The 57254-nt window shown below is 74.2% G+C and carries 53 protein-coding genes (1 of these 53 only partly in view); 29 read left to right on the forward strand and 24 right to left on the reverse strand.

The window, feature by feature from the left end; genetic code table 11:
• The 6 genes from BM165_RS25240 to uvrB all read right to left on the reverse strand — a co-directional run.
• Positions 1–788, reverse strand: the 5' portion of a protein-coding gene (locus tag BM165_RS25240) for a phosphoribosyltransferase domain-containing protein (RefSeq protein WP_208976798.1). 487 nt of this gene lie to the left of the window's left edge; the window shows 788 of its 1275 coding nt (coding positions 1–788); the start codon lies at positions 786–788; the stop codon falls past the left edge of the window.
• On the reverse strand, positions 785–1987 hold the full coding sequence (locus tag BM165_RS18130; RefSeq protein WP_075014957.1) for an HpcH/HpaI aldolase/citrate lyase family protein: 1203 nt from the start codon (positions 1985–1987) through the stop codon (positions 785–787). Before BM165_RS18130 ends, BM165_RS25240 begins: the two co-directional genes overlap by 4 nt.
• A gap of 75 nt (positions 1988–2062) precedes the next feature.
• On the reverse strand, positions 2063–3433 hold the full coding sequence (locus tag BM165_RS18135; protein ID WP_075014958.1) for a VWA domain-containing protein: 1371 nt from the start codon (positions 3431–3433) through the stop codon (positions 2063–2065).
• 175 nt (positions 3434–3608) lie between these two features.
• Positions 3609–4205, reverse strand: coding sequence for a TerD family protein (locus BM165_RS18140; RefSeq protein WP_280140733.1), 597 nt, complete (start codon positions 4203–4205; stop codon positions 3609–3611).
• Positions 4206–4430: 225 nt separating this feature from the next.
• Positions 4431–5570 (reverse strand): TerC family protein, encoded by a 1140-nt coding sequence (locus BM165_RS18145; RefSeq protein WP_083427482.1) that lies wholly within the window; start codon positions 5568–5570, stop codon positions 4431–4433.
• Positions 5571–5827: 257 nt separating this feature from the next.
• Positions 5828–7939, reverse strand: a complete 2112-nt coding sequence (uvrB, locus tag BM165_RS18150; protein ID WP_075014960.1) for an excinuclease ABC subunit UvrB — start codon at positions 7937–7939, stop codon at positions 5828–5830.
• 517 nt (positions 7940–8456) lie between these two features.
• Between uvrB and glgX the strand changes: the two genes are divergently transcribed.
• Both glgX and treY read left to right on the forward strand, forming a co-directional pair.
• Positions 8457–10574: a glycogen debranching protein GlgX gene (gene glgX / locus BM165_RS18155; RefSeq protein ID WP_075014961.1), complete on the forward strand. Its 2118-nt coding sequence runs from the start codon at positions 8457–8459 to the stop codon at positions 10572–10574.
• Positions 10571–12886, forward strand: coding sequence for a malto-oligosyltrehalose synthase (treY, locus tag BM165_RS18160; RefSeq protein WP_075014962.1), 2316 nt, complete (start codon positions 10571–10573; stop codon positions 12884–12886). The genes glgX and treY overlap by 4 nt, the downstream gene beginning before the upstream one ends.
• A 60-nt stretch (positions 12887–12946) precedes the next feature.
• Here treY and BM165_RS18165 read toward each other — a convergent pair whose 3' ends face one another.
• Genes BM165_RS18165 through BM165_RS18175 form a run of 3 tightly spaced genes read right to left on the reverse strand, consistent with a single transcriptional unit; the run spans position 12947 to position 15974 of the window.
• Positions 12947–14164 carry an ABC transporter permease gene (locus BM165_RS18165; protein WP_075014963.1) on the reverse strand — a complete coding sequence of 406 codons (1218 nt, stop codon included), beginning with the start codon at positions 14162–14164 and terminating at the stop codon, positions 12947–12949.
• Entirely contained in the window at positions 14161–14907 is a 747-nt protein-coding gene (locus BM165_RS18170) for an ABC transporter ATP-binding protein (protein WP_075014964.1), read from the reverse strand. The genes BM165_RS18165 and BM165_RS18170 overlap by 4 nt, the downstream gene beginning before the upstream one ends.
• Entirely contained in the window at positions 14904–15974 is a 1071-nt protein-coding gene (locus BM165_RS18175) for an efflux RND transporter periplasmic adaptor subunit (RefSeq protein ID WP_075014965.1), read from the reverse strand. The genes BM165_RS18170 and BM165_RS18175 overlap by 4 nt, the downstream gene beginning before the upstream one ends.
• A gap of 500 nt (positions 15975–16474) precedes the next feature.
• On the opposite strand from BM165_RS18175, the gene BM165_RS26125 reads away from it, so the two are divergent.
• The 3 genes from BM165_RS26125 to BM165_RS18190 all read left to right on the forward strand — a co-directional run bounded on the left by BM165_RS26125 (position 16475) and on the right by BM165_RS18190 (position 19673).
• Entirely contained in the window at positions 16475–17077 is a 603-nt protein-coding gene (locus BM165_RS26125; RefSeq protein WP_075014966.1) for a LysM peptidoglycan-binding domain-containing protein, read from the forward strand.
• Positions 17078–17187: 110 nt separating this feature from the next.
• Positions 17188–18939: a malto-oligosyltrehalose trehalohydrolase gene (gene treZ, locus BM165_RS18185; RefSeq protein ID WP_075014967.1), complete on the forward strand. Its 1752-nt coding sequence runs from the start codon at positions 17188–17190 to the stop codon at positions 18937–18939.
• A complete protein-coding gene (locus BM165_RS18190; protein WP_075014968.1) occupies positions 18939–19673 on the forward strand; it encodes a dihydrofolate reductase family protein in 735 nt (244 codons plus the stop codon). The genes treZ and BM165_RS18190 overlap by 1 nt, the downstream gene beginning before the upstream one ends.
• A 9-nt stretch (positions 19674–19682) precedes the next feature.
• Here the strand turns inward: BM165_RS18190 and BM165_RS26225 are convergent, their stop codons facing one another.
• Complete coding sequence (locus BM165_RS26225; RefSeq protein ID WP_348271796.1) at positions 19683–19988, reverse strand: type II toxin-antitoxin system VapC family toxin; 306 nt, start codon at positions 19986–19988, stop codon at positions 19683–19685.
• A 194-nt stretch (positions 19989–20182) separates the two neighbouring features.
• Complete coding sequence (locus tag BM165_RS18200) at positions 20183–21700, reverse strand: serine/threonine protein kinase (protein WP_083427483.1); 1518 nt, start codon at positions 21698–21700, stop codon at positions 20183–20185.
• Between the two features lie 108 nt (positions 21701–21808).
• On the opposite strand from BM165_RS18200, the gene BM165_RS18205 reads away from it, so the two are divergent.
• Genes BM165_RS18205 through BM165_RS18215 form a run of 3 tightly spaced genes read left to right on the forward strand, consistent with a single transcriptional unit; the run spans position 21809 to position 25562 of the window.
• Complete coding sequence (locus tag BM165_RS18205; RefSeq protein WP_075014970.1) at positions 21809–22879, forward strand: ATP-dependent DNA ligase; 1071 nt, start codon at positions 21809–21811, stop codon at positions 22877–22879.
• 23 nt (positions 22880–22902) lie between these two features.
• Positions 22903–24468 carry an alpha/beta hydrolase gene (locus BM165_RS18210; RefSeq protein WP_075015085.1) on the forward strand — a complete coding sequence of 522 codons (1566 nt, stop codon included), beginning with the start codon at positions 22903–22905 and terminating at the stop codon, positions 24466–24468.
• Between the two features lie 26 nt (positions 24469–24494).
• Positions 24495–25562 carry a DNA polymerase domain-containing protein gene (locus tag BM165_RS18215; protein WP_075014971.1) on the forward strand — a complete coding sequence of 356 codons (1068 nt, stop codon included), beginning with the start codon at positions 24495–24497 and terminating at the stop codon, positions 25560–25562.
• A gap of 217 nt (positions 25563–25779) precedes the next feature.
• On the opposite strand, the gene BM165_RS24910 is transcribed toward BM165_RS18215, so the two are convergent.
• A complete protein-coding gene (locus BM165_RS24910; protein ID WP_177225242.1) occupies positions 25780–25950 on the reverse strand; it encodes a hypothetical protein in 171 nt (56 codons plus the stop codon).
• Between the two features lie 600 nt (positions 25951–26550).
• Here BM165_RS24910 and BM165_RS18220 point away from each other — a divergent pair.
• The 4 genes from BM165_RS18220 (at position 26551) to BM165_RS18230 (ending at position 30253) form a co-directional block, all read left to right on the forward strand.
• Positions 26551–26826 (forward strand): type II toxin-antitoxin system Phd/YefM family antitoxin, encoded by a 276-nt coding sequence (locus tag BM165_RS18220; RefSeq protein WP_075015001.1) that lies wholly within the window; start codon positions 26551–26553, stop codon positions 26824–26826.
• On the forward strand, positions 26823–27098 hold the full coding sequence (locus BM165_RS18225; protein ID WP_075014972.1) for a type II toxin-antitoxin system RelE family toxin: 276 nt from the start codon (positions 26823–26825) through the stop codon (positions 27096–27098). Before BM165_RS18220 ends, BM165_RS18225 begins: the two co-directional genes overlap by 4 nt.
• Positions 27099–27493: 395 nt before the next feature.
• Positions 27494–27616, forward strand: coding sequence for a hypothetical protein (locus tag BM165_RS26130; RefSeq protein ID WP_280140734.1), 123 nt, complete (start codon positions 27494–27496; stop codon positions 27614–27616).
• Positions 27617–28171: 555 nt separating this feature from the next.
• Positions 28172–30253, forward strand: coding sequence for an acyltransferase family protein (locus BM165_RS18230; RefSeq protein ID WP_075014973.1), 2082 nt, complete (start codon positions 28172–28174; stop codon positions 30251–30253).
• Between the two features lie 14 nt (positions 30254–30267).
• On the opposite strand, the gene BM165_RS18235 is transcribed toward BM165_RS18230, so the two are convergent.
• From BM165_RS18235 to BM165_RS18255, 6 genes are all read right to left on the reverse strand, one after another.
• On the reverse strand, positions 30268–31623 hold the full coding sequence (locus BM165_RS18235) for a glucose-6-phosphate dehydrogenase (protein WP_075014974.1): 1356 nt from the start codon (positions 31621–31623) through the stop codon (positions 30268–30270).
• The gene (locus tag BM165_RS18240; RefSeq protein WP_075014975.1) at positions 31620–33479 is read right to left on the reverse strand and encodes a glycoside hydrolase family 15 protein; all 1860 of its coding nucleotides are present in this window, start codon (positions 33477–33479) and stop codon (positions 31620–31622) included. Before BM165_RS18240 ends, BM165_RS18235 begins: the two co-directional genes overlap by 4 nt.
• Positions 33480–33614: 135 nt before the next feature.
• Complete coding sequence (locus BM165_RS24915) at positions 33615–33791, reverse strand: hypothetical protein (RefSeq protein ID WP_177225243.1); 177 nt, start codon at positions 33789–33791, stop codon at positions 33615–33617.
• A gap of 128 nt (positions 33792–33919) precedes the next feature.
• Positions 33920–34558: a universal stress protein gene (locus BM165_RS18245; protein ID WP_075014976.1), complete on the reverse strand. Its 639-nt coding sequence runs from the start codon at positions 34556–34558 to the stop codon at positions 33920–33922.
• 59 nt (positions 34559–34617) lie between these two features.
• Positions 34618–34905 carry a GlsB/YeaQ/YmgE family stress response membrane protein gene (locus BM165_RS18250; RefSeq protein ID WP_208976800.1) on the reverse strand — a complete coding sequence of 96 codons (288 nt, stop codon included), beginning with the start codon at positions 34903–34905 and terminating at the stop codon, positions 34618–34620.
• Positions 34906–35029: 124 nt separating this feature from the next.
• Positions 35030–35287, reverse strand: a complete 258-nt coding sequence (locus tag BM165_RS18255; protein ID WP_143108222.1) for an STAS domain-containing protein — start codon at positions 35285–35287, stop codon at positions 35030–35032.
• A 1707-nt stretch (positions 35288–36994) separates the two neighbouring features.
• On the opposite strand from BM165_RS18255, the gene BM165_RS18260 reads away from it, so the two are divergent.
• The 8 genes from BM165_RS18260 (at position 36995) to mnhG (ending at position 44217) form a co-directional block, all read left to right on the forward strand.
• Positions 36995–37435, forward strand: a complete 441-nt coding sequence (locus BM165_RS18260) for a hypothetical protein (RefSeq protein WP_208976801.1) — start codon at positions 36995–36997, stop codon at positions 37433–37435.
• Positions 37436–37470: 35 nt separating this feature from the next.
• A complete protein-coding gene (locus BM165_RS18265; RefSeq protein ID WP_075014979.1) occupies positions 37471–38142 on the forward strand; it encodes a hypothetical protein in 672 nt (223 codons plus the stop codon).
• A gap of 281 nt (positions 38143–38423) precedes the next feature.
• Positions 38424–41294 (forward strand): hydrogen gas-evolving membrane-bound hydrogenase subunit E, encoded by a 2871-nt coding sequence (gene mbhE, locus BM165_RS18270; RefSeq protein ID WP_075015087.1) that lies wholly within the window; start codon positions 38424–38426, stop codon positions 41292–41294.
• Positions 41291–41656 (forward strand): sodium:proton antiporter, encoded by a 366-nt coding sequence (locus BM165_RS18275; protein WP_075014980.1) that lies wholly within the window; start codon positions 41291–41293, stop codon positions 41654–41656. The genes mbhE and BM165_RS18275 overlap by 4 nt, the downstream gene beginning before the upstream one ends.
• Positions 41653–43215, forward strand: a complete 1563-nt coding sequence (locus BM165_RS18280) for a monovalent cation/H+ antiporter subunit D family protein (RefSeq protein ID WP_075014981.1) — start codon at positions 41653–41655, stop codon at positions 43213–43215. The genes BM165_RS18275 and BM165_RS18280 overlap by 4 nt, the downstream gene beginning before the upstream one ends.
• Positions 43212–43622, forward strand: coding sequence for a Na+/H+ antiporter subunit E (locus BM165_RS18285; RefSeq protein ID WP_075014982.1), 411 nt, complete (start codon positions 43212–43214; stop codon positions 43620–43622). The genes BM165_RS18280 and BM165_RS18285 overlap by 4 nt, the downstream gene beginning before the upstream one ends.
• The gene (locus BM165_RS18290) at positions 43619–43879 is read left to right on the forward strand and encodes an MrpF/PhaF family protein (RefSeq protein ID WP_075014983.1); all 261 of its coding nucleotides are present in this window, start codon (positions 43619–43621) and stop codon (positions 43877–43879) included. The genes BM165_RS18285 and BM165_RS18290 overlap by 4 nt, the downstream gene beginning before the upstream one ends.
• Positions 43876–44217, forward strand: coding sequence for a monovalent cation/H(+) antiporter subunit G (gene mnhG, locus BM165_RS18295; protein WP_075014984.1), 342 nt, complete (start codon positions 43876–43878; stop codon positions 44215–44217). Before BM165_RS18290 ends, mnhG begins: the two co-directional genes overlap by 4 nt.
• Before the next feature lie 150 nt (positions 44218–44367).
• On the opposite strand, the gene BM165_RS18300 is transcribed toward mnhG, so the two are convergent.
• From BM165_RS18300 to BM165_RS18315, 4 genes are all read right to left on the reverse strand, one after another.
• Complete coding sequence (locus BM165_RS18300) at positions 44368–44736, reverse strand: STAS domain-containing protein (RefSeq protein ID WP_143108223.1); 369 nt, start codon at positions 44734–44736, stop codon at positions 44368–44370.
• Between the two features lie 98 nt (positions 44737–44834).
• Positions 44835–46079 (reverse strand): PucR family transcriptional regulator, encoded by a 1245-nt coding sequence (locus BM165_RS18305; protein ID WP_083427484.1) that lies wholly within the window; start codon positions 46077–46079, stop codon positions 44835–44837.
• Entirely contained in the window at positions 46076–46735 is a 660-nt protein-coding gene (locus tag BM165_RS18310; protein ID WP_075014986.1) for a response regulator, read from the reverse strand. The genes BM165_RS18305 and BM165_RS18310 overlap by 4 nt, the downstream gene beginning before the upstream one ends.
• The gene (locus BM165_RS18315; RefSeq protein WP_075015089.1) at positions 46732–47733 is read right to left on the reverse strand and encodes a HAMP domain-containing sensor histidine kinase; all 1002 of its coding nucleotides are present in this window, start codon (positions 47731–47733) and stop codon (positions 46732–46734) included. The genes BM165_RS18310 and BM165_RS18315 overlap by 4 nt, the downstream gene beginning before the upstream one ends.
• 415 nt (positions 47734–48148) lie before the next feature.
• On the opposite strand from BM165_RS18315, the gene BM165_RS18320 reads away from it, so the two are divergent.
• From BM165_RS18320 to BM165_RS18335, 4 genes are all read left to right on the forward strand, one after another.
• A complete protein-coding gene (locus BM165_RS18320; protein WP_075014987.1) occupies positions 48149–48880 on the forward strand; it encodes a copper chaperone PCu(A)C in 732 nt (243 codons plus the stop codon).
• Positions 48881–49194: 314 nt separating this feature from the next.
• Positions 49195–50319 carry a baeRF2 domain-containing protein gene (locus tag BM165_RS18325; RefSeq protein WP_143108224.1) on the forward strand — a complete coding sequence of 375 codons (1125 nt, stop codon included), beginning with the start codon at positions 49195–49197 and terminating at the stop codon, positions 50317–50319.
• The gene (locus tag BM165_RS18330; RefSeq protein ID WP_075014989.1) at positions 50316–50786 is read left to right on the forward strand and encodes an HPF/RaiA family ribosome-associated protein; all 471 of its coding nucleotides are present in this window, start codon (positions 50316–50318) and stop codon (positions 50784–50786) included. The genes BM165_RS18325 and BM165_RS18330 overlap by 4 nt, the downstream gene beginning before the upstream one ends.
• Positions 50787–50866: 80 nt before the next feature.
• Positions 50867–51067 carry a hypothetical protein gene (locus tag BM165_RS18335; RefSeq protein ID WP_143108225.1) on the forward strand — a complete coding sequence of 67 codons (201 nt, stop codon included), beginning with the start codon at positions 50867–50869 and terminating at the stop codon, positions 51065–51067.
• A 168-nt stretch (positions 51068–51235) separates the two neighbouring features.
• Here the strand turns inward: BM165_RS18335 and BM165_RS26320 are convergent, their stop codons facing one another.
• A complete protein-coding gene (locus BM165_RS26320; RefSeq protein WP_075014991.1) occupies positions 51236–51652 on the reverse strand; it encodes an STAS domain-containing protein in 417 nt (138 codons plus the stop codon).
• Between the two features lie 513 nt (positions 51653–52165).
• Here BM165_RS26320 and BM165_RS18345 point away from each other — a divergent pair.
• The 4 genes from BM165_RS18345 to BM165_RS18370 all read left to right on the forward strand — a co-directional run bounded on the left by BM165_RS18345 (position 52166) and on the right by BM165_RS18370 (position 56320).
• Positions 52166–52885 (forward strand): hypothetical protein, encoded by a 720-nt coding sequence (locus tag BM165_RS18345; RefSeq protein ID WP_075014992.1) that lies wholly within the window; start codon positions 52166–52168, stop codon positions 52883–52885.
• Positions 52886–53274: 389 nt separating this feature from the next.
• Entirely contained in the window at positions 53275–53991 is a 717-nt protein-coding gene (locus tag BM165_RS18355; RefSeq protein WP_075014994.1) for a GDSL-type esterase/lipase family protein, read from the forward strand.
• 1137 nt (positions 53992–55128) lie between these two features.
• Positions 55129–55422 carry a hypothetical protein gene (locus BM165_RS18365; protein WP_075014996.1) on the forward strand — a complete coding sequence of 98 codons (294 nt, stop codon included), beginning with the start codon at positions 55129–55131 and terminating at the stop codon, positions 55420–55422.
• 679 nt (positions 55423–56101) lie between these two features.
• Positions 56102–56320, forward strand: a complete 219-nt coding sequence (locus BM165_RS18370; protein ID WP_075014997.1) for a hypothetical protein — start codon at positions 56102–56104, stop codon at positions 56318–56320.
• 51 nt (positions 56321–56371) lie between these two features.
• On the opposite strand, the gene BM165_RS18375 is transcribed toward BM165_RS18370, so the two are convergent.
• Entirely contained in the window at positions 56372–56557 is a 186-nt protein-coding gene (locus BM165_RS18375; RefSeq protein ID WP_075014998.1) for a hypothetical protein, read from the reverse strand.
• A 98-nt stretch (positions 56558–56655) separates the two neighbouring features.
• On the opposite strand from BM165_RS18375, the gene BM165_RS18380 reads away from it, so the two are divergent.
• Positions 56656–57180: a ferritin gene (locus BM165_RS18380; protein WP_075014999.1), complete on the forward strand. Its 525-nt coding sequence runs from the start codon at positions 56656–56658 to the stop codon at positions 57178–57180.
• Positions 57181–57254: the final 74 nt, after the last annotated feature.

Below are 57254 nucleotides of genomic sequence, written 5' to 3' on the forward strand. Positions count from 1 at the left end.
GTGGTGGGCGCGCCGGCCGGCCACAGGCCCTCGTGCACGCGGACGTCGCCGGGGGCGCCGGCCGGGACCGGCGCCGGGGCGGGCAGCGCGGCGCGGGCGGCCGCGGCCCGGTCGAGGACGTCGGCGGGGAGGGTCAGCGCGGTGGTGAGGACGGCGGCGACGTCGACCCGCACCCCCAGCGCTGCGGCCCGCTCGGCGAACGCGGCGCGGGCCTCCGGCGGGCGGGCGTCGAGCAGCGCGCCGATCACGTAGCGCTCCCGCGGCCACCGGGCGTGCAGCTCGGCGACGGTGTTGAGCGCGGTGCGCCCGCTGGTCAGCTCGTCGTCGACCAGCACCAGCGGGCCGGGCGCGCCCAGGGACACGCCGCCGGCCGGCTGCAGCGCGTGGGCGACGGCGTGCGAGTGCTCTTCCTCGAAGGCCGCGGTGACCGGCACACCCGGGTGCACCCGCCGGGTGGTCGACAGCGCGGTCGCACCCAGCCGGGCGGCCGCGGCGTGGCCGAGGCCCGTGGCGGTCTCGCAGTAGCCGATCACCAGGCCGGGCAGCGCGCCGCCCAGGACGGCGGCCACGGCGTCGCCGACGGCGTGCCCCGCGGCGAGGACGTCGGCGGGGGCGACCGGCACGTGCTTGCCGAGCACCCGGGAGACGACGAGGTGCGCCCGGCGGGGGTTGTCCCGCAGCGCCAGGCCGCACAGCTGCCCGAACCGGGCGGGGTCGCCCACCCCGACGTCGAGCAGGCGGGAGACGGTGCCGCCCAGCCAGGCGGCACCGGGCAGGGTGGCGGTCATGCGCGCCGCGCCTCCCCGGGCACGAAGACCTCGCCGAGCCGGCGCTGGCCGGCGGCCAGCAGGTCGACCAGCGCGGCCTCGTCGGCGACGACGCCGTAGACCGCGGCCCGGCGGCTGATCAGCTCAGCCCACAGCGCGTGCGGGCCGATCTCGTTCATGCGGCCGTGCCCGGACACCGCGATGCCGCCCTGACCGCGGGCGGTGAGGATCTCCAGGGCGTCGTCGTACTCGGTGCGGGACACGGTGAGCAGCGCGTTGACGACCGAGACGTGCGCGGGGTGGATGACGGTCTTGCCGAGCACGCCGTTGGCCTTGTCGAGGGCCACCTCGCGCATGAGGCCGTCGAGGTCTCCGGCGATCATCCGCTGGCGCAGCCGGCCCTCGTGCTGCTCGGTGAACGGCGACTGGCGCAGCTGCGGCTTGAACAGCCGGGGCCCGGGGATGTGCTCCCACACCGCCCCGGTGACGACGTGCTCGCCGCCGCGGGTGAAGCGGTTGACGACGTCGGCCAGGCAGTCGCGGACCACCGCGACGTCCCAGATGGTGGTGTCGCGGTCGCGGCGCAGGCCGAAGAGCCCCGAGAGGTCGGTGCCGCCCACCCGCAGGCACAGCACGTGCTCCCGGTGGGCGTCGACCACCGCGGCGAGGGCGGCCAGGGCCTCGGCGCGGGTCTCCCGCCACGCCAGGTCGGGCGTCTCCAGGATGGGCATGCCGTACAGCGGCAGCCCGGTGGCGGCGCCGACCTCCGCGATCGCCTCGAGCATCGGGCCGAGCGACGTGGCGGTGGCCTTGGGCAGGCTGAACCCGGTCAGCCGGGCCAGCGCGGGACCGGCCTCCACGGCGATCGAGCGGATCTGCTCCGGGGTGCGCACCCGCACGAAGACCAGCGGCAGCGGCGCGGGGTCACCGTCGGCGACCCGGCGGTCGAGGCGCTGCAGCGCGGCCACCACGTTGGCCTCCGCCTCCCCGACGGCGGCGTGCGGGATGGCGTCCTCCAGGCACCACACGGTGCTGGTCGCGCCGACCGCGGCGGCCCGGGCGGCGTCGCCGTCGAGGGAGGGCCGGGTGCCGGGGCTGTAGAGCGTCGCGCCGAGGGCGAGCGCGAGCATCCCGCGCGAGGTGGCCGGGCCGACGTCCCCGGGGGGGACGGCGAAGAGCCGCTCCCGCTCGGCGTCGGTCAGGTAGGCGAAGTGGCGCACGGAAAGATCCCTCTCACCCTCTGCTGGATGTGGGCTGGCTGGCGGTGGAACGGACGGGGAACGCGGCGTGCCGGTTCAGGGGCGGAGCAGGCCTTGGGCGCGCGCCCGCTGCAGCCAGCCGGGGTACTCGGTCATGAGCCGGTCGAACAGCGCGTCGTCGCTGATCGGCCGGCGGCCCATGAGGTCGTCCTGGTCGACGGCGAAGAAGTCGGCGTTGTCGGTGTAGCGGCCGTCGAGGTCGTCGAGCCGCTGCAGGTAGGAGAACTGCCGCGCGGGGCCGATGCCCATGAACTGCCAGAACACCGGTTCGTAGGACGCCGCCCGGATCTGCCGCGTGGCGACGGACTTGTCGCTCGGCGCTCCGTCGGTGAGGAACATGACGTAGACGGGCACCTGCGCCGGCTGCGGCTCCACGCGCTCCCGGCTGTCGCCGAAGTAGGCCTGCCGGACGGCCGCCATCGCCACGCCGTAGCGGGTGTCGTACTCCAGCGGGTACTGCCGCGTGAGGTCGGCGATGTACTGCTGGTGGCCCTCCAGGCGCAGCCCCGGCTCGGGGCGGTGCACGTCCTTGCCGAAGAGGAAGACGTCGACGACGCCGTCGTCGTCGAAGCGCAGCCCGAGGGCGAGGACGCGCTCGGCGAGCCGCTGCACGGCGCCGGCGCGGTAGAGGCCGGCCATGGAGCCGGAGATGTCGAGGACGAGCGCGACCCGGGCGGTGTGCTCGCCGAGCCCGCGCTTCTCCAGGCTCACCCCGGCGGTCTTGACCAGGCTGAGCAGCTGCGGCGCCTGCGTCGCCAGCTTCTTCTCCAGGTCGACCAGCCGGCGCTTCTCCATGCTGACCGGCGGCGCCGCGGGAGCGGGCGGGGGTGGCGGGGCGGCGGCGGGTGCCGCGGCCGCGGCGGGCTCGTCGTCGACGCTGACGCCGACGTCGGTGGCCAGGCCGGCGAGGCCGTTGGTGTAGCCCTGGCCGACGGCGCGGACCTTCCACTCGGCGCCGCGGCGGTAGACCTCGGCGAACACCAGCGCCGTCTCGGGTCCGGCGGCGAGCTCGCACCGGACCGCCGCCGGAGCGCCGCCGTCGGGGGCCACCTCGACGGCGAGGCCGGACAGCCCGCCGAAGGTGCCCGCGCCGTCGAGGGAGGCGCCGATGACGACCTTCTCGACGTCGGCGGGCAGCGCGGCCGGGTCGATGCGGACCTGGTCGACGGTGGCGCCGCCCCGCGCGGACTTGCCGAGGTGGCGCACCGCGCCGCCGGCGCCCGCGGGCTGGTTGTAGAAGACGAAGTCGTCGTCGCTGCGGACCTTCCCGGCGCCGGTGGTGAGGAACGCCGAGAGGTCGGCGTCGACCCCGGGCGCGGGCTGCCAGGTGAGGGTGACGACGACGGGGCCGGTCAGGCCGGCCTGGGCGAGGCCGACGTTGCCGCCCCGGGTGAGGACGTGGACCACGGGGCTGCCGTCAGCTCAGCGCGCGCGGCGCGGACGGGTGGGCAGCGGGCATGGCGTGACCTCCCGGTCTCGGTGCGGCGGCGCGGGGACAGTACGCGGGGAGGGCCCGGGGCGGGAGGGGTCGGCTCGCGCGGGCCGCACCGGGCCCGGACGCGGACGTCCGGGCCCGGTGAGATCAGCCGACGTTGACGCCGAAGTCCTGGGCGATGCCGCGCAGGCCGGAGGCGTAACCCTGCCCGACGGCGCGGAACTTCCAGTCGGCACCGTTGCGGTAGAGCTCGCCGAAGACCATGGCGGTCTCGACCGAGGCGTCCTCGGTGAGGTCGTACCGGGCGATCTCGGCGCCGTTGGCCTGGTTGACGACGCGGATGAAGGCGTTGCGGACCGCGCCGAAGTTCTGCTTGCGGTTGTCGGCGTCGTAGATCGACACCGGGAAGACGATCTTCTCGCAGGTCGGCGGGACGCCGGCCAGGTTCACCTGCACGACCTCGTCGTCGCCCTCGCCCTCACCGGTGAGGTTGTCACCGACGTGGACGACGGAGCCGTCGGGGCTGCGCAGGTTGTTGAAGAAGATGAAGCCCGAGTCGTCGGGGGTGACCCGGCCGTCGGCGCCGATCATGATCGCCGATGCGTCGAGGTCGAACTCGCCCCCGGAGAACGTGTTCACGTCCCAGCCGAGACCGACGTTGACCGCGGTCAGGCCCGGGGCCTCCTTGGTCAGCGAGACGTTCCCGCCCTTGGAGAGGCTGACACCCATCTGTTGGACTCCCATGTCACTGTCGGGTCGCGCAGCGGCGGTCGCCACTGGCGCAGCGCACCGGACGGGCCGGCGCGACCGGGCGGGCACGGGCGCAGGCGCCCGGCGTGGTCCCCCGGTACCGCCGCGCCGGGTGCCGAGCGGGCACCCGGCGAGGCGGACGTGTCCTCGGATACTGCCGCACGGCCACCGGGAGCAACAGGTACCGGAACGTGACCCGGCGACCCGCCCGGGCCGGGGTCAGGCCGGCGGGGTGCGTCGCGACGGGCTCGGCTCCTCGTCCGTCACACGCCCCACCGTCGGGACGCCGGTCTCTCCCGCGACCGCGGCCGCGTCGCGGCCGGCCGAGGGCGCGACCGTCGTGCCCCCCGTGCCGGGGTCCGCCGTGCCACCGGCCGCGACGGCCTCCCGGGCGTCGCGACGGCTGCGGGCGAGACTGGTGACCGTGGTGACGAACAGCGTCACGACGATGACCGCCAGCGACAGCCAGGTCGGGACCTCGGGGATGGCCGTGACGTGCTCGCCGCCGTTGATGAACGGCAGCTCGTTCTCGTGCAGGGCGTGGATCAGCAGCTTGATGCCGATGAAGCCGAGGATGACCGCCAGGCCGTAGTGCAGGTAGACGAGCCGGTCGAGCAGGCCGTCGATGAGGAAGAACAGCTGCCGCAGGCCCAGCAGCGAGAAGGCGTTGGCGGTGAAGACGAGGAAGGTCTCCTCGGTCAGGCCGAAGATCGCCGGGATCGAGTCGACGGCGAAGAGGATGTCGGCGCTGCCGATGGCGATCAGCGCGATGGCCAGCGGGGTGATGTACCGCTTGCCGTCGATCTTCGCGGTCATCCGGTCGGAGTGGTACTCCTGCGTGGTCGGGATCACCTTGCGGGTGAGCCGCAGGAGCGCGTTCTCCTTAAACTCGTCGTCGTCGTGACCGCTGGCCCGCGCCTGCGCGACGGCGGTCCAGATGAGGAAGCCGCCGAAGACGTAGAAGACCCAGCTGAACTGCTCGATCGCCGCGGCGCCGAGGAAGATGAAGACCGTCCGCAGGATCAGCGCGAAGGCGATGCCGAACAGCAGCACCTTCTGCTGCAGCTCCCGGGGCACCGCGAAGCTGGCCATGATGAGGACGAAGACGAACAGGTTGTCCACCGAGAGGCTCTTCTCGGTGATGTAGCCGGCGAAGTACTCACCGCCGTACTGCCCCCCGGCGAAGATCCACACGCCGATGCCGAAGAGGACGGCGATGGCGACGTAGACCGCCGACCAGGTCGCGGCCTCGCGCAGCGTCGGCGCGTGGGGTGTGCGCACGTGTCCGACGAAGTCGAACACGATCATCGCCACGATCGCGGCGACGGTGACCGCCCACACCCAGAAGGGGACGTCCATACGGGATACCTCCGGTCCACTGGCAGTTGTCAGCACCGGAGGTCTCTCCCACCGACCGCACAGCGGTCGGCCGATGGCGCCGGGGCCCCGCTGCCCGTGTTGACGACACCACCGCGCCGGGATACTCCCCTCCACGCGGGACCCTGGTCCCCGCGCGGCGCAGCACGCCGCACGAGGGGATCCACGACGACAACGGTCGGCAGGGCGTCCCGGGTTCCCGGAGGAGGCGGACGGATGCGTCCGCCTCCTCCGGTCCGTCAGGCGTGGGCCGCGTCGAGCTGGCGGAGCTCCTTCTTCAGCTCGGCGAGTTCGTCGCGCAGCCGGGCGGCCACCTCGAACTGCAGCTCGCGGGCGGCGGCCAGCATCTGGTCGTTCATCTGGCTGATCAGGTCGGCCAGCTCGGCGCGTGGCAGGCCCTGGACGTCGATGGCGCCGGCCTTGCCCCGCGTCTTCGACGACAGCCCCGGCACGGGCGCCTTGCCGCGCGACTGCTGCCGGCCCGAGCCACCCACGAGTTCGGCCCCGCCGTCCTCGGCCTCGCGGTAGATGCCGTCGAGGATGTCGACGATCTTCTTGCGCAGGGGCTGCGGGTCGAGGCCGCGCTCGCGGTTGTAGGCGATCTGCTTCTCGCGGCGCCGGTTGGTCTCCTCGATCGCCGTGGCCATCGAGGGGGTGATGGTGTCGGCGTACATGTGCACCTGCCCGGACACGTTGCGGGCCGCGCGGCCGATGGTCTGGATCAGCGAGGTGCCCGAGCGGAGGAAGCCCTCCTTGTCGGCGTCGAGGATCGCCACCAGCGACACCTCGGGCAGGTCGAGGCCCTCGCGCAGGAGGTTGATGCCGACCAGGACGTCGTACTCGCCCTGCCGGAGCTCCCGCAGCAGCTCCACCCGGCGCAGCGTGTCGACCTCCGAGTGGAGGTAGCGCACCTTGATGCCCAGCTCGAGCAGGTAGTCGGTGAGGTCCTCGGACATCTTCTTGGTCAGCGTGGTGACCAGGACGCGCTCGTCCTTCTCCACCCGCACCCGGATCTCGTGCACGAGGTCGTCGATCTGCCCCTTGGTCGGCTTGACCACGACCTCGGGGTCGACGAGGCCGGTCGGACGGATGACCTGCTCGACGACGTCGCCCTGCACGCGGCCGAGCTCGTAGTTGCCCGGGGTGGCCGAGAGGTAGACCGTCTGGCCGATCCGGTCGGTGAACTCCTCCCACTTCAGCGGGCGGTTGTCCATGGCCGAGGGCAGCCGGAAGCCGTGCTCGACCAGCGTCCGTTTGCGGCTCATGTCGCCCTCGTACATGCCGCCGATCTGCGGGACGGTCACGTGCGACTCGTCGATGACGAGCAGGAAGTCCTCGGGGAAGTAGTCGATGAGGCAGGCGCCGGCGGTGCCGGGCGCGCGCCCGTCGATGTGCCGCGAGTAGTTCTCGATGCCGGAGCAGAAGCCGACCTGGCGCATCATCTCGATGTCGTAGGTGGTGCGCATGCGCAGCCGCTGGGCCTCCAGCAGCTTGCCCTGCCGCTCCAGCTCGGCCAGCCGCTCCTCCAGCTCGGCCTCGATGGTCGCGATGGCGCGCTCCATGCGCTCGGGGCCGGCGACGTAGTGGGTGGCCGGGAAGACGAACAGCTCCTGGACCTCGCGGACCACCTCGCCGGTGAGCGGGTGCAGGTAGTACAGCCGCTCCACCTCGTCGCCGAACATCTCGATCCGGACGGCGAGCTCCTCGTAGACCGGGAAGACCTCGATGGTGTCGCCGCGCACCCGGAAGGTCCCGCGGGTGAAGGACAGGTCGTTGCGGGTGTACTGCTCGGTGACCAGCGTGCGCAGCAGCTCGTCGCGGTCGCGCTCCTCCCCCACCGAGATCTTCAGCGCGCGGTCGACGTACTCCTGGGGCGTGCCCAGGCCGTAGATGCAGGAGACGGTGGCGACCACGACGACGTCGCGCCGGGTCAGCAGCGCCTGGGTGGCCGAGTGGCGCAGCCGCTCGACCTCGTCGTTGACCGAGGAGTCCTTCTCGATGTAGGTGTCGGTCTGCGGGACGTAGGCCTCGGGCTGGTAGTAGTCGTAGTAGGAGACGAAGTACTCGACGGCGTTGTTCGGCAGCAGCTCGCGGAACTCGTTGGCCAGCTGCGCGGCGAGCGTCTTGTTCGGCGCCATCACCAGCGTGGGCCGCTGGACCTGCTCGATGAGCCAGGCGGTGGTGGCCGACTTCCCGGTGCCGGTGGCGCCCAGGAGCACGGAGTCCTTCTCGCCGGAGTTCACCCGCTCGGCGAGGGCCTGGATCGCCGCGGGCTGGTCGCCCGAGGGCTCGAACTCGCTGACGACGCGGAAACGCCCCTGAGTGGGCCGGATGTCGGTGGTCGCGCGCACGGGGACGACGGTACGACCGCGGTACGACAGGAGGGTGCGACGAGACCCGTGGGACCGGACGGGACCCCGTGACGGGCGGGACGGACGGGACCCCGCCGGCCCCGTGATCACGGCCCCGGTGCGCGGTGCGGCGGGCCGGCGCCCGCTAGCGTGTCGCCTCGCAGGAGCGCGCCCGCCAGGGACCAGTGCCACCCGGACCGTGCCACGCGCACGCCGGGCGAGGTCGGACCCCGCGCCGCGCTCCCCGGCCGGGACCCGACGGGCACCGCCGCCGGACCTGCGCACGAAGCCCCCCGCGGCCCGCCGTGGGGGGCTTCGTCGCGTCCGGGCAGGGCCCCGGGACGAGGAGGACGGGTGGGGGTGTGTCCCCGGTCGCGACAGGTGTGGACCGGTCCGGATCGGGCAAGGGACCGGCGGGCACCGTGTGCCCCGACCCCCTGCCGACGGCCGCGGCGGGGGGCAACCGCGCCCCCTCGATCCCGACTGCGGGGGCGCCCGTGCAGGAGGAAACACGTCCATGACCCAGCCCCGGACCCAGGTGTGGCCCGGTTCCGCCTATCCGCTCGGAGCCACCTACGACGGCACCGGGACCAACTTCGCCCTCTTCAGCGAGGTGGCGGAGAAGGTCGAGCTGTGCCTGTTCGACGAGCAGGGCAACGAGGAGCGCGTCCGCCTCCCCGAGATGGACGGGTACGTCTGGCACGCCTTCCTGCCCGGCATCCAGCCGGGCCAGCGCTACGGCTACCGCGTCCACGGCCCCTACGACCCGGAGAACGGGCAGCGCTGCAACCCCAACAAGCTGCTGCTCGACCCCTACGCCAAGGCGATCGACGGCGCCATCGACTGGGACGAGGCCTGCTTCGGCTACCGGTTCGGCAGCGGTGAGCGCAACGACGACGACTCCGCGCCGCACATGCCGCGCTCCGTCGTCGTCAACCCCTACTTCGACTGGGGCGTCGACCGCCCGCCGCGGACGCCCTACAACAAGACGGTCATCTACGAGGCCCACGTCAAGGGCCTGACGATGACCCACCCGCGCATCCCCGACGACCTGCGCGGCACCTACGCCGGCGTCGCCCACCCGGCGGTGATCGAGCACCTGCAGTCGCTGGGGATCACCGCGATCGAGCTCATGCCGGTGCACCAGTTCGTGCAGGACGACACCCTGCTGCAGAAGGGCCTGCGCAACTACTGGGGCTACAACACGATCGGCTTCTTCGCCCCGCACAACGAGTACGCCCAGCAGACCGACGGCCAGCAGGTGCAGGAGTTCAAGGGCATGGTCCGGGCGATGCACGAGGCCGGCATCGAGGTGATCCTCGACGTCGTCTACAACCACACCGCCGAGGGCAACCACAACGGCCCGACGCTGTCGCTCAAGGGCATCGACAACCGCGCCTACTACCGGCTGGTCGAGGGCGACGAGCAGTACTACATGGACACCACGGGCACCGGGAACTCGCTCAACGTCCGCAACCCCCAGTCACTGCAGCTCATCATGGACTCGCTGCGCTACTGGGTCACCGAGATGCACGTCGACGGTTTCCGGTTCGACCTGGCCTCCACCCTGGCCCGCCAGTTCCACGAGGTGGACCGGCTCTCGGCGTTCTTCGACCTGGTGCACCAGGACCCGATCGTCAGCCAGGTCAAGCTCATCGCCGAGCCCTGGGACGTCGGCGACGGCGGCTACCAGGTGGGCAACTTCCCGGCGCTGTGGACGGAGTGGAACGGCAAGTACCGCGACACCGTCCGCGACTTCTGGCGCGGCGAGGACGCCACCATCGGCGAGTTCGCCAGCCGGATCTCCGGGTCGGCCGACCTCTACAAGCACTCCGGACGGCGGCCGGTCGCCAGCATCAACTTCGTCACCGCCCACGACGGGTTCACCCTCAACGACCTCGTCTCCTACAACGAGAAGCACAACGAGGCCAACGGCGAGGGCAACAACGACGGCGAGAGCCACAACCGCAGCTGGAACTGCGGCGTCGAGGGCGAGACCGACGACCCCGAGGTGCTGGAGCTGCGCGCCCGGCAGCGGCGCAACTTCCTGGTCACGCTCATGCTCAGCCAGGGCGTGCCGATGCTGCTGCACGGCGACGAGCTCGGCCGCAGCCAGGGGGGCAACAACAACGGCTACTGCCAGGACTCCGAGTTGACCTGGATCGACTGGGAGTCGGTCGACGAGGGCCTGCTGGAGTTCACCAAGCTGGTCACCCGGCTGCGCACCGAGCACCCGACGTTCCGCCGCCGCCGGTTCTTCCACGGCCGGCCGGTGCGCCGCGAGGAGGGCGACCCGGTGCAGGACATCGCCTGGTTCGCGCCCGGCGGCGAGGTCATGACCGATGAGGACTGGGACGCCGGCACCGCCAAGTCGCTGGCGATGTACCTCAACGGGCACGGCATCCGGGAGACCGACGAGCGCGGCGAGGACGTGATCGACGACTGCTTCTACCTGGCGTTCAACGCCCACCACGAGCCGATCGAGTACACGCTGCCCACCGGCGAGTACGCCGAGGGCTGGACCGTGGTGGTCGACACCGCAGAGCTCGGTGAGGTGGAGCCGGTGCAGCTCAAGGCCGGGGACACCCTCACCGTCGCTGCCCGCGCCACCGTCGTCCTGCAGGCGGCCTCGTGACCGGGGAGGAGCGCCGGCGCGCGAGGCCGACGGCGACCTACCGGCTGCAGGTGACCGCGGACTTCACCCTCGACGACGCCGCGGCGGTGGCCGGGTACCTCGCCGACCTGGGCGTCAGCCACGCCTACTCCTCCCCGCTGCTGCGCGCGGCGGCGGGGAGCACGCACGGCTACGACACCGTCGACCACGCGCACGTCGACGAGTCGCGGGGCGGGCAGGCCGGCTTCGACCGGTTCGTCGCGGCGCTGCACGAGCAGGGGCTGGGCCTCGTGCTCGACCTGGTGCCCAACCACATGGGCGTGGCCGACCCGGCCGAGGCGCCGTGGTGGTGGGACGTCCTGCAGCACGGGCGCGGCAGCGCACACGCGGCGGCGTTCGACGTCGACTGGGACTTCGGCGGCGGGCGGATCCGCATCCCGGTGCTGGGCTCGGCCGACGACGTCGAGAAGCTGGAGGTGGTGGACGGGGAGCTGCGGTACTACGACAACCGTTTCCCCCTCGCGCCCGGCACGGAGGAGGGCACCCCGCAGGAGGTGCACGACCGGCAGCACTACGAGCTGGTCGACTGGCGGCGCGCCGACTCCGACCTCAACTACCGCCGGTTCTTCGCGATCAACACCCTCGCCGGGCTGCGCGTGGAGGACCCGGCGGTCTTCGACGCCACGCACGAGCTGGTGTTGCGCATGGTGGCCGACGGCGCCGTCGACGCGCTGCGCATCGACCACCCCGACGGCCTGGCCGACCCGAGGGGCTACCTCGACCGGCTGGCCGATGCCTCGGGCGGGCGCTGGACGGTGGTCGAGAAGATCCTCGAGCCCGGCGAGGACCTGCCGGAGAGCTGGCGCACCGCCGGCACCACCGGCTACGACGCGCTCGCCGAGGTCGACGGCGTGCTGGTCGACCCGGCCGGCGAGGACGCCCTGACCGCGCTGGACACCGAGCTGTCGGGCGGCCCGGTCGACTACGCCCGGCTGGTGCACGACTGCAAGCGCGAGGTCACCGACGGCAGCCTCGGCTCGGAGGTCGCCCGGCTGGTCCGGGTGATCGGCGAGCTGCCCGGCGTCGACGCGGCGACCCAGGAGGAGGCGCTGGCCGAGCTGCTGGCCACCTTCTCCGTCTACCGCACCTACCTGCCCGACGGGCGCGAGCACCTCGACGCCGCGGTGGCCGACGTCCGCGACCGCCGCCCCGACCTGGTGGCCGCCGTCGACGCGCTGCACCCGGTGCTGGCGCGGGCGGGCACCGAGGCGGCCACCCGCTTCGAGCAGACCAGCGGCCCGGTCATGGCCAAGGGCGTCGAGGACAGCGCCTACTACCGGTGGGCCCGCTTCGTGGTGCTCAACGAGGTCGGCGGCGACCCGTCCCGCTTCGGGACCACCGTGGAGGAGTTCCACGAGGCGCAGGCCCGGCGGCTGGAGCGCCGTCCGGCGTCGATGACCACGCTGACCACGCACGACACCAAGCGCAGCGAGGACACGCGGGCCTGCCTCGCCGTCCTCGCGGAGGTGCCCGGCGAGTGGGCGGAGCTCGTGCGCCGGCTGCTCCACCGGCACCCGCTCCCCGACCGGCCGCTGGCGCACCTGGTGTGGCAGAACCTGGTCGGCGCCTGGCCGCTGTCGCGCGAGCGGGCGCACGCCTACGCCGAGAAGGCCGCGCGCGAGGCCGGGCTGTCGACGACGTGGACCGACGTCGACGACGAGTTCGAGAGCCGGCTGCACGCGGTGGTGGACGCCGCCTACGACGACCCGGCGACCAGCGCCGAGATCGAGGCGTTCGTCGCCCGCACCGCCCCGGCGGGGCGTTCCAACGGGCTGGCGCAGAAGCTGCTGCAGCTGACGATGCCCGGCGTCCCGGACGTCTACCAGGGCACCGAGCTGTGGGACCACTCGCTGGTCGACCCCGACAACCGCCGGCCGGTCGACTACGACGCGCGCAGGGCGCTGCTGGCCCGGCTCGACGAGGGCTGGGTGCCCGGGGTCGACGAGACCGGTGCGGCCAAGCTGCTCGTCGTCTCGCGGGCGCTGCGGCTGCGGCGGGACTCCCCGGAGCTGTTCACCGGTTACTCGCCGGTTGCGGCCACCGGGTCGGCGGCCCGGAACGTCGTCGCCTTCGACCGGGGCGGCGCGGTGACCGTGGCGACGCGGCTGCCGGTAGCGCTCGCGGCCACCGGCTGGGGCGACACCGCGCTGGCGCTGCCCACCGGTGCGTGGCGGGACGTGCTCACCGGCGGGCGGGTGGTGGCCGACGCCGCCGGCGTGCTGGTGGGCGACCTGCTGGCCCGCCTGCCGGTGGCCCTGCTGGTCCGCGACTGAGGAAGGACCCCCGTGCCCCCCGCCGCGAGCCTGCGAGCGGCGGGGGGCACGGGGGTCCTCTCAGAAGCGGATGGCGTCGATGACGCGGGCGCGGACGGCGATGACGGCGGGCAGCAGCCCGGCGAGCGCGCCGACCGCGGTCGCGGCGACCATGCCCTCGACGGCCGCCTCGAACGGGAAGCCGGGGTCGTCGGCGAGCGGGACGCCGTCGGCCAGCCACTCCGTCAGCGGCAGGTTGCGGACCAGCAGCACCGCGGCCGCCACCGCCGCGACGCCGGCGAGCGCGGTGGCGCAGACGCTCTCCAGCATGACCGCGGAGAAGATCCGCGCCGAGCTGGCCCCGAAGCTGCGCCGGACGCCGATCTCGCGGATCCGCTGCCGCACGGTGACCAGGCCGACGTTGAGCACACCCAGGCCGCCGAGCACGAGGGCGACCACGCCGGCGCCGCGGATCGCCGTCCGCAGGGTGCTGATGGAGTCGCCGATGCCCTGGTCGTCGGTGCGGTAGACGTCGACCTGGGAGCCGGGCAGCGACAGCGCGAGGTCGTTGCGGACGGTCGCCATGACGGCGTCGGCCTGCCCGGGCGGCACCCACAGCTCCAGCGTCGGCGGGCCGTAGAACCCGGGCCCGGGCCCGCCGCCGGACGCGGCCGCGGCATCACCACCGGAGCGGTCGACCCGGTAGACCAGCGGCTGGTCGAAGCCCTCGCGGACGACGCCGACGACGGTCGCGGTGACCGGCTGCGGGCCGCCGATGACCACGGTCGGCCGGGCGGAGAGGTCGCTGTGCCCCAGCAGGGACAGGAAGGCCTCGTTGACCACCAGCGCAGGCGACAGGCTGGCCCGGTCGCCCTCGCGCAGCCACCGCCCGTGCACCGGGCGGATGCGGTGCAGCGGCCCGTAGGAGGGGCTGACCCGCGTCGTCTGCACGGTCTGGGTCCCGCCGGGCAGCCGGTAGAGGCCGTCGGCGTAGCTGACGGTGGCCGAGCCGGTGATGCCGTAGCGGTCGACGAGGCCGGCGACGGCGGCGTCCCAGCGGGCGGCGTCCACCCCCGCGCCGGTGGTGGTGTCGAAGGCGGTGACGGCGAGGGTGGCCGGCCGCCCGCCCCAGCGCTCGGCCTGCTCCTGCTGCGACTGGGCGACGATCGCGCCGAGCGCGGTCACCGTGGTCAGGGCGAAGACGGCGAGGAAGACACCGACCAGCGACAGGACGACGCGGGCCTTGTGCACCCGCACCTCGTCCCACGCCTCGGCGAAGGCGCCGAGCAGGCCGGTCACGCGGTCCGCCCGGCGGTGCGGGGGTCCCGGTGGGCGGTCGCGGCGTCGAGCGCGGCGCCGCCGTCGAGGGGGGTGAGCCGGCCGGCGTCCAGGCGGAACCGGCGGTCGGCGAGCGCGGCGACGGACAGGTCGTGGGTGATGGTGACCAGCGCGGCGCCGTTCTCTGCGGCGGCCCGAGCGAGCAGGGCCATGACCTGGGCACCGGTCTCGACGTCGAGCGCACCGGTCGGCTCGTCGGCCAGGACCACCCGCGGGGAGCGCACCAGAGCGCGGGCGATGGCCACACGCTGCTGCTCGCCGCCGGAGAGCCGCTCGGGCACCTGGTCGGCGCGCGCGCCGAGCCCGACCCGGTCGAGCATCTCCCGGGCGGTGCGCCGGCGGAGCAGGTAGTCGCGGCCGCGGGCGTAGAGCAGGGGCGCGGCGACGTTCTCCGCGGCCGTGCGCCGCGGCAGCAGGTTGAACTGCTGGAACACGAACCCGAACACCTCGCCGCGCAGCCGCGCCCGCCGCCGGGCGCGCAGCCGGTCGGTCGGCTCGCCGTCGAGCAGGTAGCTGCCGGCCGTGGGCGTGTCCAGCAGCCCGAGCAGGTTGAGCAGCGTCGACTTGCCCGAGCCCGACCGCCCGACGACGGCGACGTGCTCGCCGGCCGCCACGTCGAGGTCGACGCCGGTCAGCACCGGCAGCAGCGACCCGTCGGGCAGGCGCACCTCGCGGCCCACGCCGCGCAGGTGGAGCAGGCTCACCCGCCGACCCCGCCCATCGGCTGCCCGGTCATCGGGTCGACCGGGGTGTCGTCGGGCACCGGCACGAACTGCAGCACCTGGTCGCCCTCGGCGAGGCCCTCGCGGATCTCGACCACGCTGCCGTCGGTGAGGCCGAGCGCGACCGGCCGCTCCTCCTGCGCCCCGTCGGGCCCGACCACCCAGACGACGCCGTTCTGCACCGACCCCTGCGCCGCGGTGACCGGGACGACGAGCACGTCCTCGGCCAGGCCCGCCTGCACGGCCATGGTGGCGCCCATGCCGGCGAACACCGTCGTCCCGGGCGGCACGGCGCAGCGCGCGGTCGTGCCCGCGCCGCCGCCGGCCGGGAGCGGCATGCCGGTCATCGGGTCGATGCCGCCGCCGGCTCCGCCGTCCCCGCCGTCGCCGCCGTCATCCCCGGTCGCGGGGGCGCCGAGCACCAGGCCGGCGCACTCGAACGGCGCCGGGCCGCCCTGGACGGTGACCTCGGCGGTGGCCGGCGGGGTGAGCAGCCGGAACTGCTCGTCCTGGGTGAGGGTCGCGGTCACCGACAGGGTGCCCGGCGAGACGGCGCCGACGGGGTCGCCGACGGCGACGGCCTGCTCGACGAGGACGTCGAGGTCGGTCAGCCGCCCGGCGGCCGGCGCGGGCACGGTGGCGGTGCGCACCCGCGGCTGCTGCGGCGTCACCGTCGGCTCGCCCTCGGGACCGGTGCCGGTGACCGGGGCGACCTCCTCCTCCCACCGGATCTCCAGCAGCGGCTGCCCGGCGGTGACGTCGGCGCCCTCGTCGACCAGCAACCGGCGGACGGTGCCGGCCTTGGTGGCCCGCACCGGGACGGCCGCGTCGGCGACGACGGTGCCCGAGACGCTGACGGTGTTGGACACCGTCCCGCGGGCGACCGCCACCGTCGGGGAGGAGAGGTCGACGGTCGGCGCGCCAGGTCCGGCGACGGCACCGCCGTCGGACCCGCCGCCGCGGAAGGCGAGGACGACGAGCGCGGCGGCGATGACCGCCCACACCAGGAGGCGGAGGACCGGGAGGACGAGGGTTCGGACTGCGGACATGCACGCTCCCCGCGCGCTCGGCCACTCACCAGTGGCGGTCGGCGGCACGCTAGCGGCACCGGACGACGCCGAGGGGCGGGTGCGGCCCGGCGCGCCGCCGACCGTCCCCCGGCCGTGTGACCGAGCTCACCCAGGAGCCCCCGCAGGGGACGTGACCAGCGGTTCGGCCCCGGCCGGCGTCCCGCGGGCGGCGCCGACCCGTGTGACGGGAGGGGCGCGCCGTGACCTCTCCGTTACCGTGACCGCGCGCCGCCCGACTCCGAGGGAGGCGCCGGAGCCGGTCCGCCCAACCCCGTCCGCCGGTCGTCCGTTCCTCCAGCACATCCCAGGACGGGGGTGGGGGAACCACTCCGGCGTGCGCCGACCCGGTCACGGGGGCCGGCAGCGTGCGCCTCGGGGTGAAGCCGCGCCCGTGCCACCCGATGGCACCGGTGCGGCCGGGGCACCGATCGCCCCGAACCCGACAGCTCACCCCGCAGGCGGCGGATCGGAGCACACCCATGCGCACGTCCACCCTCGCCCGCCGCGCCCTGCTGACCGCCGGCGCGGCCGCCGTCTCCGTCGGCGTCTCCGTCGGCGCCCTGGCCGGCTCCGCCTCCGCGGCGGAGCCCAACGACTGGGACGCCGTCGCCCAGTGCGAGTCCAGCGGCAACTGGTCGATCAACACCGGCAACGGCTACTACGGCGGCCTGCAGTTCAGCGCCAGCACCTGGGCGGCCTACGGCGGCCTCGAGTTCGCCCCCCGGGCCGACCTGGCGACCAAGGAGCAGCAGATCGCCGTCGCCGAGCGCACGCTCGACGGCCAGGGCCCCGGCGCCTGGCCGACCTGCGGCAAGGCGCTCGACCCGTCGGCCCCCGAGGCCGGCGCGCCCGCGGCCGCCCCGGCTCCGGCCCCGGCTCCGGCCCCGGCTCCGGAGGCCGCTCCCGCCGCCGCTCCGGCGGCGTCGGGTGACACCTACACCGTGGAGCGGGGCGACACCCTCTCCACGATCGCCCGGGCCGAGGACGTCGACGGCGGCTGGCGGGCGCTGTACGCCGCCAACCGCGACCAGCTGAGCAACCCGAACCGGATCTCCGTCGGCCAGGTGCTGCAACTCCCGTGAGTCCCCGGCGGCCGGGGGAGGCTCCTCCCCCGGCCGCCTCCGGCGGTTGACCGGGCGCCCCGCGGGCAAGACGGTCCGGTCACCCCGTTCGTCCTCCCGGAGGCCCCCGCATGTCCGCACCCGTCGAGTTCGCCGTCTGGGCGCCCGTGCCCGAGCGGGTCCGCCTGCAGGTCGACGGCGCCCTGCACGATATGCGCCGCGACGACGGCGGCTGGTGGCGCGCCGAGGTCGAGGCCGCCCCCGAGGCCGACTACGGCTACCTGCTGGGCGACGACGACACACCGCGGCCGGACCCGCGCTCGCGGCGGCAGCCCGACGGCGTCCACGGCCTCTCCCGCCGGTTCGACCCGGCGGCCTACCCGTGGGGCGACGGCGCGTGGACCGGGCGCCCGCTGGCCGGCGCCGTCGTCTACGAGATGCACGTCGGGACGTTCACCCCCGAGGGCACTCTCGACTCGGCCGTCGACCGGCTCGACCACCTCGTCGACCTCGGCGTCGACCTCGTCGAGCTGCTGCCGGTCAACGGCTTCGACGGCACCCACAACTGGGGCTACGACGGCGTCCTCTGGTACACCGTCCAGGAGAGCTACGGCGGGCCGGCGGCCTACCAGCGCTTCGTCGACGCCTGCCACCAGCGCGGCCTCGGCGTGATCCAGGACGTCGTCTACAACCACCTCGGCCCGTCGGGCAACTACCTGCCGTTGTTCATGCCGGTGTTCAGCGAGGGCGGTCCCAACCCGTGGGGCTCCTCGATGAACCTGTCGGGGCCGGACTCCGACGAGGTGCGGCGGTACGTCCTGGACAACGCGCTCATGTGGCTGCGCGACATGCACGTGGACGGCCTGCGGCTCGACGCCGTGCACGCGCTGGTCGACGAGCGGGCCACGCACGTGCTGGAGGAGATGGCGCAGGAGGTCGACCGGCTCTCGGTGGCGCTCGGCCGGCCGCTGAGCCTCGTCGCCGAGAGCGACCTCAACGACCCGCGGATGGTGACGCCGCGGGTCGCCGGCGGCCTCGGGATGGACGCGCAGTGGAGCGACGACTTCCATCACGCGCTGCACGCCGTGCTCACCGGCGAGGGGCAGGGCTACTACGGCGACTTCGCCGAGGCGGGCCTGGCCGGGCTGGCCAAGACGCTCACCGGCGCCTACTTCCACGACGGCACCTGGTCGAGCTTCCGGCGCCGGCACCACGGCCGGCCGGTCGACACCGCCCGCCTGCCGGGGTGGAGGTTCCTCGGGTACCTGCAGGACCACGACCAGATCGGCAACCGCGCGGTCGGCGACCGCGTCTCGGCCACCCTGTCCCCGGGCCTGCTCGCCGTCGGCGCCACGCTCGTGCTCACCAGCCCGTTCACGCCGATGCTGTTCATGGGCGAGGAGTGGGGCGCCTCGACGCCGTGGCAGTTCTTCACCAGCCACACCGACCCCGAGATCGGCCGGGCGACGGCGGAGGGCCGCAAGGGCGAGTTCGCCGAGCACGGGTGGGACGCCGACGAGGTGCCCGACCCGCAGGACCCCGCGACCTTCACCCGCTCGAAGCTCGACTGGGCCGAGCTCGACCGGGAGCCGCACGCGCGGCTGCTCGCGACCACCCGGGCGCTGCTGGCGCTGCGCCGGGCGCACCCCGACCTCGTCGACCCCGACCTGTCGGCGGTGGAGGTCGGCTGGGACGACGAGGACCGCCTGCTCGTGGTGCACCGCGGTGCGCTGCGGGTGGTCGCGAACCTCGCCGGCGAGGAGGCCGAGGTCGACCTCGACCGGCCGGCCACCGGCGTGCTGTTCGCGACCGCGGACGAGCCGTCGGTCGACGGGACCACGGTGACGCTGCCGGCCGAGAGCGCGGCCGTGTTCACGACCTGATGCGCCGGCTGCTGCCCGACCCCGCACCGGTCGGGGACGACCTCGACGACCACGCCGCGCTCGCCGACGCCTACCGGCTCCCGCCCGGCCGGTCGGTGCGGGTGGACTTCGTCGTCTCCCTCGACGGCGCGATCGCCGTCGACGGGCGCAGCGCCGGCCTGGGCTCCCCGGGGGACCGGCGGGTGTTCCAGGTGCTGCGCGCGCTGGCCGACGCGGTGCTCGTCGGGCACGGCACGGCGGCGGCCGAGGGGTACCGGCCGGCGGCCGCCGAGCCCGGGCTGGTGCGGCTGCGCGCCTCGCTCGGCCGGCCGGCGGAGGCGCCGGTCGTCGTCGTCTCGCGGCGGGCGTCGCTGACCCCAGGCGACCGGCTGGCCGTGCCGTCGACGGTGCTGGTCACCTGCGCGGCCACCGACCCGTCCCGCCGCGCCGCGCTGACCGACGCCGGGGTGGCCGTCCTCGTCTGCGGGGACGACGACGTCGACCTGCCGCTCGCGCTGGACCGGCTGGCCGACCGCGGGCTGGAGCAGCTGGTGTGCGAGGGCGGCCCGGCGCTGCTGACCTCGCTGCTCGACGCCGGGGTGGTCGACGAGCTCGACCTCACCCTCTCCCCCGCGCTGGTGGGCGGGCCGGCGCGACTGCTCGACCGGGCGCTCGGCGACGTCGTCCGCCCGCGGCTGGTGCAGCTGCTGGAGGAGGACGGCGTCCTGTTCACCCGCTACGCGGTCGGTCGGTAGCGGCAGCGCTCAGCCGACGAGCCGGACGACGTCCCCGTATCCGAGCAGGCGGTCGTCGGCCGTCAGCAGCACGGCGCCCTCGGCGACAGCCTGGGCCACCAGGAGCCGGTCGAACGGGTCGCGGTGCACGTCGGGCAGGTGCTCGACCGACGCGGCGTGCTCGGCGGTGATCGGGAGGTGGTCGAGCGCCAGCTCACGGGTCACCCGTCGCGTCCACGTCCGGACGTCCACGCCGACCGACAGTCTGCCGAGCCGCTGCTCGATCGCCAGCTCCCACACGCACGCACACGGCCGACAGGAGTCGACGGTCGGCATCAGCGAGCACCGCGAGGCTCGTGCCGAGCCGCTCCGGGGTGGTGGCAGCCCACACGAGCACGTGCGTGTCGAGGAGGACCGTCACCCCTCTTCCTCGAACGCCCGCTGCAGGTCGTCGGGGAGGTCGTCGAAGTCGTCGGCGTCGTCGCCGTGCCCGCCACGGAGTGGACCGCGATCCCAGGGGCCGGTGGCGTTCAGTCGTCGTTGCCGCCGTTCCCGCGGCCGTTCCCGTTGCCGTTCCCGTTGCCGTTCCCGTTGCCGTTGCCGTTCCCGTTGTCCTGGTTGTCCTCGTCGCCGTTGCCGCCGCCGTCGTCGCCGCCCTCGTCCTCCTCCTCGGGGGCCGGCGCCGGAGCGGACGGCGGGGCCGTCGACGGCGGGGGGGTGGAGGGCGGCGGAGGGGGCGCGGTGGCGTGCGTGACCGTCAGCGCGCTGCCGGGGGCCAGCTCACCGGCCGGGTCGACGGTGAGCACCTGCCCGTCGGGGACGTCGGAGGTGCGCACGGGGCGCAGCTGCACGGCCAGCCCCAGCGCCTCGAGCTCGGCCTGCACCTCGGCCACCGGCCGGCCCACGAGGTCGGCGGCCTCGACCTGCACCGTCGGGTCCTCGCTGGGGGCGGCCGGCTCCGACGTCGTCGCCGGGTCGGCCGCCGTGCCGTCCCCGGTCGCCTGCAGCACCCCGGCGACGACCGCCGCCACGACCAGCAGCGCCGCGAGGGCGGCGAGGAGGCGGCGACGGGCCCGACCCGGCGCCGGAGCCCGGCCGGGGTCCACGGCGGCCGCGGGCCCGGCGGGGACGGGCGACGCGGCGACGGGGAGCACCCGCGTCACCGGCGGAACCGCACCGGACGACAGCGGCGCGGTGTCCGCGGAGCCGTGGCCCAGGGCGGCCAGCACGCCGTCGAGCGCCGCGGCGAGCGCCGTCCCGTCCGGGAAGCGCTGCGCCGGGTCCTTGGCCAGCGCCCGCTCGACGAGGGCCCGCAGCGGTGCCGGGACGTCGGCGGGCAGGGGCGGCGGGTCGGCCTGCATCTGCATGACGACGACCTGCAGCGAGTTGTCGCCGTCGAAGGCGCGGCGGCCGGCCAGGCACTCGTAGCCGACCAGGCCCAGCGCGTAGACGTCGCTGGCCGGGCCCGCCGGGCGGCCTGCGGCCTGCTCGGGCGACAGGTAGTGCGCGGTGCCGATGACCTGGCCGGTCCCGGTCAGGGCCGCGCTCGACGCGGACCAGGCGATCCCGAAGTCGGTGACCTTGACGGTGCCGTCGGCGGCGACCAGGAGGTTGCCCGGCTTGACGTCGCGGTGGACCACGCCGGCCGCGTGGGCGGCGCCGAGGCCGGCGGCCGCCTGCCGCACCAGGTGCGCCGTCCGCAGTGGGTCCAGCCGCCCGCGCGCCAGCACCGCGGCGAGCGACTCCCCCTGCACCAGCTCCATGACCAGCCACGCCACCCGCTCCCCGCCGGGGACGCCGACGCCGGTCTCGCCGTAGTCGTGCAGCATCGCGATGTTCGGGTGGGCGAGGCCGGCGGTGTGCCGGGCCTCCGCGCGGAAGCGGGCGAGGAAGGTCGGGTCGCCGGTGTACTCGCTGCGCAGGACCTTGACCGCGACGTCGCGGCCCAGCACCGTGTCGCGGCCCCGCCAGACCTGCCCCATCCCGCCGGTCGCGAGCAGGGACTCCAGCGTGTAGCGGCCGCCGAGCGTGCGCACCCCCGGTTCCATGCCCCTCCCCCACCCGCGCGGCCCGGCCGGTCCCCCCAGCGGGTGACGGGCGCGGCCGTCCAGTCAACCAGGACTCCGCCGTCATCGGCGGCTGGTTGACTGACCTGCATGGACCTGCCCGTGCTCCCGCCGGTCAAGCCGATGCTGGCGAAGGCCACCACGAAGCTGCCTACCGCAGAGGGGCTGTTCTACGAGCCCAAGTGGGACGGGTTCCGCTGCATCGTGTTCCGCGACGGTGACGAGGTCGAGCTCGGCAGCCGCAACGAGCGCCCGCTCACCCGCTACTTCCCCGAGGTCGTGGCCGCGGTCAAGGAGGCGCTGCCGGAGCGCTGCGTCGTCGACGGCGAGATCGTCGTCCCCCAGGGCGACCGGCTGCACTTCGAGTCGCTGCTGCAGCGCATCCACCCGGCGAGGTCGCGGGTGGACCTGCTGGCCGAGCAGACGCCGGCGCACCTGGTCGCCTTCGACCTGCTGGCGATCGGCGACGAGTCGCTGATGGAGACGCCGTTCGCGCAGCGCCGGGCGCGGCTGCGGGAGGTGCTGTCCGGCACCCACGAGCGGGTGCACGTCACGGCCGTCACCCAGGACGCCGCCACCGCGCAGCGCTGGTTCGACGAGTTCGAGGGCGCCGGTCTCGACGGCGTCGTCGCCAAGGCCCCCGACCTGCCCTACGGGCCCGACCAGCGGCTGATGACCAAGGTCAAGCACGTGCGCACCGCCGACTGCGTGGTCGCCGGGTTCCGCTGGCACAAGAGCGGTCCGATCGTCGGGTCGCTGCTGCTCGGTCTCTACGACGACGGCGGCCTGCAGCACATCGGCGTCGCGGCGTCGTTCCCGATGGCGCGGCGCGCGGAGCTGGTCGAGGAGCTGGCGCCCTACCGCACCGACGCCCTCGACACCCACCCCTGGCGGGAGTGGGCGAACGCGGAGCTGCAGGCCGACGGCGAGCACCGGATGCCCGGCGCGCAGAGCCGGTGGAACGCGAAGAAGGACCTGTCCTGGGTGCCGCTGCGGCCCGAGCTCGTCGTCGAGGTCAAGTACGACCAGCTGGAGGGCCGGCGGCTGCGGCACACCGGGCAGTTCCTGCGCTGGCGGCCCGACCGCGAGCCGGGCAGCTGCACCTACGACCAGCTCGACGTCCCGGTGCGCTACGACCTGGCCGAGGTGTTCTCGGGATGAAGGACGGCCTTACCGTGGAGATCATGCGTCTGCGCCGCGGCCTGCTCGCCGCCTCGACCGGGCTCCTCCTGGCGGTCACCGGGTGCGCCTCGTTCACCGAGTCCGCCGACCAGGCCACCTCGTCGTCCTCCGCCACGCCGTCCACCCCGGCCGAGCCGGAGGCCGCGCCCATCACCTGGACCGACTGCGACGCCGAGATCACCGAGCTGCTCGCCGGCGCGCCCGGCAGCGAGCGCGACCTGCTCTTCGAGTGCGGCCGCACCGAGGTGCCCATCGACCACGACGAGCCCGACGGCGCCACGCTGCCGCTCTTCCTCGTCCGCGCCCAGCTCGCCGGGCAGACCGACCAGATCGGCTCGCTGCTGGTCAACCCGGGCGGCCCGGGCGGCTCGGGCGCCGACGCCGCGCTCGGCCTGGCGCTGTCGATGCCCGAGGACGTGCTGCGCCGCTTCGACCTGGTCGGCTTCGACCCGCGCGGGGTGGGCCTGTCCACCCCGGTCGAGTGCATCCCGGCGGAGCTGAAGGACCGCTCGATCGCCGCGGAGCCGCGGCCGACGACGCAGGAGCAGCTCGACGAGGTGCTGGCGCTCACCGACGAGGCCGCCGAGGCCTGCGCCGAGGAGTACGGGGACGCCCTCGGCACCTTCAACACCGTCGACACCGCGCGCGACATGGACCTGCTGCGGGAGTCGCTCGGCGACGAGCAGCTGACCTACCTCGGCTACTCCTACGGGACGACGCTGGGCTCCACCTACGCCGAGCTGTTCCCGGAGAACGTCCGGGCGCTGGTGCTCGACGCCGCCGTCGACCCCGACGCCGACCCGCAGGCAGACGCCGAGGCGCAGGCCGCCGGGCTGGAGGCCTCCTTCGACGCCTTCGCGGCCAACTGCACGAGCCTGGTCTCGGGCTGCCCGCTGGGCGGGGACCCCCGGCTGTTCCTGAACGACGTGTTGACGCAGGCCGCCGGCACCCCGATCCCGAGCAGCAGGCAGGGCGAGACGCGGACGGCGACGCCCGGCGTGGTCATGACGGCGGTGCTCGCCGCGATGTACGACCCGGGCTCGTGGCCGCAGCTGTCGCAGTCGCTGGCCGCGGCCCGAAACGGCGACGCGGCGGGGCTGTTCTCGCTGGCCGACAGCTACGCCGGCCGGCTCGAGGACGGCACGTACACCAACCTGTTCGACGCCAACATCGCGATCAACTGCGCCGACACCCCGGAGGACCAGGCCTTCTCCGCCGACGAGGTGCTGCCGCTGGCGCAGGACTGGTCGACCCGCTACCCGCTGTTCGGCGCGAGCTCGGCGGTGGGCCTCTACACCTGCACGCCGTGGGAGGCCGAGCGCACCCCGCTGCCGGAGCGCGACGCCGAGGGCAGCGCGCCGATCGTCGTCGTCGGCAACACCGGCGACCCGGTGACCCCGCTGCCGGGCGCGGAGGACCTGGCCGCCGACCTCACCGCCGGCGTGCTGGTGGTCTGGCAGGGGCAGGGCCACACCGCCTACCCGAAGACCGACTGCGTCACGGCCGCCGTCAACGCCTACCTCATCGACCTCACCGCGCCGCAGGACGGGCTGCAGTGCCCGGCCTGAGCCGCCCCGCCGACGGGAGCTGACCGGTGGCCGCCAGTAAGGACGCCGTCGTCCTGACCGTCGACGGGCGCGAGGTGCGGGTCTCCAACCCGGAGAAGCCGTACTTCGCCGAGCGCGGCATCCGCAAGATCGACGTCGTCGAGTACTTCGTCGCCGTGGGTGAGGGCATCCTGTTCGCCCTGCGGGACCGGCCGACGACGCTGGAGCGCTGGCCGGGCGGGGTGTTCGAGGGCGCCCGGCTGTCGACCCGCATGGACAACACCGGCGACGCCTTCTACCAGAAGCGGGTGCCCAAGAACGCGCCCGACTGGGTGCCCACGGCGCACATCAGCTTCCCGAGCGGGCGGACCGCCGACGAGATCGCGCCGGACTCGGTCGCCGTCGTGGCGTGGTGCGCCAACCTCGGGACGCTGACCTTCCACCCGTGGCCGGTGAGCAGGGGCGACGTCGAGCAGCCCGACCAGATCCGCATCGACCTCGACCCGCAGCCGGGCACCGACTTCTCCGACGCCGTGTGGGTGGCCCCCCACGTGCGCGAGCTGCTGCACGAGCTCGGCATGGAGGGCTGGCCGAAGACCTCCGGCGGGCGCGGCGTGCACGTCTACGTGCCGATCCAGCCGCGCTGGACCTTCCCCGAGGTGCGCCGGGCGGTGATCGCCTTCGGCCGCGAGCTGGAACGCCGCATCCCCGACCGCGTGACGATGTCGTGGTGGAAGGAGGAGCGCGGCGAGAAGATCTTCATCGACTACAACCAGATGGCCCGGGACCGCACGATCGCCAGCGCCTACTCGATCCGGCCCAAGCCGCACGCGCCGGTGTCGGCGCCCCTGGACTGGGACGAGCTGCCCGGCGTCTCGCCGTTCGACTTCGACGTGCTGACCATGCCCGCGCGGTTCCGGGAGGTGGGTGACAAGCACGCCGGGATGGCCGGGCACGCCTTCGGCATCGAGCCGCTGCTGGAGCTGGCCGAGCGCCAGGCGAGGGACCAGGGCCTCGGCGATCTGCCCTATCCGCCCGACTACCCGAAGATGCCGGGAGAGCCCATGCGGGTCCAACCGAGCAGGGCCAGGCGTCCTACCAGCGCATACGAGTGATCCGGCGCTCGACGCAAGCAAGGCACAACGCTCACTCGACGGACAACCCCCGTCCTCCGGTGTCGCTTGCGTACCCCTCCAGTCGCTCTTCGGACGCGACAGCAGCCGTTGCCAAGGCGCCGCCCGCCATCGTGCTCTATAGCTGAAGGGTGCGGTATGACAGCCGCTGGCTGACCGACCGCGGCCGCAGCGCGGTGCTCGACGAGGGCCGTGCTATTCACCGACCGAGCAGCCAGCGGCGGAACTCCTCTTCCAGGTGGCCCATCTCGGCGTCGTACTCAGGCGTGTGGACGAGGCCGCGGCGGCGCTCTGCGTCCCACGCCTGAAGCGGGCGGAACTGCTTGGGCAGCTTGCGGACGCGGCTGTACGGAGTGTCGGAGTCGGTCATCCGCGCATCGTGCTCTCGAAGCGGAGGCTGCGGAAGAGACGCCTGCGCCAGCGTCCCGGCAGGGAAACGACCTGCGACCTTCGCCGAACCGCTCACTGAGCGCCCCCTGCGGACGTGACCGGCGTGGTCCTTGAGGAGCGCACCGGCCCCGGCCGCCGAGGGTGCAACTGAGGTCCCAATCCGGGTTCTCCGTCCGGACGGCGGCGGCTCGGGATCCCCGGCTGCTCGACATCCACGGTGGCGCCTCCTGCGACCATCGATCCGAGGACGAACCCAACAGGGGCATCGGCCCCTTGTGGCCGACGGCGACGGAGTTCGGCATCCGCCCGACGGGACGATCGGCTCCGCGGCGCTGCGTTGCCTCAGCCCAGGAGGTCGACGCGCCTGGTGGGTCGTTCCCTGCGGCTGGCTGTTCACGGCGTCGGCGGCTGTGGGTCAGGGAGGATCCGGTTCTCGGGTGCGCAACTGAGGCCGTTGTCGGGGAGCATGTCGCGCTCCTCCCGCCACAGGCTGGGACGGGTCCTGACCCGCCCGGCGCGCCTCGGCGAACCGAGCGAGCCGTGCTTGACCGCAGCTGGCCGGCTGACCACAATTGTGGTCATGACGACGCAGTCGCTGGCGGCGGTCAAGGCGCACTTCAGCCAGGTGATCGACGAGGTCGCCAGCACGCACGAACGCGTCACCGTCACCAAGAACGGCAACCCGGTCGCGGTCATCCTCGCCGTCGAGGACTACGAGTCCCTGGTCGAGACCCTGGAGATCCTCTCCGATCCTCGAGCACGCTCGGACATCAGACAGGCCGAGGAGGCGATGGCCGCCGGTGAGGTCCACGGCGAGGCCGAGGTGCGGGCCGCACTCGCGGCCCGCCGGCGGTGACCGGCCCTCCTCGGTTCACCGTCGTCCTCTCGGCAGCGGCCAAGCGTGCCATCGAGCGCGACCTCCCCGAGCCGGTGGCTGTCGCGGTCGTCGACTTCCTCTTCGGGCCGCTGGCTGCGGACCCCTACCGCGTCGGGAAGCCACTGCGCTTCGATCTCGAGGGCTACTGGTCCGCGCGACGGGGCCGGTACCGCGTCATCTACTCGATCCACGACGACGAGGTCCTCGTCAGGGTCGTGCGCATCTCGCACCGCGCCGACGTCTACGGCTGACCGGTGCCTCCGCGCCGGCATGGCGTGGGCGGAAGCGCTGCGCTCCTCCTCGGACACAGCAGGGAGGCCCGCGGTCGGTGCCCCCTCGCGACGCCCGCACCAGACGGATGGATGGCGGCTCGACGACAGGACGAGGATCAGGACCGGGAGGGCACGGGACGGCATCCGGGCGATCTCCGGGCGCGGGAACTCGCCCGACAACCACCCGATCCCGCTCACGGGCGACCTGGCCTCTTGTCGCGCTGGACAGCGCTTCCGGGTTTCGCTCCCCGAAGATGCCGGGCGAGCCGATGCGCGTCCAGCCCAGCCGCGCCAGGCGTCCTACCAGCGAGGATGCCTGATCCGGCCGTCGGCGGAGGGGTAGCACAGCGCTGTTCCCCGGATGACCTGCCGCCGTGGCGATCCGGCTGGAGGACCTGCTGGCGTCCCTCCGGCGGCACCTGCGAGCCGCCGTCAAGGCGCCGCGGACCATCGAGCTCTACAGCCGGCCGGTGCGGTACTCCAGCCGAAGGTCCTGACCGGCTGCCGGGACCGAACACCACCTGGCTGCGTTGCGGTGTGGATGCCGACGCGACCGCCACAGGCCGGCTCCTCACTTCCGGCTCCCGGCAACCTCCGGGCCCGATGACGTGCCGGGGGCGTTCCTGCACGCCCCCAAGCCGCAGTCGTACGGTCGGTCACGGACCTGCTGCAGATCCGTCAGGAGGTCGATGCCGTCGCGTTGTGCTCGAGCGTCGGGCGGTACACCGCTCGACGGAGGGCTCGGCGGGCGACCCGGACGACCCGGACGACCTGCTCGGTGCTCCCGACGGGGACAGCAGCCCGGACGATGGGTCCGCCCGGGACCACGTCGGTGGAAGCCACGGCATCTCACAGGGCAACCGACGTGTCACATGGCGACGACGGCTCCTCCCCGCATGACACGGGGTTGCCCACAGTCCAGCGGAAGGGGCTACTCGCGTGGGGTCGGCGGCGATGCCGATGGGGGCCGGTAGTCGGGCGGGCGCGCACCGTGGCCGGGGCTCCGAGAACTCGACCGATCGCGCGGAGACCGCGTCCCCGGGAGTCCGTACGTGTCCGTCCTGACCCGGTCCACGGCTCGTGGCGTCCCCGGAGCCGGCCGGAGCCGGCGACGGACGGAGCTCGACGGCCTGCGCGCCATCGCGGTGACCCTGGTCGTGGCCTATCACGTCTCCAGCGGGAGGGTCTCCGGCGGCGTCGACGTCTTCCTGGTCCTCAGCGGCTTCTTCCTCGTCCAGGTGGTGAGCGGGCACATCCGCCGCGAGGGCCGTGTGCCGGTCCTGCGGGCGGTCACGCGGAGCCTGTCCCGGTTGCTGCCCACCGCCTTGCTCGTCCTCCTGGCGACCGTGGTCGCGAGCGTGTGGGTGGTTCCGCACAGCCGGTGGCGCGAGCTGGCGCTGCACCTGCTGTCCTCGGTGACCTTCACCGAGAACGCACGGCTGGTGGACGAGGCGGTCGACTACAGCGCGAGCAACGCCGCCGCCAGCCCCATGCAGCAGTTCTGGTCCCTGTCGATCCAGGTCCAGGTGCTGGTACTGGCACCGGTCGCCGTCGCGGCGGGAGCCGCCGTCCTCCGGTGGGCCGGCTGGGCCCACTTCGCCCGGCAGGCGGTCGTGGGTTCCGTGGCGCTGGTGACCGCGGCGTCGTTCGCCTGGTCGGTCGTGGCCACCGCCACCAACCAGCAGCAGGCGTACTTCTCCTCCCTGCCCCGGCTGTGGGAGCTGGGTGCCGGTGCCCTGGTGGCCCTGCTGCTGCGCGACGTCCGCCCGGGACCGCGCTCAGCAGCGGCGCTCGGCTGGAGCGGTGTGGTCGCGCTCGTCGCCTGCGGCGCCGTCCTCGACGGAGCTCACGAGTTCCCCGGTTGGCAGGCGGGGTGGCCGGTGCTGTGCGCCGTGGCCGTGCTCGTCGCCGCCGACCACGGAGGCCGGCTGGGGGTCCACCGGGTCCTCGGTGCTGCCCCGATGCGCTGGCTGGGCGCCCGCTCCTACCCCCTCTATCTGTGGCACTGGCCCGTGCTGGTCCTCTACCTGGTCCACACGCAGCGGGAGACCCCCTCGCCTCGGGGTGCGGCCGCCGTCGTCGTCCTGTCCCTCGGCCTCGCCGCGGTGACCCACCGGCTGGTCGAGCGGCCGGCCGGGGACCGGCTCCGGGCCCGTCCCCCGGTCGGCGCCCTGGCCCTCGTCGTGGTCGCGGCCCTGCCGCTGGCCGCGACGGGCGGGCTCGTGCTGACGTGGCTGGACCGGGAGGCCGCCCGCGTCGCGACGGCAGCAGACGATCCCGCATACCCGGGGGCGGCCGCGCTGGGCAGCCCCGTGGTCCACACCGGCGGCGCCGATGGCGTGGAGCCGCTCCCGTCGATGTCGGTGATCCGCGACGACTGGCCGCGGCTCCCCGGGGCGACGTGCCGGAGCGAGGACGAGCTCGGGTGGCAGCCCACGGGGACGGAGGTCTGCGTCCTCGGGTCCGACGACCGCCCGCGCCGCGTCGTCGTCGTCGGTGACTCACACGTCGCCCACTGGCTACCTCCGCTGGCCGCGATGGCCGAGACGCACTCGTGGCAGGTCGTGGGGATGGTGCGCGGCGGCTGCAACCTGTCGACGGAGTCCGAGTTCATCCAGGAGGGCTGGCCGGAGTACGAGGAGTGCGCGACCTGGCGTGCCCACCTGGTCGAGCGAATCGTGTCCCTGGAACCGGATCTCGTCGTCTCGCTCGGGACGCGGACCGGGTTCGGGCCGGGCGAGGAGTCCGTCCCGCCCGGGTTCCTGGCGGCCTGGGCTCAGTTGTCGGATGCCGGCCTGCGCGTGATCGCCCTGCGGGACAGCCCGCGGCACGTGCACGACGTCCCCGACTGCACGGCGCGGTGGGGTGACACGTCGGCGGCCTGCGAGGTGCCGCGCTCGTCGGTCTACACCGAGCCACTCCTCGCGGAGGTCGAGCCGTCGTTGCCCCCGCGGGTGAGCATCCTGGACACCAGTCCCTACTTCTGCACGGACACCACGTGCCCCGCGTTGATCGGCAACGTGCGGGTCTACATGGACAACGCGCACGTCACCGCCACCTACATGAGCACGGTGCGGGCGGTGGTGGAGGACGACCTCCTCGCCCTCGCGGACTGCGCGTTGGCGCCGTGCTGACCGGCTCCCGTCGCTCAGCCGGCCGGTCCCGCCGAGCCGGCCGGGTACTCCTGCAGCGGCACCTCGCCGGCGGCCCATGCCGCCAGGACCGGTTCGACGATCCGCCAGCTCTCCTCCGCCTCGACGTCACTGATGGACAACGTGGTGTCGCCCTCGAGCAGCTCGCGCAGCAGCAGTCCGTAGGCGGGCAGGTCGTGCGGCGCCATCCGCGCCGTGAGCACCTGCCGTTCTAGGTCGAACGGGTCGCCCGCTCCGTTGAGATTGACCTCCAGCGCGATGGCGTCGGGGGACAGCGAGAGCCGCAGCACGTCGGGCTCGGGCGCGGCGCCGAGGAACGGCAGGTGCGGCACCGGTCGGAAGCGGACGACGATCTCCTGCCGGCCGGCGCCCAGCGCCTTGCCGGTGCGCAACCGGAACGGGACGCCCGCCCACCGCCAGTTCTCCACCGTCAGCGTGAGCTCGGCGTAGGTCTCGGTCCCGCGGGCGGGGTCGACGCCGTCCTCGTCGACGTAGTCGGGCAGCGACCGGCCGTCCACCGTCCCCGCCGTGTACCGCCCCCGCACGCTGCCGGTCCGCACGTCGGCCGGCGGCCGGACAGCCCGCAGCACGTCGGCCTTGCGGGCGGGCAGCGAGGAGGCGTCCACGGCCAGCGGGGGCTCCATCGCGACGATCGCCAGCAGCTGCAGCAGGTGGTTCTGCAGCATGTCCCTCAGGGCGCCGGCCCGGTCGTAGTAGCCGGCCCGCCCCTCCAGCCCGAGGGTCTCGTCGGCCACGATGTCCACCCGCTCGACGTGCGTGGCGTTCCAGATCGGCTCGAAGACCCGGTTGGCGAACCGCAGGCCGAGGACGTTGAGCACGGTCTGCTTGGCGAGGAAGTGGTCGACCCGGAACACCGCCTCCTCCGGCAGCGACCGGTGCAGCAGCTCGTTGAGCGCCCGGGCGTCGGCCCGGTCGGTGCCGAAGGGCTTCTCGACGACCACGCGCGCGCCCTCGGGCAGCCCGACCTCGGCCAGCGCGGTCAGGGTGGGCCGGAACAGGGTGTGCGGCAGGGCCAGGTAGACCACCGGCTCGCCGTCCACCCCGGCCAGCGCGGCACGCAGGTCGGTGGCGTCGGTGACGTCCCCCTGCAGGTAGCGCAGGCGGCCGAGGAGGCGGTCGTGCGAGTCCGCCGGCAGGTCGCCGGCGTGCGCGACCAGCCGGTCGCGCGCCCAGCCGCGGTACGCGTCGTCGTCCCACTCCTCGCGGGCCACGGCGAGCAGCTGGCTGCCCTCGGGGAGGACGCCGCTGTCGTACAGCCGGGCCAGCGAGGGCAGCAGCAACCGGCCGGTGAGGTCCCCGGTACCGCCCAGGACGACGAACGAGCGGGTCACCGGGCGTCCCGCTGCTCGGCCTCGGCGCGGGCCAGCGTGACCCCGCTGGCGATCAGTCCCAGGTGGCTGAACGCCTGCGGGAAGTTGCCGAGGAACGCGCCGCTGCCCGGGTCGATCTCCTCGGACAGCAGGCCCAGGTGGTTGGTCCGGCCGCAGAGCGAGTCGAAGAGGTCGTGGGCCTCGTCCAGGCGTCCCTGACCGGTCAGGTTGTCGACGAGCCAGAAGCTGCAGAGGAGGAACGCGCCCTCCCCACCGGGCAGCCCGTCGTCGGACTCCTCGTGCCGGTAGCGGTAGAGCAGGCCGTCCCCGGCGTCGAGGTGCCGGCGCACCGCCTCGGTGGTCGCCACCATCCGCGGGTCGTCGACGGCCACCACGCCGCGCAGCGGGAGGGCGAGCAGAGAGGCGTCCAGCCCGCCGCGGCCACCCCCGTCGTCGTCGGCGAGCTGCTCGGTGAACGTCCCCCGGTCCGGGTCCCACGCCCGCTCGAGCACCGCGGTGCGGATGCGGTCGAGCTCCGTGCGCCACCGGTCGCGCGGGTGGTCCAGGCCCCGCGCCTCGGCGATCCGCAGCGCCCGCTCGACCGCGACGGCGCACATGGCGACCGAGTAGGTGAACGGCCGCCCCGAGCTGCGCACCTCCCAGATCCCGTGGTCGGGCGTCGTCCAGTTCTCGATCGCGGCCTCGGTCAGGTCGCACAGCACGCGCCACAGGTGGTCGTCGACCGGCCCGCCGGAGCCGACCCACCCCCAGGCGACGTCGAGCAGCTCGCCGTAGACGTCGTGCTGGGTCTGCCCGGCCGCGCCGTTGCCCCAGCGCACCGGCCCCGAGCCGCGATATCCCGACAGCACGGCGTCCTCCGTCTCGGGCGGCGGCTGCCCGCCGTCGAGGGCGTACATCAGGTGCGGCCGCCCGTCCCGCTCGACGTTGGTCAGGGTCCACGCCAGGAACGCACTCGACTCGGCGGGCATGCCGACCCTGCGCAGCGCATAGGTCGAGAAGGCGGCGTCGCGCACCCAGGTGTAGCGGTAGTCCCAGTTGCGCACGCCGCCGATCTCCTCGGGCAGCGACGACGTCGCCGCCGCCATGATCGCTCCGCTCGGCACGTGGTCGAGCGCCTTGAGCGCGAGCGCCGAGCGCAGCACCAGGCCGCGCTGGGGGCCCTCGTACTCCAGCTTCCCCGCCCAGGCCCGCCATGCCTGGGCGGTCTGGTGCACGAGCCGGGCGGGGTCGACGCGGTCCAGCAGGCGGGTGCTGCCCGACCAGTGCAGCGAGGCGGTCAGCCGCTCACCGGCGCGCAGCCGCGCGCGCGCCCCGATCGACCCGTCGGGGGCGACGTCGAGGTCGTGGGAACACCAGAGCACCACGACCAGGTCGGGACGAGCGGGCCAGTGGATGCGCCAGGCGCCGCTCTCGCGGGTGACGCGGACGTCGTCGCGCGGAGCCAGCCGCACCTCCAGCTCGGCCGAGCCGGAGACGACCCGCGCCACCCGCAGCAACTCGCTGCGGCCGGCCGGGACGAGCTCCTCGAGGTCGGCCCCCGACCGCAGCGTCATGCAGTCGGTGAGCTCCACGACTCCGTCGAGCCCCTCGAGCACGGTGACCAGCACGTTGCTCTCGTCCAGGTAGCGCTGACCACCCGCGCGCAGGCCGCGTGGCGCCAGGGTGAAGGTCCCGCCGCGGTCGGCGTCGAGCAGCCCGGCCAGGAACGGCGGGCTGTCGAACTCGGGCAGGCACAGCCACGGGATGGACCCGTCCCGGCCCACCAGCGCGCAGGTGGCGCCGTCACCGACGAGCCCGTGGTCCTCGATGGGCAGGAAGCCGTCGACGCGGGTCAACGGGTGGGTGGTTCCGGGCATCATGGTCCTCGGCTCGGGAGCGGACGGAGACGACGGGTACGACGCAGCGCTACCCGGCGCGGCCGGCGTCATCCGCCGGCCGCGCCGCCGGCTGCTCCCGCGTCCCGGGTCGCCGGCCGGCCCGCGCCGGCCCGGTCACCGACCGGTCCGGTGGACGGACCTGCCGGGTGCCTCCACCGCACGCCGCACGACCACCCCGACCACGGTGAGCCCCAGCACGGTCAGGACGACCGCCCAGAGCGCGAACTCCAGCAGCGCCCCCAGGACGCCGCCGGCGAGCGCCAGCAGCAGGACGAGCACGATCCACAGCACAACGACCTCCTCGTTGCCATCGGTCCACCTCCTGCCCGGTCCCGTCCGCACCGCACCGGTGCCGCCGGCCACAGCTGCGGATCCGGTCGTTGCCGGGTCCCGGCACGCCGGTGGGGACGCGCGGCCGGTCAGGCCCGGCCGTCGGGCGGCGCGGCCAGCAGCACCGGGCACCGTGCCCTCGCGGTGAGCGTCGACGCCGCGCTGCCGAGCACCGTCCGGGACAGTCCGCGTCCCCGCCGTCCCACGACGAGGAGGTCCACGCCCTCGGTCTCGGCCAGCTCGAGGAGAGCGGCGGCCGGCTGACCGGCCAGGATCTGCGTCTCCACGACCGCCCGGCCCTGCGGCAACCGGCGGCGGTACCGGGACAGCAGGTCGCGGGCGTGCGCGCGCTCGTCGTCGTGCGCCCCGTCGGCGGCGTCGGCGCTGACCACGGTCGCCAGCACGAGCCGCCCGGCGGCCGGCGCCACCAGCCGGGCGGCAGCCCGGACGGCCTCCTCCGACTCCGGCGACCCGTCGACCCCGATGAGGACGGCCGGCCGCCGTCCGGGGCCGGCCCCGCCGACGACCGGCTCCACCCGCCGGTCCAGCCGCCGGGACCCCCGGGCCGCGCGCTCGACGGCGATCGGCAGGACCAGCGGGCCGAGGACGCCCCCGAGGAGCAGCCAGCTCCCCTCGCGGTGACCACGCCGGTAGAGGAGGACGACCACGGCGCCCAGTCCGATCGCCACCCAGGGCACCAGCAGCAGCGCCCAGTACGGGGAGCTCACGTCCGCCCTCCCCGCCCCGTCGCGACCGCGGCACCGGGGGCGTGGGAGCACCGATCCGGTCAGACACGGCGGTCGCGCGGCAGCGCCCCCCGGCGCGCCGTCCACCGGTCGTAGGCCAGCAGCACGATCACCGCACCTATCACCGAGCCGATCAGGCCAGCGGGGCCGAAGCCCCGGTCGCGGAGCCCGCCGGTCAGTAGCCCCAGCAGGAGTCCACCGACGAGGGAGCCGGCCACCCCCAGGACCAGGGTGGCGAGCAGGCTCATGGAGTCCTTGCCCGGCACGACCAAGCGCGCCAGCAGGCCCGCGACCATACCGATGAGCAACAGCCAGAGCAGAGAGAGCACGGGTCCTCCAGGTGTCGTGGACGTCGTCGTATCGATGGGCGTGGCGCTGGACGTGGCGCTGGACGTGGCGCTGGACGGCGCCGGCCGGCGTCGGGTCGGTTCCGTGGCCGACCTGCCCGTGCGGTCAGCCCGGTACGGGCCCGCTCGGTGCCTGCCGCGGGGAGGGGATGTCCAGCGCCGTCAGCAGTCGTCTGACCACCGGCGAGGTCCGCCGGATGGTCACCTGTCCGTCCAGCAGTGGCGCCAGGCCGTGGCTGTCGGCGTAGTGGACTCGGCTCAGGTCGACCTCGGCAGCTGCGCGCTCGGACCGCCGGACCTGGTCGAGCACGGCCGAGAGGAGGGCGGCCCCACAGGTGTCGAGCGCGCCGGCCACCGTGACCACCGGCCGGGGACTGCAGTGGCTGACGAACGCCCTGAGTTCGGCCTCGTGGTCGGGCGCCGCGCTGGTCCCGTCGAGGTCGTCGTCCTGACCTCCGCGGGGAACGCCGGTCAGAACTCGACCGGAACGTGTCCGGTGTCGGTGTGGTTGCGTCCTCCCTCGCATGTGCCGGACGGTAGGCACCGGCCCGCACCGCCGGCGACGGTGACGCCGGGACGACATGGGCGCCCGGCGTTGCCGACTGCGGGCAAGTCGGCCGGTGATCACTCCTCCACGGGGTTCCCGCGGGTAGGTCAGCAGCCGTCTCCGGTGCGACGGCGGCCTGACCGACCGGACCGCGGCCTGTCGTACAGCGACGTCAGGTCCTGTTCCGAGGACGCGGCGACTGCTCCGCCACGCGTCACACAACTCCGGGGTGGACAGAGAGCTCGGGGAGGGCGGTACCGCCCCGACAGCCGGCGTGCGCTGTCGCGGCCGCGGACCTCGAGGCCGCACGGCCGCTGCAACGGCCCGCGGAGGCTCGCTCCTGGCGACCTCCGGCGTCCCCTCGTCCGACCTCCGCCTGCAGCGATGGAGAACCGGGAGGGCAGCGCAGCCGAGGCCGGCGAGCACGAGGAGACCTCCGCTGCCCGGGGCGGCGACCAGCCCCGTCACCGCGGACGTGGTCCCACCGAGGACGGCCCCCGAAGCCAGCACCCGCGAGCGGAGATGGGCGTCATCAGGGCCCCAGATCACCCAGCCGCACAGCCGCAGACCGTCGCCGTCCCCGCGGCCAGCCACCACAGCCGCTGGTCGCCGGCCACCCCACCGCGCGCGTCCCCCGCCCATCCACACGACCGGTTCCGCCGCCGACCGGTCGACGTGCGTCAGGTCGACCACCGGGGGAAGGCGTCCGCCCACGAGGAACGCTGGCGACGAAGAGGCCGCCCGACGTGCCGGATCCGCATCACGTGGCTCCGGCGGGCGACCTGCCCTGCCGCGCACCGCAGCGGCCACTGCTGCGCTCCACCGGCGGGCGGTCCCGGTCGGCACTGCGGGGCGCCGTCGTGGTGGAGCACGCAGTGACGCGCTGACCGACGACACCCGACCGGCCAGGACGGGCGTCCCGTGGTCGGACCGACAGGACGGCGTCCTGTGCCGGTCCCTGTCCTGGCAGCTCGCCCGGACAGGCACCTGACGTCGCCGGCGGTGGCGACCGGCCAGGGCCCGGGACTGCCCATCGTCCCGGCCCCACAGCGGTGAGCCGCGGGATCCACCCAGGACCCCGTCGGGCCGCACGGCTCGACACGGGCGTGAGCCCAGCGCCGTGCTCAGGGCACCGGACCATCCCGGGTGGTGTCCTGCGGCGCCCACGGAAACGGGCACACCGGTCCCGCGACCGCGGCTGGTTTCCCGCGCTCGGCAACGTCCTCCCTGTCTTCTTCGCCGACCGGCGTCCTCCCCGGCGTCACGTACCGGACCTAACGTCCGGGACAGCGCTCCAGGAGGGCAGAGCCCGACCCGGGTCGCCGTCGTCGGCACACGTCGACACGCGCTGCCCGACCTGGTCGGCGCCAGGTCGATGAACGCTGATCCCCCGCACCCCGGCCTCGTGCCCATGGCAGAACCGGAGACGATGTGAGCCGCGCCCCCGCCGACGAGCCGCTGTTCAGCAGCCCGGCCGGCTCTCCACGTGGCCCCGAGCCTGGGGGCGGCGGGGGGTCGGCCAGGGTGGCGCAGTCCCTCCGCCTGGCCGGGGGCATCGCCGCCGCCGAACGTGCTGGACTGGTCGCGCGGCTCAGCGCTCTGGACGACCAGCTGGCCCGGTACCCCGCCGAGGCGGTGGAACTGGAGCTCTCGGTTGAGGCCCGCGGGACGCGCGGCCAGCGCCTGACCCTCGAGTGCTCGATCTCCGGGATGGTCCGGATGGTGGCCGCGTCGGCCGAGTGGGATCTCCGCGCGGCGCTGATGCGTGTCCGGGAGGGCATGCGTCGCCAGCTCGACGACGCCGCGACTCGGCGCGAGCCCCGCAACGACCGCCACCTGCGTCGGTCGGTCCTCGACTCCGACGGATCCTCCCACCGGCGAGCCCTCGCGGGGCAGGGCGTGCTGCGCTGCCCGGTCGGGCCGTCGGGCTCCGCGGGCAGGCCGTCTCACCGGAGCTCCCGGTGAGGGCTGGCCGGGCTCCTGCCGTCCAGCGCTGCCTGGTGCGTCTGGCCGTCGGCGCGCTCGTCACGTCGTACGTGGCGGTGGCGATGCTCGGTGCCCTGTACACCCCCCTCGTGACCCTGCTGTTGCTCGCTCCCGTGCTCGGCGCGCTCGGCGCCGCGGTCGGGCGCTCGGTCCACCGGACGGTGTACCGCGACTTCCCGGAGACCTGGACGGGAGCCTGGCCCACGGCGGTCGCGGCCGCGCTGTTCGTGCCGTTCGCCGCCGGTGTGCACGCGCTCGGCGAGGCCGGGGGCCACCTGGTGATGGTCCTGGTGCTGCTGTTCAGCGTCCTGTCCACCGTCTGGGCGCACGGCCTGGAGATCCCGCATGCGCCGTCGCGCACGACGACCGAACCGCCGCGGCCGGCCACGCAACAGCCCGAGTGGCCGGACGGGTCGTCGTCCCACGAGCTGCTGCGGGCGCTGTCCGTCGACGACCTGATCGCCGAGTGGCGCAGCAGCGGCGAACAGTTGCACCCCTCCTCGGGCGCTCCTCGGCACACCGCCGTCCGCTGGCGGGAGGCACTGCTGGAGGAGCTCCGGCGCCGCGACCCACAGGGTTTCGACAACTGGGTGCTCGATGGCATGCGACGGGGCCCCGAGCACCACATCGCTGCCGACCCCGACGACGCGCCCGGGGACGGCCCCGACGTGCTCCCCGCCCGCTGACCGCCGACGCCCCTCCCGCGTTGCCGCCCCCCGGCAAGCGGGCGTCCGCGACCTCTGCCGGCACCCTCGCGGGGAGGCCGGGGTCTGCGGGAGCACCCGGGGAGTCGGGACGGTCCGGGCAGCCGTGGTGCGGCCCCCGGAGGAGGTGCCGTGAGCCCGGACGGGCGTCCCGGACGACCTGACCGTGTGACGCGCGAGAGGACGGCGACGGTGGGCCTGGCGCGAGGGGGCGGTGCTGCCCGCGCCGTGGCGTGCTCCCGGTCGGCGACGGGGGGGACGGCGTGATCCTCGTCCTCTCCCTGGCGGCCATGCTGCTCCTGGCCGCTGCGGCTCCCCCGGTGCACCGCAGGCTCGGACGTACCACCGGCTACGTGCTGGCCGCCGGGTTCGCGGGCGTCGGCGGTCTGCTGGCGACCCAGGTGCCGACCGTGCTCGACGGCGGAGCGGTGACCACCTCGTGGCAGTGGATGCCCTCCCTGCAGGTGTCGTTCTCCCTACGGCTCGACGGCCTGGCCGGGCTGTTCTGCCTGATCGTGCTGGGCGTCGGTGTCCTGGTCATGGCCTACTGCCCGCGGTACATGGGCGACAGCGGTCGCAACGGGGTCGTGTACGGACTCCTGACCCTCTTCGCCGGCACGATGCTCGGCCTGGTCCTCGCCGCTGACCTCGTGCTGCTGTACGTGTTCTGGGAGCTGACCACGATCTGCTCCTTCTTCCTCATCGCGACGGCGGGGCAGGTGGCGGTGCGGCCGGCGCGGCGGGCGCTGCTGGTCACGGCGGCCGGGGGGCTCGCGCTGCTCGTCGCGGTGGTGATGCTGTCGGTCGTCGTCGGGACCACGGACCTGGCCACCGTCCTCGCCGAGCGTGAGCGGGTGCTCGCCTCGCCGCTGGCCTGGCCGATCGGGGGGCTCATCGCCTTCGCGGCGTTCACGAAGTCCGCGCAGCTGCCCCTGCACTTCTGGCTGCCCGGCGCCATGGTCGCGATGACCCCGGTGAGCGCGTACCTGCACGCGGCCACCATGGTCAAGGCCGGGATCTACCTGCTCATGCGGACCACTCCGCTGTTCGCCGGCCAACCGGCCTGGTCGGCGCTGCTGATCACCGTCGGGCTCGCCTCCGCCGTCGGCGGTGCGTTCATGGCGCTCCGCGAGCACGACCTCAAGGCCATCCTGGCGCAGTCGACGGTGAGCCAGCTGGGCCTGCTGATCGCCGTCATCGGCGTCGGTACGCCCGTGGCGCTGGCCGCGGCGATGCTGCACACCTTCGCCCACGCGCTGTTCAAGGCGACGCTGTTCATGCTGGTCGGCGTCATCGACCGGGAGACCGGCAGCCGCGACATCCGCGAGCTGTCCGGCCTGCGCCGGGTCATGCCGGTCACCGCTACGGTCACCGCCCTCGCGGCCCTGTCCATGGCCGGCGTGCCGCCGATGCTCGGGTTCGTCAGCAAGGAGTACCTGTTCCAGGGCCTGCTGGAGGCGGACGTCACCTCCTGGTCCGGCGTCGTCGCCGGCGCGCTGGGCGTCACCGCCTCGGCCCTGACCTTCGCCTACGGCATGCGGATCGTGCACGGGGCCTTCGGCGGGCCGACCCGGCAGCCGGACCTCTACGAGCCGTCCGCGGCCTTCCTGGCGCCCGCCGCACTGGCCGCGCTGGCCGGGGTGGTGCTGGGTCCCGGCATCGACCTGCTGAACCCGATGGTGACCCGTGCCGCCGCGGACGTGGTGTACGCCGGGGCGGTACCGGAGTTCTCGTTCTGGCACGGGCTGAGTCCCGAGGTGGTCATGTCGGCGATCACCATCGCCGTCGGGACGGTGCTGTTCCTGCGACGGGACGCGGTCGACCGGGCGCTGCAGCGCGTGCGGCTGCCCGACGGCGGGGCTCTGTTCGACCGCACCCACGACGCGGTCCTTGCGCTCGGCACCGCCGTCGGCCGGCCCGACCGGTCCACCGACCTCACCGGGCACCTCGCGCGCCCGCTGATCGCCCTGGTCGTGCTGGGCGCCGTGGGGACCGTCGCGGTCGACGGGTTGCCGTCCCGCGGACCGACCGACCGGCTCCTCGACTGGCCGGTGCTGGCGCTGCTCGCCCTGGCCGTCCTCGGCACCGTCCTCACCCGGTCGCTGCTCGCCGCGGTGGGCCTCGTGGGCGTCGTCGGCCTGGTCGTGGCGGTGTGGTTCCTGCTGGCGGGCGCGGTGGACGTCGCCCTGACCCTGCTGCTGGTGGAGGTGCTGACCGCCGTGGTCGCCGTCCTCGTGCTCCGTCGCCTGCCCACGCGCCTGCGGCGGGCCGCTGCCCCGCGGAGGGCCGTCGCCGCGGCACTCGGGGTGGCGGTCGGCGTCGCGGCCGCGGTCGCCACGCTCGCCCTGACCGGACGCCGCGACCTGTCCGGGACCGGCGGCTACTTCCTCGACGCCGCCGAACCGGAGACGGGGGGCACGAACGTGGTCAACACGATCCTCGTGGACTTCCGCGGCATGGACACCCTCGGTGAGGCGATCGTCCTGGGCGCCGCCGCGGTCGGACTGCTCGTCCTGCTGGGCAGCGAACCGGGCGCGCCCCGGTCCGGCACGCCGCCGGCCGGGCCGACCCCGGCCCCACGGGCCGACGGCGGCCTCGTGCTGCAGGTCGCCGCCCAGGTCCTCGTCCCCGGGATGGCGGTGCTGTCGGCGTACCTGCTGTGGCGCGGCCACGACGAACCCGGCGGTGGTTTCATCGCCGCGCTGGTCGGGGGGATCGCCGTCGGGCTGCACCAGGTCGCCCACGCCTTCCCCGGGCTGCCGCGGTACCTGCGGCCCGCACCGCTCGTGGGGGCCGGCCTGCTGCTGGCACTCGGGACCGGCGCCGCGGCAGCGCTGCAGGGACGGCCCTTCCTCACCCCGTTCGACATCCCGGTGCTGGGGGCCGTCGGCATCGGCTCGCCCCTGCTGTTCGACCTGGGCGTCTACCTGCTGGTGTTGGCGCTGCTGGTGACCGCCTTCGACCGGCTCGGTGCCGACCCCGCCGGATCTGCCCCCGCCGGATCTGCCCCCGCGGCGGAGGACGCGGCACCGCCGGCACCGTCCGGACCGGCTGGGGCCCAGGTCCCGGACCACCGACCACCCGCGGGACGGGCGGCCGCCGCCGCGCCCCCGACCCGGAGGGGACCGCGGTGACCGCCGCGATCGCCGTGGGACTCCTCGTCGCCGGCGGCGTCTACCTGGTCCTCCAGCGGAACCTGATCCGGGTGGTCGTCGGGTTCGTCCTGCTCGGCCACGCGGTCAACGTGCTGGTCGTCTCGGCCGGGGGGATGGACCGGCGCGGACTGCCGCTGATCGGACAGGGCGACCCGGGCCAGGCCGCGGACCCACTGCCGCAGGCCTTCGTGCTGACCGCCATCGTCATCACCTTCGGCATCACCGTCCACCTGCTCGCCCTGGTGCAGGCAGGCGGTCCCGCCGACGACGAGGAGCGGCCCGACGAGGAGCGGCCCGACGAGGAGCGCGCGCCGTCCGGGCCCGAGCGGGGTCAGCGGTGAGCGGCGGGCTGCTCGCGCTCCCCGTCGTCGCCCCGCTCGCGGCCGCCGGCCTGCTGGTCCTGCTCGGCTCGAGGAGGGCCGGCACGTCCCCGTTCCTGCGGCGGGCCGTCGGCACGGTCGTCAGCTCCGGCGTCGTGGTCGTGGGCGCCGTCCTGCTGGTGGCCACCACGGACGGCCGGCGGCCGGTGCTGCGACTCGGCGACTGGCCGCCGGGGATCGCGATCACGCTGGTCGCCGACGTCCTCAGCGCCCTGCTGCTGACCGTCACCGCCGTCCTGGTCACCGCGTCCCTGGCCTTCGCGGCGGCGACGCGCGAGGACGAGGAGACGCCGTTCTTCGTGCCCGCGGCCCTGGTGCTGTCCGCGGGGGTCTACGGCGCGCTGCTGACCGCCGACCTGTTCAACCTCTTCGTCTTCGTCGAGGTGATGCTCGTCCCCAGCTACGTGCTGCTGGCCGCCGGGGGCGGCCGGCAGCGGCTGGCCGCGAGCCGGCTCTACGTGACGGTCAACCTGCTGGCCTCGACCGTCTTCCTGGCCGGGGTCGGGCTGGTGTACGGCGTGACCGGCACCGTCGACCTGGGCCGGCTGGCCGGGGTGGCCGCCGAGGTGCCCGCCGCCGCGGCCGCCGGTGCGGTGATCCTGCTGGCGATGGCGGTCAAGGCCGCCGTGGTGCCCCTGCACAGCTGGCTGCCCGGCACCTACTCGGTCACCGGGCCGGCGGTGACCGTGCTGTTCTCCGGCCTGCTCACCAAGGTGGGCCTCTACGCCCTGGTCCGCGTCTACGCCGTGGTCTTCGACGGCGACCCGCGGTTCCTGTGGCTGCTCCTGGCCGCCGCGCTGCTCACCATGGTCGTCGGCGTCCTCGGCGCCGTCGGTGAGAAGGCCGTGCGGCCGGTGCTCACCTTCCACATGGTCAGCCAGGTCGGCTACGTGCTGCTCGGCCTGGCCCTGTTCACGCAGGCCGGGCTGGCCGCGGCCGTCTTCTTCCTGGTCCAGTACGTGCTCGCGAAGGCGGCGCTGCTGATGGTCGCCGGAGCGGTCGAGGTGGGATACGGCACGGGTGGACTGGACCGGCTGGGCGGGCTGGCGCGCCGGGAGCCGGCACTGGCCGCGGCGTTCGCCGTCTCGGCGCTGGCGCTGGTCGGCATCCCGCCGCTGTCGGGGTTCGTGGCGAAGCTGGGGCTGACCACGGCCGCGGTGGCAGAGGAGCAGTACCTGGCCGCGGCCGCCGTGGTCGGGGTCAGCCTGCTGACGCTGACCTCGATGCTCAAAATGTGGAACGCGGCCTTCTGGCAGGCGGCCCCCGAGGAGGACCGGGACGACCAGGGCCGGCACGACGCGGACCCACGCGGGCCAGGCCCGCACGAGGACGCCGGAGGCACCGCCGCGACCGGGGTGCGCACCCGGCTGCGGCCGGCGCTGACGGTCCCCGCCCTGCTGCTGGCCGCGTCCGCCGTGGTGCTCGGCGTGTGGGCCGGGCCGCTGCTCGTGGCCGCCGACGCGGCCGCCGCGGGGCTGGTCGACACGGCGGTCTACGTGGCGGCGGTGACCGGACCGTGACGCCGTCGACCGCACCGCGTCGCGCACTGGCCCGGAGCCGGCGGATCGCCGCGTTCTCCGCCGCGTACCTGCTGCGGTTCCTGCGGGCCAACTACGAGGTGGCGCGGGAGGTCGTCACCCCCGGGAACGGTCTGGCACCGGCCGTCGTCGAGGTGCCGCTGCTCAGCGGCAGCCCGTTCGAGATCGCCTCCTTCACGAGCCTGGTCACGCTGACGCCCGGGACCATGGCGCTGGAGCTCAGCGACGACCGGTCCCGGCTGACCGTGCACGGGATGCACGTCGCGGACCCGGAGGCCTTCCGCGCCGACCTCCGCGAGCTGGAGGAACGGATGCTGCGCGCCTGGCGTCCGGTGACGTCCCGCCATGACGCCCACACGCACCACCCCACCCGGAGGAGGACCCCGTGATCCTGGTCGACGCCGCCCTCGTCGTGCTCGCCCTCGCCCTGGCGGTGGCGACGCTGCGGTTGGCGGTCGGTCCCACCGATGCCGACCGGGTGCTCGCGGTGGACTTCGGCTTCGCGGTGGTCCTCGCCGCCATCGCGCTGCTCGCCGTGCGCCTGGACGCGTCGGCCCTGCTGGACCTGGTCCTGGTCGGCACCCTGGTCGGCTTCCTGTCCACGGTGGCCCTCGCCCGCCTCGTGGCCGCGAGGTCGTCGTCGTGACGGCTCAGACGGTGCTCGGCGACGTCTTCGTCGCGCTCGGGGTCCTGCTCATCGGCGTCGGCGCGGTCGGCCTGCTCCGCCTGCCCGACGTCTACAACCGTGCCAACGCGGTCGCCAAGGCCGCGAGCCTGGGCCTGGTGTCGGTGCTGCTCGGCGTCGTGGTGCTCGCCCCCAACGCGACGGCGGTGGTGGTGCTCGTCGTCGCCATCGTCCTGCAGCTGTTCACCGTGCCCATCTCCGGCCACGAGATCGGCCGGGCCGCCCACCGGTCCGGCGCGCCGCTGGTGGCCGGCACCCGACAGGAGGGGACGGATGCCGGCGGGTCGTCCCCACCGTGAGTCGTCACCGGCTCCCGGCGGTCCCGTCCCGGCGGAGCCGCGGGCGCACTGCCGGCGGTGGGCGGGCTCCGGCGAGACGGTCGCCGAACGGCCACGGCCTGCCCCTCGGTCCACGCCGAACGGTCGGCACTCAGACGGTGCCGACGGGCCTCACACCGGCTGCGGGCACGGCTCCTGCAGGATGTCGAGGATCCGCCGGACCTGCGGAGAGGCACCGCTGATGGTCGCCCGCCCGTCGAGCACGGGAGCCAGTCCGTGACTGTCGGCGTAGTCCACGTCGGTGAGGTCCACCTCGGCGGGCGGACCCTGCGCCTCCCCGACGTGCTCGAGCATGGCGGACAGCAGCGCGGCGCCGGACACGTCGAGGGCGCCGCTCACGGTGATCAGCGGTCGGCGGCCCCGGCGGGTGATCTGCACGGTCAGCTCGGCCGGTCGGTCGAGGAGCGATCCGGCCGGCCGAGGCCGCAGCCCTCGCCGCTGGGAACCCGACCCGACCGACCACTCCGCCTGGACTCGCATGTCCCGGACGGTAGGGACCGGCTCCGCGGGAGGGCGACGGTCCGACCGGGACGACTCCCGGCCGGTGGACTGCCGTCTGCCGGCATCGACGCCGGTCGTCACTCGCTCACCAGCTGGCGCCGTGGCCAGCCGAGCAGCCGGGCACCGGTCACGGCGACCAGCAGGGTCAGGTGCTGTGACGGCCTGCCGGGGCTGTACCCGGTCAGCTCCTGCACCCGCTGCAGCCGGTAGGTGACGGCCCGGACGCTCAGGTGCAACCGACGAGCCGCCTCGGCGGCGTTGCTGCCGGCGGCGAAGTAGGCCTGCAACGTCTCGACCAACGGCTCGGCTCCCCCGCGGGCGGTGGTCAGGGGTTCGAGCACCGTCCGGACGAGGTCGGCCAAGGCCGCCTCGTCCCGCCCGAGGACGCGGTACACCAAGAGGTCGGCGGCGTGGACGACCCGGTGCGGCAGGCGGAGACGGGTAGCCGTCTCCAGCGCCTCCATGGCCTCCTGGAAGGAGCGCTGCACTCCCCGCGGGCCGGCGTAGGGACGGCCGATCCCCGACCGCCAGCGCCCCTGCTGCACCGAGGCGGACATGGCCCGCCCGGCCAGGTCGGCCACCTGGTCCCCGACGTCGCCGGCTCTGTCGCCACCCGGCGCGGAGGACACGACGCACACCAGCCGACCGTCCTTGGCCTCGACGAGGAGGCCCCTGGTGGCGAAACGGGCGCGGAGGGCCTCCTCCACGGATCCGCGGACAGCGCTGCCCGAGTCGATGGGCTGCCCGTCCTCCACCACGACCACGAGGTGACCGCCGCTCAGCTGCAGCCCGAACAGTTCCGCGCGCTCGATCAGCGGACCGATCGGGGACCGACCGGTCAGCAGATCGTCGACGAACTCGCGCCGGAACTCCTCCTCGCGGCGGACCACGAGCCGTTGGGCCTCGACGTAGCCGGCGGTCAGCGCGGCCAGCGCGGCATCCGCGGCCCGCCACACCGCCTCCCCCACACCCACGAGTTCCGTCGGACGCAGCGGGCGCTCCCGCACCGCGGTCAGCAGCTCGGGCAGCCGGGACCACAACCGGCGCGACGCGTGCATGTGGACCGCGACGAGCGCGGGGAGGCCCACGCCCATCGCCACCGCCTGACCCCCCAGGCGGCGGCAAGTGGCCTCCTGCTCGGCGCTGAGTCCGCGCCCGGTCCGCGCCACCGTCAGCAGGGCGTGGGGATAGCCGTCCAGTAGCTCGACGGGGACGCCGCTGCGCGCGCTGGCGGCCTCCGCCAGCTCGGACAGCACCCCGGTGACCTCCCCGCCGCTGCCACGCCCCGTGCGCACGGCCGGCTCGTTCGTGATGGTGGTCATGGCTCGATCAGTCCCGTTCTGATGGCGTAGCGGGTGAGCTGCGTGCGATCTCGCATGCCGAGCTTCTGCAGCACGTTGGCCCGGTGCCGCTCGACCGTCTTGACGCTGATGACCAGGAGCGCGGCGATCTGCCTCGACGAGCAGCCCTCGGCGATGAGCTTGACGACCTCGGACTCCCGGCCGGTCAGGACGCTGTCGGGGAGGCGCTCCCCGCGAGCGGCCCGTTGGACGTACTCCCGCATGAGAGAGGTGTACGCGTCCGGGTAGATGAACGGCTCGTCCCGCACTGCGGCCCGGCAGGCCGCGACCAGGTCACGATCGGCGACGGACTTCAGGACGTACCCGGACGCCCCGGCCCTGAGCGCCTCGAAGAAGTACTGGTCGTTGTCGTACATCGACAACATGAGGATGCGCAGCCCCGGCGACCTCCTGGACATCTCGCGGGCCGCCTGCAGGCCGGTCAACCGGGGCATGGCGACGTCGAGGACGGCCAGGTCGACGTCCACGTCACGTGCGCGAGCGACCGCCTCGGCCCCGTCAGCTGCCTCCGCCACGACCCGGAAGTCGGGCTCCCGGTCGAGGATCAGGCGGACACCGCGACGGACGAGCGCGTGGTCGTCCGCGAGGAGGATCCGCGTCGGCTGGCCGTTCCTCATGACCCGTCCTCTCGTGGGTGCAGCGGGATGCGCAGGCGGACGTCCGTTCCTCCGGACTCGTGGGGACCGACGGTCAGGGTCGCCCCGACGAGGAGGGCCCGTTCCCGCATCCCCCGCACACCGGCTCCCTCCTCGCTGCCGTCCACTCCCCGCCCGTCGTCCAGGACCCGCAGCACCACTGCATCCCCCGAAGAGGTCTCGGTGAGCTCGACCAGGACCCGGCGGGCACTCGCGTGCCTGGCGGCGTTCGTCAGTGCTTCCTGTGCTACCCGGTAGACGACGAGCTCGGTCTGTGGATCGAGAGGAGGGAGTGAGGTGCTGAAGCGACGCTGCACATCCGCGCCGGTGAGCCAGGCGTGCTCGTTGACCAGAGAGGTCAGAGCGCTGCACAGTCCCAGGTCGTCCAACACGCCGGGGCGGAGTCGGCGGACCACCTGGCGTACCTCGTCCAGGCTGCTGCGGGCCGCCTCCTGCACCATGACCACCTCCTCGGCGAGAGCGGGGGGAGCCCGGTCCGCCACCCCACGCAACCCGAGGAGCACGGCGGTCAGGCTCTGCCCGACCTCGTCGTGCAGCTCCCGGGCCACGCGACGCCGCTCCCCCTCCTGGGCCGCGAGCGCGCGACCGGTGCTCAGGGCACGCTCGGCCTCCAGCCGGGCGAGCATCGCGTTGAAGGTGCGGATGACGTCGGCGACCGCGCCGTTGCCCTGCTCGGGGAGGCGCTGCCCGGGTTGGAGGAGGTCGACGTCCTCCATCAGGCTCCGCAGGCGGTCGAGTGGCCCCAGGACGGCGCGCAGCAGCACCGCGTTCGCGACCAGGATCACCGCCAGCCCCACGAGGAGCACGAGGAACTCCCCCAGTGCGACCGGGGAGGACACCGTGGCCGGGGACACGGCCAGGACAGCCACCCCCGCCGCGAAGACCGCGGCGTTGACCAGGCAGACCCGCCAGAACAGCGAACCACCGATCCGCTGCAGCCAACGACTACGGTCTCCCATCACCCACTCCGCCCGGTCGGGATCGGCACGTCCCCGACGAACACGAGCCTGATCCACGGCCGACGGCCGGTCCAGCGAACCGCGTCAAGATGGGGCCGGGACCCCATCCGGCCGGCTCACCTGCGACCGCGGGGCATGCGGGCCCGATGTCGAGCGCCCTGCGGTCCCACCGTGCCCGTACACGGTGTCTGGCCCGGTCACGGGCGCGACACCGTGGCTCTGGAGGGGCCGGCTGCAGGGATCCGGCAACGCGGAGGTGCACACGTCGTCCCGCCGCGGGCGTACCCCCGTGCCGGGATCGTCCCTACCGTCCGGCTCGGGGACCAGTCAGGACGTCGGCTCCGCGCGTCATGCGGAGCCGGGCACGCGGGGCGGTGATGCCGGGGTGACACGACACGCGCGACGTTCGACGGCGGTGGCACGAAGCGAGTGCCGCTGCCCCGACGGCCGGGATCCCGCACCGTTCACGCAGGCGCAGGCGCAGGCGCGGGCGCCGGGTCGCGGCACTGCTCCGCGGTCCGCAGCCGCCGTCCTCCTGGTCCTGTCGTCGCTGTTCCTCGCCGGCTGCAGCGCCGGTCAGGTCGCCCAGACCGCGACGCAGGAGCGTGACAGGACCGGTGGGACCGGCCAGGTGGGAGACCTCACCATCCGTGCCGTGCAGCTCGCCCACCCGACCGGCGTCGCCCACGAGGCGGGCGACGAGGTGGAGCTGACGATGGCGATCGTGAACAGCGGGACCGTCGACGACCGTCTGGTCGGGGTCTCCGGTCCCGACTTCGGCGGCGCCGCGGTCGGCGATCCCCCCGTGGCCGCGGCCACGACTGCGGATCCGAGCTCCTCCGACCCCGACGACGCCCTGGCCCACCGCACCCAGCCGGCGGCGGACAGGACCGCCGTGGACGTCCTCCTCCCCGCGCGCGAGGCCGTCCTCATCGGCACCGACGCACCGGTCGTCGTGTTGTCCGAGCTGGACCGCCGCATCGACGCGGCGCACTCGGTGGCGCTGACCCTGACGTTCGCCCGGGCCGGTGAGACCACCGTGCTGGCCGTCGTGGCACCGCCGTCCGACGTCCGGCCCCGTGGCCCCCTCCACGACTTCCACGGCCCCGACTTCCACGGCCCCGACTCGCACGACCCCGACTCCTGAGGCGACGAGCCGCGCCGTGTGAGGCAGGCCGGGGCGACGCGGGCCGGGGTGGGGCGACCCCTCCTGGCGGCTCTGCTCCCCCGGACGACCCGGCCCTTCGGGCGGAGCGTGGCGGTGCGGCACGCGGCCTCGACGACCGGGCAGCGGCCGCGGGCCACCACGCCGCTGCGCACCGTCGGCAAGGTGGCCGGTGGGTTGTTCGCCGACCGCCGTCCTGCCCCGGCGCCCGTGCCCGTCCTTAGCGTCCGCTCTGCAGCCGCAGGCCGGCGGGACCGGCCGCGGGGCGTCGACGTCCGACCCGTCAGGAGGCCAGGATGACCACCTTCACGCCGAGATCCCCGGACCACGCGACCCGACCACCGGCTCCGTGGCAGCCGACGACCCAGGTGCACGAGTTGGCGCAGGCGGGACCGGTGGCGTCGGTCTACCTCGGGACGCGCACCGGCGTCCGTGACGGCGCCGACCAGGTGCTGACGAGGTGGCAGGTGTTGCGCCGCCGGCTGCGGGACGAGGGCGCACCGGAGGCGATGCTGGCGGCGCTCGACGAGTGCATGCACCGGGCGCCGCTGCGCGGACAGACGATGGCCGCCTTCGCCGACGCCGACGGCCGCAGCCACCTCGACCACCTCCCGTGCTCGGTGGAGGAGGAAGCCACCCTCGGTCCGTTCCCGCACCTGTCTCCCCTGCTCACCGCACGACACCGGGAGGTGCCGGTGGTGGTCGTCGTGAGCACCGGTCGGCCGGGCGCGGATCTGCTCCTCGTCGAACCCGGAGCCCCGGACCTCGTCTGCCAGGTCGTCGGCGAGGACCTCCTGGTCGGAGGGCCTGCCCCCGTCAGCCCGAACCGGCGACTGGCCCGCGCCGAGCAGCAGTGGAGGGCCGACGCCCGGGCCGTCGGCGAGGCGCTGACCTGGCTGGTGGGCTGCAGCGGGGCCCGGCTCGTCCTCATCGGCGGCCATGCCGGCACCCTGGACCTCCTCCGCCCACGGCTCGAGCCCCGCATCCGGGCCCTGCTCGTCGGCGTCCGGGGCCCCTCCGACCCTGGCTCGCTGGCCGCCCGGGCACGGCTCATGGCCGCAGACGTCGCCGCGCTGGAGGAGGCCGCGGTCGTCGAGGAACTGCTCGCCGCGCTCCCCGGTGGCCGCGCCTGCGTCGGGTCGGTAGCGACGCTGCAGGCCGTCGTGCACGGGCAGGCCGAGGAGGTGCTCGTCGCACCGGCGCAGGCGGACCGCCACTGGGTGCGACAGCTGGTGCCCGACGGTGCCGGTGCCACCGGTCGTCCCGCCCGCCTGTCCGACGTCCTCGTGCACGCCGCGTGCACCACGTCCACCACCGTGCGGACCATCCGGGACGGCCGGCGACTCACGGCAGGCGTGGGCGCCGTCCTGCGCGACTCGGCCAGCGTCCCCCGGACCTCCAGGAAGCGAGTCCTGTCATGAACTCCCCCGACCCCGCCCGACCTGCCCGCGGGGACGCCCGGACCAGGGCCACCGAGCCGGCCACCGTCGTCGACTCGCTGCGCCTCGCCGCCGGCCTGACCCAGCAGGAGCGCCTCGTCCTCGTCCGCATGCTGGCGCGCCTGGACGCACAGTTGGCCCGCTACCCGGCGGGCCGCGTCGAGCTCGAGGTCTCCCTCAAGGACCGCGGCTCACCGGGCCAGCGCCTCACCCTCGAGTGCTGGATCCCCGGGCGGCCTCGTCTGGTGGCCAGCTCGGCGCAGCGCCACCTCGACGACGCGGTCAGGAAGGTGTGCGAGGGGCTGCGCCGGCAGCTCGACGACACGGCCACGCGCCGTGAGCCGCGCAACAACCGGCTGCTGCGGCGCAGGCCGCCCGCTGCACCGATCGATGCCCCCGGCGCCACGGACGGCTCCCCCGTCCCCACGGCCGAGGGGCGGGTCCGGTGATCGCGATGTACGGCGCTCCGGTCCGTCGGCTGGGGCGCTTCCTCCTCCGTCTGGGCAGGGCGGCGGTCGGAACGTCCTACGTGGCCGTGGCGCTGATCGGCACGCTGTACACCGGCCCGCAGGGCCTCCTCGTCGCCCTCGGCTTCGGTGCCGTCGGCTGGGCCGTGGCCCGGTCGGTCGGGTGCCTGGTCGACTCGGTCAGAGACCGGGTCGACGGCGCCGCTCCTCCCCTCTCCAGCGGCCTGCCGGTGGCGACCGGAGCCGCTCTGTTCGCATCGTGAGGGCACTCGGCAGGCCGTCGGGTGACCTGACCGCAGCGGCAACCTGGCCGCCCACCTGACCCGCGCTGTCGTGGCTCCGGTGCTGGTGCCCGATGCCGTCGGCGTGACCACGGTCGCTGCCATCCCGCAGAGCGATCGACCTTGCGCTGGACCAGCCAGTGCGCGACCTCACCGGCGCAGCGGTGGTCGCAGCGCGGGTCGACGGCGGTGGGGGTGTGCCCGCGGACGACGGTCCCGGGGTCGCGCCGGTGCCGGGTCCGGCGCGGACGGTTCGTCAGCATCGGTCACACCGAGGAGGCGGAGCAGCCGCTGGACCTGTGATGACGTACGTCGGATCACCACACCGTCGCGCAGGAGCGGTGCCAGTCCGTGGGTGTCGACGTACGGGACGCCGGTCAGGTCGACGGCCACCGGCCGGCCGTAGACGGTCTCGACGTGATCCACCATGGCGGCGACCAGGGGCGCACAGCCGTGGTCCAGTTCACCGTCGATCTGCAGGACCGGCCAGGTCCCCCCGCACCGGACGGTCACCTCGAGGTCCCATCCCGACGCGCCGGTGGTCTCATCCGCGTTCCGGTAGCCCATGCCGGGAAGGTAGGCAGGCCGCCCGGCCACGGCCCACCGCCGGAACCGGACGGGAGTCCCACCGCTTGGCTGCCTGGACCCTGCAGATACACATCGAACCGGCCGCTGCGGATATGCAGCCCCGCTCGCTCACCGTCTGTGTGCCGCCACCTGGCGGCATGCGTGTGGGCAGCGTGAATCACGGGACGCGGCGAAGGGGTGGTGGTCGGCGGCCGGGCCGGGCGGAGGGGACACACCGAGCGCGTCGATTCGTCGCCGAGCAGCCCGGTGTCCCGCTCGCACCGCTCCTCGAGGCGATCAAGTCAGGTCCCTGCCACTCGGCCCGGCTTCCGGTTCCCGGCAACATCCGCGGCCGGCGAGGTTCCGAACCCGTCCCTCAACGCAGCTCGGCCCCGGACGTACGGTCGACCGCCTGCCCACGCTGACGCCGTCAGGAGGTCGGATGCCATCGCGTCCCCGGCGCTCGCTGCAGCGCTGCCCTCACCGCGCCCCTCCCCTCGACCGGCCGCCGACGTGAGCAGTTCGCACGGACGCCCCGGCTGGACGACCGGTGCGGGGCACGGCTCGTCGGGGGTCCTGCTGGCCCTGAACCGCGTGGTCACCCGGGTACTGGCCACGGTCTTCGTGCTGGTGGCGCTGCTCGGCGTGCTGGTCGCCGGGACACCGCTGCTGCTCATCGCTGTGCTCGTCGGCGGGGCGGGGGGCGCCTGGCTCGCCCAGCTCGTCCACTGGGCCTTCGAGCCGGGAGGGAGAGCACCGTTGCAGACCCGCCTGACCGTGGGTGCCGCGACCGGCTTGTTCTTCCCGTTCATCAGTGGGACGGAGGTCCTGGGCGAGCGCGGGAGCCAGCTGTCCGTGGTCGTCATCCTGCTGACCACCCTCATCGGCATCAACTGGGTCGCTCAGGTCTCCCGCCAGGTCGTCCCCACGGTCGCGCCCTCACGGGAGTCACGGGATCCCGGCCAGTCCTCGCTGCGGCCACTGCTCCAGCAGCTGCCGCTCGACGACCTACTGGACGAGTGGCGGTGCACCGGCGAGGGGCTGCCCATCGACGGATCCTCCTCGGTCCAGGCGCGGGAGTTGCTGCTCGAGGAGATCCAGCGTCGGGACCCGGGGGGTTTCCGGCGCTGGCTCGGCGAGGGGCTCGGCAAGGACCCGAGGCCCTTCATCCGGAACGCCGACCCCGCTCTGCCGACGGCGGAGCCACCCGAGGAGCCGACCTCGGAGCGCTGAGGACCGCCGGTCCGATCCAGCGCCATCTGCACCGGCGGACGCCACGAGGCGTCGCTGCAGAAGGGCACGCGACCGTCCCGCCAGCGTGATGTCGAGCCACGGTGTCCTGCTCGAGGTGGTGTCCGAGATCCTCGGCCGCTCGTCGATCGCCATCACCGGCGACGTCTGGGGCACGTCGCACCCGACGTCTCGCGCGAGGCGATGGACGTCCTCGGTGCCGCCTTCGGCGAGTGGGGGTGGCCTCATGGTGGTCAAGAAGGTGGTCAACGCCCTCGGGAAGCAGTCAGGGGCTGCCCGACTCCCGTCGAAACGCCCCCTGACCTGCGGTGTCCTACTGTCGGGCTGACCGGATCCGGACCTGCAACCCCTTGACCCCACAGAATGGCGGTATGGCACCGGAGGCCCACTATGTCGCGCTCGGCGACTCCATCTCGATCGACGACTATTCGGGTGGCCCCGGCCGGGGCGGGGCGAGCCTCCTGCACCGCAACCGCGACGACGACTTCGCCGAGTGGCGCGGCCGCGATCTCCTCACCGTCGACCCCGACACGACGTTCTCGCTGCTGGCCACGGACGGCGCGACGACGCGGAGCCTGCTCGAAGTCCAGCTGCCACGGCTGGCCGCGCTCACGCGCCGGCCGACGATCGTCACCGTCACCATCGGTGGGAACGACCTGCTCGGCGCGTTCGGGGACACCTCCGCGGCGCGCAAGGTGATCCTGCGGGTGCGCAACGCCGTGGCCAGCGCCCTGCCCGTGATCGACGAGCTGCTCGCGCCGGGCGGGCGGATCGTCCTCGGCACCGTCTACGACCCCAGCGACGGCACCGGGGACGCCGCCCGACTCGGGCTCCCGCCCTGGGACGACGCCGTCGCGGTTATCGCCGAGCTCAACGCGTCGCTCCGCAGCGTCGCCGGAGAGCACGGCGCGACGGTTGCCGAGATCGCCGAGCGCTTCGCCGGCCACGGGCTCCTCGCGGGGGACCCGACGCGGCCGGAGGCGCGGCCGGCCGAGCGGGCGCTGTGGTTCTGCCACCTGATCGAGCCGAATGCGTGGGGCGCCGGCGGCGTCCGTGCGGCCTTCTGGGACGCCATCCACGACAACTGAGGGAGCCCACACCTCCTCGACCATGCGTCTCCCGTTCGGACGGAGTGGGCCACCCCAGACGGCTCCTCGTCCACGTCCATCCACCCGTCACAGTGGGACCGCGCACGCGCCGGCTGACCTGTCCGCCGCGCCCACGGACTCGCAGCAGGACGCGCTCGCCGGCGGGCTGGAGGATTGCCAGAGATCTCGCCACCTGTACCGCTTGAGCCTGCCCGGACACTCGACCCAGCACCGCCGCACATCGGACAGCACCCCGCCCCCGCACACCGCCCGCCGACCGGTCAGAGCCCTCTCGGCCGTCACGGGGACTTCGAGATCGCGAGGTATCACACCTCTTGTATCTGCGGATCCTCCAACTCGTCGGACGGGTTCCTGGAGGTCGTCCCGGACGCTGAGCGCATGGCAGTCGGAAGGAGCGCCAGCTACCGAGCTCGCCGGCGTGCGGCCGAACGGCGACGGCGGGAGCAGACCGCGCGGCGAGACGCCACTGACCAGTCCGCGGAAGTCGACGTAGCGGCGCCCAGGTCGTCTCATGGCGGTGCTCGGCGGGCAGCCGCTGCGTCCTGTTCCGGGGTGCGGTGACGCAATCACGCCACGGTCCCGAGGGCCCATCCCGAAGTGGTGCTCGGCCAACTGCCGACGCCGTGCATGGGAGCCGACGCGGGCCGCCGCGTCCGGCCGCTCGGCCGTCCAGGTCGTCGAGCGCCGGGTCGAGGTCCGCACGCCCGTCACGCCCACCCGAGCGGATTGGGCGCCGCTGCTCACCGAGCTGGCCCGCCAACTGGACGACGGCCGAATCTACGACCGCGACCTCGCAGCACTCACCGCGGCACTGCGGACCGTCCTCGCTGCCCACAGTCGACGCCCGTGGGTGCAAGGTCGGAGATCCGGAGGAACCGCCCGCCCGTGGTGACACTCCGTATGGCATGCGATCCCCCGCCCGGACCTCCAGTCGTCCTGCCGCCCAGCAGGCGGCTACCGGACAGCGGCCCGGTAACCCCGGCTACCTGGGGGCCTGCAGTCCACGTCCCCGGGATGCAAGAAACCGGAGGTCTTCGATTCTCCTGTCCGGCGGATCCGCGCACGAGTCGTCTCACCAGGAGACGGACCGGAGAACGGGGACGCAGCCTGGTCTGCATGACGGCCGATCGCTCGCTGATCGCGCGGCTTGCCGCGCACGAGTCGTGGGCCAGGACCACCGATCCCAGCGCGCGGACCGAACCGGCGCGGCGCGCCCTGCTGGACCGCTTCGAGCGCGAGGTCGACCCCGACGGCGTGCTGTCACCGGCCGAACGGGCACGCCGAGCCGGACACGCCCGGACGGCCTACTTGACCCGCCTCGCGCTTCGATCGACCCAGGCCCGGCGGAAGACCTCCGGCGCCGGCGACGAGTCCGGGCGGTCGAGCGCACCCGACGACCAGCCGGTGTAGCCGGACCGCGCTCATCGCACTGGACGAGCGGCCTCCCGGCAGCCCGCGATGCTCGTTTCGGTGATGCCCAACCGCAAAGGGTCGGGCGCCGGGACCTCTCCCCGTGGAGCACCGAAGGCGACGCGATCGGCGTCAGGTGCAGTAGCCGGCACCACTACCGTGAACGGTGCTCGTGAGGGCACGGGCAGCTGTTTCGAGCGCTGACCAGTGAGTGGGAACTCGCCCGGTAACCTCCCCATTTCGCTCACCCGCGCGACGTGGCCTTTTGCCGCTCTGAACAGCGCTTTCGGGTTTCGCTCCCCGAAGATGCCGGGAGAGCCGATGCGCGTCCAGCCCAGCCGCGCCAGGCGGTCTGCCAGTGCAGACGAGTGATCCGGCGCTCGACGCAAGCAAAGCGCAGGGCTCACTCGACGGACAACCCCCGTCCTCCGGTGCTGCTCGCGTACTCCCGTCGCTCCGGCGCACACTTCTCCCTCCGGAGGTCGCCATGGATCTCAGAGACCGTCTGCTCCGGTCCGCGATCGCGACCGCCGCGGCCGTCGTGGCAGGCCTGCTGACCCGGTCGATGGTGAAGGCCGTGAGCGCTCCCGAGGACGGGACCATCGGCTCCCTTCCTCACGCGGGTGATCCTGACTGAGCAACCGGCATGGTCCGCGTGTCAGCGGGCACGACCTCACGGGTGGAGGACGACTGGAGAAGCCTGCTGGCGGGCCTACCGCTTGAGCAGCGCCTGAAGGCGCTCGCCGTGTACGAGCTGGCAAGGGATCGAGCGATGGGCCAGCCGCCCGAGACGGCGGCAGCGACCCTGCGCGCCGCAGCTACCGCCGAGGGACTCGATGCCGGTCACGACTGGATCCCGGCGGCCGCGGCCCGCATCAGCGCTGACACGGGCCCATGACCACGCAGGGCCGGCTGACCGCTGCCCGGCGGCGCGGTGGGGAGGGAGGGATCAGGCAGCCTTCCGACTGCTCTTGGCGAGCACCTTGTCGGCCTTGTCCAGCTTGACCAGGCGGCGCTTCTTGACCGTGTAGCCCGGCGGGAGCGTCCCCTCGGCGAGGGCGCGGAGCGGACACCGCTTGCAGCGCGGCCTGTCCTCGCAGCACTTCTTCTTGGGCATGCCCGCCGACTTGGCCACCCGGTGAGGCTAGCCTTCCCTTTGCGGGTGATCCACGGGCACCGGCGGGTCACCGGATAACGTCCGGGGACCGCCACCGCACACGTCCGGGAGTCCCGATGGCCGCCCCCGCCTTCGTCGACCTGCTCAACACGCAGATCGGCAACGAATTCGCCGCGCACCAGCAGTACGTCTCCTGCGCCGTGTACTTCGACCAGCTGACCATGCCCCGGACGGCGCAGCTCTTCTTCGACCAGGCGCTCGAAGAGCGGCAGCACGCCATGATGATGGTCCGCTACCTGCTCGACTCCGACGCGCCGGTGCGCATCCCCGCCGTCGCGGCGCCGGTCAACGAGTTCCCCGACGTCGTCGCGCCGGTTGCCCTGGCGCTGGAGCAGGAGAAGCGGGTCACCGAGCAGATCGGCGCGCTGATCGGGATCGCGCGGCGGGAGAACGACTTCGCCTCCGACCAGTTCATGCAGTGGTTCATCAAGGAGCAGATCGAGGAGGTCAGCAAGATGAGCGACCTGCTCACGATCGTGAAGCGCTCCACCCACGACCTGGAGACCATCGAGGACTACGTGCTCCGGGAGGTCACGGCCGAGGCCGCCGACCCCACCGCGCCACCGGTGGCAGGGGCCTGAGCCGAGGGCATCCCGCTGACCGACCTGTTGGCTCCGGTGCGCATCCTCGTCGCGCTCGTGCCGGCGTTCGTCCT

Source organism: Geodermatophilus obscurus, assembly GCF_900115395.1.
Taxonomy (GTDB): Bacteria; Actinomycetota; Actinomycetes; order Mycobacteriales; family Geodermatophilaceae; genus Geodermatophilus; species Geodermatophilus obscurus_B.

What these genes read in the sequence shown, in the direction of transcription:
- BM165_RS18175 (WP_075014965.1), bottom strand. Translation starts at nt 15,974, where the DNA reads ATGTCCGCAGTCCGAACCCTCGTCCTCCCGGTCCTCCGCCTCCTGGTG.
- BM165_RS18205 (WP_075014970.1), top strand. Translation starts at nt 21,809, where the DNA reads ATGGACCTGCCCGTGCTCCCGCCGGTCAAGCCGATGCTGGCGAAGGCC.
- BM165_RS18145 (WP_083427482.1), bottom strand. Translation starts at nt 5,570, where the DNA reads ATGGACGTCCCCTTCTGGGTGTGGGCGGTCACCGTCGCCGCGATCGTG.
- BM165_RS18310 (WP_075014986.1), bottom strand. Translation starts at nt 46,735, where the DNA reads ATGAGGAACGGCCAGCCGACGCGGATCCTCCTCGCGGACGACCACGCG.
- BM165_RS18315 (WP_075015089.1), bottom strand. Translation starts at nt 47,733, where the DNA reads ATGGGAGACCGTAGTCGTTGGCTGCAGCGGATCGGTGGTTCGCTGTTC.
- BM165_RS18240 (WP_075014975.1), bottom strand. Translation starts at nt 33,479, where the DNA reads ATGCCCGGAACCACCCACCCGTTGACCCGCGTCGACGGCTTCCTGCCC.
- BM165_RS18200 (WP_083427483.1), bottom strand. Translation starts at nt 21,700, where the DNA reads ATGGAACCGGGGGTGCGCACGCTCGGCGGCCGCTACACGCTGGAGTCC.
- BM165_RS18220 (WP_075015001.1), top strand. Translation starts at nt 26,551, where the DNA reads ATGACGACGCAGTCGCTGGCGGCGGTCAAGGCGCACTTCAGCCAGGTG.
- BM165_RS18190 (WP_075014968.1), top strand. Translation starts at nt 18,939, where the DNA reads ATGCGCCGGCTGCTGCCCGACCCCGCACCGGTCGGGGACGACCTCGAC.
- BM165_RS18140 (WP_280140733.1), bottom strand. Translation starts at nt 4,205, where the DNA reads ATGGGAGTCCAACAGATGGGTGTCAGCCTCTCCAAGGGCGGGAACGTC.
- glgX (WP_075014961.1), top strand. Translation starts at nt 8,457, where the DNA reads ATGACCCAGCCCCGGACCCAGGTGTGGCCCGGTTCCGCCTATCCGCTC.
- BM165_RS18365 (WP_075014996.1), top strand. Translation starts at nt 55,129, where the DNA reads ATGACGGCCGATCGCTCGCTGATCGCGCGGCTTGCCGCGCACGAGTCG.
- BM165_RS18355 (WP_075014994.1), top strand. Translation starts at nt 53,275, where the DNA reads ATGGCACCGGAGGCCCACTATGTCGCGCTCGGCGACTCCATCTCGATC.
- BM165_RS26125 (WP_075014966.1), top strand. Translation starts at nt 16,475, where the DNA reads ATGCGCACGTCCACCCTCGCCCGCCGCGCCCTGCTGACCGCCGGCGCG.
- BM165_RS18380 (WP_075014999.1), top strand. Translation starts at nt 56,656, where the DNA reads ATGGCCGCCCCCGCCTTCGTCGACCTGCTCAACACGCAGATCGGCAAC.
- BM165_RS18305 (WP_083427484.1), bottom strand. Translation starts at nt 46,079, where the DNA reads ATGACCACCATCACGAACGAGCCGGCCGTGCGCACGGGGCGTGGCAGC.
- BM165_RS18330 (WP_075014989.1), top strand. Translation starts at nt 50,316, where the DNA reads ATGAACTCCCCCGACCCCGCCCGACCTGCCCGCGGGGACGCCCGGACC.
- BM165_RS18210 (WP_075015085.1), top strand. Translation starts at nt 22,903, where the DNA reads ATGCGTCTGCGCCGCGGCCTGCTCGCCGCCTCGACCGGGCTCCTCCTG.
- treZ (WP_075014967.1), top strand. Translation starts at nt 17,188, where the DNA reads ATGTCCGCACCCGTCGAGTTCGCCGTCTGGGCGCCCGTGCCCGAGCGG.
- BM165_RS24910 (WP_177225242.1), bottom strand. Translation starts at nt 25,950, where the DNA reads ATGACCGACTCCGACACTCCGTACAGCCGCGTCCGCAAGCTGCCCAAG.
- BM165_RS18300 (WP_143108223.1), bottom strand. Translation starts at nt 44,736, where the DNA reads ATGCGAGTCCAGGCGGAGTGGTCGGTCGGGTCGGGTTCCCAGCGGCGA.
- BM165_RS18325 (WP_143108224.1), top strand. Translation starts at nt 49,195, where the DNA reads ATGACCACCTTCACGCCGAGATCCCCGGACCACGCGACCCGACCACCG.
- BM165_RS26320 (WP_075014991.1), bottom strand. Translation starts at nt 51,652, where the DNA reads ATGGGCTACCGGAACGCGGATGAGACCACCGGCGCGTCGGGATGGGAC.
- BM165_RS26225 (WP_348271796.1), bottom strand. Translation starts at nt 19,988, where the DNA reads ATGCCGACCGTCGACTCCTGTCGGCCGTGTGCGTGCGTGTGGGAGCTG.